This window comes from Pseudomonas sp. CFBP13509 (assembly GCF_005233485.1).
Classification (GTDB): Bacteria; Pseudomonadota; Gammaproteobacteria; order Pseudomonadales; family Pseudomonadaceae; genus Aquipseudomonas; species Aquipseudomonas marginalis.
The window spans coordinates 1-57,671 of the sequence record NZ_QGAA01000022.1 but is presented as its reverse complement, the minus strand read 5'-3'; the positions used below and the strand labels follow the sequence as shown (position 1 = coordinate 57,671).

48 protein-coding genes and 1 pseudogene (1 of these 49 running past the window's edge) are annotated in these 57,671 nt (G+C 61.5%); 22 read left to right on the top strand and 27 right to left on the bottom strand.

The annotated features are described in order from the left end of the window. A protein-coding gene (gene codA, locus PspCFBP13509_RS27035) for a cytosine deaminase (protein WP_137212942.1) crosses the window boundary here: on the top strand, positions 1 to 753 show its 3' portion. The gene continues 483 nt to the left of window position 1, outside the view; the window shows 753 of its 1,236 coding nt (coding positions 484-1,236); its start codon lies beyond the left edge, outside the window; it ends in the stop codon at positions 751 to 753. A 9-nt stretch (positions 754 to 762) separates the two neighbouring features. Here codA and PspCFBP13509_RS27030 read toward each other — a convergent pair whose 3' ends face one another. From PspCFBP13509_RS27030 to PspCFBP13509_RS27005, 6 genes are all read right to left on the bottom strand, one after another. Continuing rightward, complete coding sequence (locus PspCFBP13509_RS27030) at positions 763 to 2,913, bottom strand: lipase family protein (protein WP_137212941.1); 2,151 nt, start codon at positions 2,911 to 2,913, stop codon at positions 763 to 765. Positions 2,914 to 2,925: 12 nt separating this feature from the next. Further along, positions 2,926 to 3,708, bottom strand: a complete 783-nt coding sequence (locus PspCFBP13509_RS27025) for a hypothetical protein (RefSeq protein ID WP_065926930.1) — start codon at positions 3,706 to 3,708, stop codon at positions 2,926 to 2,928. Further along, positions 3,701 to 4,537, bottom strand: a complete 837-nt coding sequence (locus tag PspCFBP13509_RS27020; RefSeq protein ID WP_137212940.1) for a DUF4123 domain-containing protein — start codon at positions 4,535 to 4,537, stop codon at positions 3,701 to 3,703. Before PspCFBP13509_RS27020 ends, PspCFBP13509_RS27025 begins: the two co-directional genes overlap by 8 nt. Then, a complete protein-coding gene (locus PspCFBP13509_RS27015; RefSeq protein WP_137212939.1) occupies positions 4,537 to 6,555 on the bottom strand; it encodes a type VI secretion system Vgr family protein in 2,019 nt (672 codons plus the stop codon). Before PspCFBP13509_RS27015 ends, PspCFBP13509_RS27020 begins: the two co-directional genes overlap by 1 nt. A gap of 310 nt (positions 6,556 to 6,865) precedes the next feature. After that, complete coding sequence (locus PspCFBP13509_RS27010) at positions 6,866 to 7,852, bottom strand: diaminopimelate epimerase (RefSeq protein WP_065947066.1); 987 nt, start codon at positions 7,850 to 7,852, stop codon at positions 6,866 to 6,868. Between the two features lie 155 nt (positions 7,853 to 8,007). Next, positions 8,008 to 8,199: a hypothetical protein gene (locus tag PspCFBP13509_RS27005; protein WP_137212938.1), complete on the bottom strand. Its 192-nt coding sequence runs from the start codon at positions 8,197 to 8,199 to the stop codon at positions 8,008 to 8,010. On the opposite strand from PspCFBP13509_RS27005, the gene PspCFBP13509_RS27000 reads away from it, so the two are divergent. Continuing rightward, complete coding sequence (locus tag PspCFBP13509_RS27000) at positions 8,198 to 9,349, top strand: MFS transporter (protein ID WP_137212937.1); 1,152 nt, start codon at positions 8,198 to 8,200, stop codon at positions 9,347 to 9,349. The two genes, PspCFBP13509_RS27005 and PspCFBP13509_RS27000, sit on opposite strands and share 2 nt — an antisense overlap. A 10-nt stretch (positions 9,350 to 9,359) precedes the next feature. On the opposite strand, the gene PspCFBP13509_RS26995 is transcribed toward PspCFBP13509_RS27000, so the two are convergent. The 14 genes and pseudogenes from PspCFBP13509_RS26995 to PspCFBP13509_RS32045 form a co-directional block, all read right to left on the bottom strand. Then, entirely contained in the window at positions 9,360 to 10,130 is a 771-nt protein-coding gene (locus tag PspCFBP13509_RS26995; protein WP_235865576.1) for a type III secretion effector protein, read from the bottom strand. A 784-nt stretch (positions 10,131 to 10,914) separates the two neighbouring features. Beyond that, positions 10,915 to 11,871, bottom strand: coding sequence for a type III secretion effector protein (locus PspCFBP13509_RS31555; protein WP_065926924.1), 957 nt, complete (start codon positions 11,869 to 11,871; stop codon positions 10,915 to 10,917). Between the two features lie 198 nt (positions 11,872 to 12,069). Beyond that, a complete protein-coding gene (locus PspCFBP13509_RS26980) occupies positions 12,070 to 14,475 on the bottom strand; it encodes a TonB-dependent siderophore receptor (protein WP_137212936.1) in 2,406 nt (801 codons plus the stop codon). 97 nt (positions 14,476 to 14,572) lie between these two features. Continuing rightward, positions 14,573 to 15,526 carry a FecR family protein gene (locus PspCFBP13509_RS26975; protein WP_137212935.1) on the bottom strand — a complete coding sequence of 318 codons (954 nt, stop codon included), beginning with the start codon at positions 15,524 to 15,526 and terminating at the stop codon, positions 14,573 to 14,575. A 29-nt stretch (positions 15,527 to 15,555) separates the two neighbouring features. Continuing rightward, positions 15,556 to 16,056, bottom strand: a complete 501-nt coding sequence (locus tag PspCFBP13509_RS26970; RefSeq protein WP_065926921.1) for a sigma-70 family RNA polymerase sigma factor — start codon at positions 16,054 to 16,056, stop codon at positions 15,556 to 15,558. 91 nt (positions 16,057 to 16,147) lie between these two features. Further along, complete coding sequence (locus tag PspCFBP13509_RS26965; protein WP_065926920.1) at positions 16,148 to 16,783, bottom strand: CGNR zinc finger domain-containing protein; 636 nt, start codon at positions 16,781 to 16,783, stop codon at positions 16,148 to 16,150. 96 nt (positions 16,784 to 16,879) lie between these two features. Continuing rightward, entirely contained in the window at positions 16,880 to 17,494 is a 615-nt protein-coding gene (gene cysC, locus PspCFBP13509_RS26960) for an adenylyl-sulfate kinase (RefSeq protein WP_065926919.1), read from the bottom strand. Beyond that, the gene (locus tag PspCFBP13509_RS26955; RefSeq protein WP_065926918.1) at positions 17,491 to 18,720 is read right to left on the bottom strand and encodes an MFS transporter; all 1,230 of its coding nucleotides are present in this window, start codon (positions 18,718 to 18,720) and stop codon (positions 17,491 to 17,493) included. The genes cysC and PspCFBP13509_RS26955 overlap by 4 nt, the downstream gene beginning before the upstream one ends. A 10-nt stretch (positions 18,721 to 18,730) precedes the next feature. Beyond that, positions 18,731 to 19,501 carry a class I SAM-dependent methyltransferase gene (locus PspCFBP13509_RS26950; protein WP_137212934.1) on the bottom strand — a complete coding sequence of 257 codons (771 nt, stop codon included), beginning with the start codon at positions 19,499 to 19,501 and terminating at the stop codon, positions 18,731 to 18,733. A 7-nt stretch (positions 19,502 to 19,508) separates the two neighbouring features. Further along, on the bottom strand, positions 19,509 to 20,645 hold the full coding sequence (locus PspCFBP13509_RS26945; RefSeq protein WP_137212933.1) for a hypothetical protein: 1,137 nt from the start codon (positions 20,643 to 20,645) through the stop codon (positions 19,509 to 19,511). After that, positions 20,642 to 21,367 carry an SDR family oxidoreductase gene (locus PspCFBP13509_RS26940; RefSeq protein ID WP_065926915.1) on the bottom strand — a complete coding sequence of 242 codons (726 nt, stop codon included), beginning with the start codon at positions 21,365 to 21,367 and terminating at the stop codon, positions 20,642 to 20,644. Before PspCFBP13509_RS26940 ends, PspCFBP13509_RS26945 begins: the two co-directional genes overlap by 4 nt. A 10-nt stretch (positions 21,368 to 21,377) precedes the next feature. Beyond that, positions 21,378 to 22,106 carry a sulfotransferase-like domain-containing protein gene (locus PspCFBP13509_RS26935; protein WP_137212932.1) on the bottom strand — a complete coding sequence of 243 codons (729 nt, stop codon included), beginning with the start codon at positions 22,104 to 22,106 and terminating at the stop codon, positions 21,378 to 21,380. Continuing rightward, positions 22,103 to 23,326, bottom strand: coding sequence for a transaldolase family protein (locus PspCFBP13509_RS32050; RefSeq protein ID WP_065947056.1), 1,224 nt, complete (start codon positions 23,324 to 23,326; stop codon positions 22,103 to 22,105). The genes PspCFBP13509_RS26935 and PspCFBP13509_RS32050 overlap by 4 nt, the downstream gene beginning before the upstream one ends. 123 nt (positions 23,327 to 23,449) lie before the next feature. Beyond that, a pseudogene (locus tag PspCFBP13509_RS32045) lies at positions 23,450 to 24,040 on the bottom strand (HAD family hydrolase); the annotation flags it as partial. A gap of 253 nt (positions 24,041 to 24,293) precedes the next feature. Here PspCFBP13509_RS32045 and PspCFBP13509_RS26920 point away from each other — a divergent pair. From PspCFBP13509_RS26920 to PspCFBP13509_RS26910, 3 genes are all read left to right on the top strand, one after another. Further along, positions 24,294 to 25,094: a glucose 1-dehydrogenase gene (locus tag PspCFBP13509_RS26920; protein ID WP_074845258.1), complete on the top strand. Its 801-nt coding sequence runs from the start codon at positions 24,294 to 24,296 to the stop codon at positions 25,092 to 25,094. After that, the gene (locus PspCFBP13509_RS26915) at positions 25,087 to 26,913 is read left to right on the top strand and encodes a glycoside hydrolase family 15 protein (RefSeq protein WP_137212931.1); all 1,827 of its coding nucleotides are present in this window, start codon (positions 25,087 to 25,089) and stop codon (positions 26,911 to 26,913) included. Before PspCFBP13509_RS26920 ends, PspCFBP13509_RS26915 begins: the two co-directional genes overlap by 8 nt. A gap of 75 nt (positions 26,914 to 26,988) precedes the next feature. After that, positions 26,989 to 27,888, top strand: a complete 900-nt coding sequence (locus PspCFBP13509_RS26910) for an alpha/beta fold hydrolase (protein ID WP_065926910.1) — start codon at positions 26,989 to 26,991, stop codon at positions 27,886 to 27,888. On the opposite strand, the gene PspCFBP13509_RS26905 is transcribed toward PspCFBP13509_RS26910, so the two are convergent. Beyond that, the gene (locus PspCFBP13509_RS26905; RefSeq protein ID WP_137212930.1) at positions 27,885 to 28,853 is read right to left on the bottom strand and encodes a GlxA family transcriptional regulator; all 969 of its coding nucleotides are present in this window, start codon (positions 28,851 to 28,853) and stop codon (positions 27,885 to 27,887) included. The two genes, PspCFBP13509_RS26910 and PspCFBP13509_RS26905, sit on opposite strands and share 4 nt — an antisense overlap. Positions 28,854 to 28,943: 90 nt before the next feature. Between PspCFBP13509_RS26905 and inhA the strand changes: the two genes are divergently transcribed. Further along, on the top strand, positions 28,944 to 29,624 hold the full coding sequence (inhA, locus tag PspCFBP13509_RS26900) for an isonitrile hydratase (protein WP_137212929.1): 681 nt from the start codon (positions 28,944 to 28,946) through the stop codon (positions 29,622 to 29,624). Positions 29,625 to 29,805: 181 nt separating this feature from the next. On the opposite strand, the gene PspCFBP13509_RS26895 is transcribed toward inhA, so the two are convergent. Next, positions 29,806 to 30,435, bottom strand: coding sequence for a LysE family translocator (locus PspCFBP13509_RS26895; RefSeq protein WP_074845793.1), 630 nt, complete (start codon positions 30,433 to 30,435; stop codon positions 29,806 to 29,808). Between the two features lie 160 nt (positions 30,436 to 30,595). Here PspCFBP13509_RS26895 and PspCFBP13509_RS26890 point away from each other — a divergent pair, with 160 nt between their 5' ends. From PspCFBP13509_RS26890 to PspCFBP13509_RS26820, 15 genes are all read left to right on the top strand, one after another. Next, on the top strand, positions 30,596 to 31,111 hold the full coding sequence (locus PspCFBP13509_RS26890) for a sigma-70 family RNA polymerase sigma factor (RefSeq protein WP_053132260.1): 516 nt from the start codon (positions 30,596 to 30,598) through the stop codon (positions 31,109 to 31,111). After that, positions 31,098 to 32,048 carry a FecR domain-containing protein gene (locus PspCFBP13509_RS26885; protein ID WP_137212928.1) on the top strand — a complete coding sequence of 317 codons (951 nt, stop codon included), beginning with the start codon at positions 31,098 to 31,100 and terminating at the stop codon, positions 32,046 to 32,048. The genes PspCFBP13509_RS26890 and PspCFBP13509_RS26885 overlap by 14 nt, the downstream gene beginning before the upstream one ends. A gap of 106 nt (positions 32,049 to 32,154) precedes the next feature. After that, the gene (locus tag PspCFBP13509_RS26880; protein ID WP_137212927.1) at positions 32,155 to 34,641 is read left to right on the top strand and encodes a TonB-dependent siderophore receptor; all 2,487 of its coding nucleotides are present in this window, start codon (positions 32,155 to 32,157) and stop codon (positions 34,639 to 34,641) included. Positions 34,642 to 35,071: 430 nt separating this feature from the next. Further along, positions 35,072 to 36,511 (top strand): undecaprenyl-phosphate glucose phosphotransferase, encoded by a 1,440-nt coding sequence (locus tag PspCFBP13509_RS26875; RefSeq protein ID WP_065926905.1) that lies wholly within the window; start codon positions 35,072 to 35,074, stop codon positions 36,509 to 36,511. Then, positions 36,511 to 37,971 (top strand): mannose-1-phosphate guanylyltransferase/mannose-6-phosphate isomerase, encoded by a 1,461-nt coding sequence (locus tag PspCFBP13509_RS26870; protein ID WP_065947051.1) that lies wholly within the window; start codon positions 36,511 to 36,513, stop codon positions 37,969 to 37,971. Before PspCFBP13509_RS26875 ends, PspCFBP13509_RS26870 begins: the two co-directional genes overlap by 1 nt. A gap of 1 nt (position 37,972) precedes the next feature. Next, a complete protein-coding gene (locus PspCFBP13509_RS26865) occupies positions 37,973 to 38,884 on the top strand; it encodes a glycosyltransferase family 2 protein (protein WP_137212926.1) in 912 nt (303 codons plus the stop codon). 29 nt (positions 38,885 to 38,913) lie between these two features. After that, positions 38,914 to 39,690, top strand: a complete 777-nt coding sequence (locus tag PspCFBP13509_RS26860; RefSeq protein WP_065926902.1) for a polysaccharide biosynthesis/export family protein — start codon at positions 38,914 to 38,916, stop codon at positions 39,688 to 39,690. Positions 39,691 to 39,704: 14 nt separating this feature from the next. Next, positions 39,705 to 41,696 (top strand): GumC family protein, encoded by a 1,992-nt coding sequence (locus PspCFBP13509_RS26855; RefSeq protein ID WP_137212925.1) that lies wholly within the window; start codon positions 39,705 to 39,707, stop codon positions 41,694 to 41,696. Then, entirely contained in the window at positions 41,696 to 42,886 is a 1,191-nt protein-coding gene (locus PspCFBP13509_RS26850; protein WP_137212924.1) for a glycosyltransferase, read from the top strand. The genes PspCFBP13509_RS26855 and PspCFBP13509_RS26850 overlap by 1 nt, the downstream gene beginning before the upstream one ends. Further along, positions 42,876 to 44,204: a GH39 family glycosyl hydrolase gene (locus PspCFBP13509_RS26845; RefSeq protein WP_137212923.1), complete on the top strand. Its 1,329-nt coding sequence runs from the start codon at positions 42,876 to 42,878 to the stop codon at positions 44,202 to 44,204. The genes PspCFBP13509_RS26850 and PspCFBP13509_RS26845 overlap by 11 nt, the downstream gene beginning before the upstream one ends. Positions 44,205 to 44,212: 8 nt before the next feature. Further along, positions 44,213 to 45,430, top strand: a complete 1,218-nt coding sequence (locus PspCFBP13509_RS26840; protein WP_065926898.1) for a glycosyltransferase family 4 protein — start codon at positions 44,213 to 44,215, stop codon at positions 45,428 to 45,430. Further along, on the top strand, positions 45,421 to 46,524 hold the full coding sequence (locus tag PspCFBP13509_RS26835) for a glycosyltransferase family 4 protein (RefSeq protein WP_137212922.1): 1,104 nt from the start codon (positions 45,421 to 45,423) through the stop codon (positions 46,522 to 46,524). Before PspCFBP13509_RS26840 ends, PspCFBP13509_RS26835 begins: the two co-directional genes overlap by 10 nt. Before the next feature lie 2 nt (positions 46,525 to 46,526). Continuing rightward, positions 46,527 to 47,954, top strand: a complete 1,428-nt coding sequence (locus PspCFBP13509_RS26830) for an O-antigen ligase family protein (RefSeq protein ID WP_027603097.1) — start codon at positions 46,527 to 46,529, stop codon at positions 47,952 to 47,954. Further along, positions 47,954 to 49,363, top strand: a complete 1,410-nt coding sequence (locus PspCFBP13509_RS26825; RefSeq protein WP_137212921.1) for a lipid II flippase MurJ — start codon at positions 47,954 to 47,956, stop codon at positions 49,361 to 49,363. The genes PspCFBP13509_RS26830 and PspCFBP13509_RS26825 overlap by 1 nt, the downstream gene beginning before the upstream one ends. A 141-nt stretch (positions 49,364 to 49,504) precedes the next feature. Continuing rightward, on the top strand, positions 49,505 to 50,539 hold the full coding sequence (locus PspCFBP13509_RS26820; RefSeq protein WP_137212920.1) for an acyltransferase family protein: 1,035 nt from the start codon (positions 49,505 to 49,507) through the stop codon (positions 50,537 to 50,539). A 36-nt stretch (positions 50,540 to 50,575) separates the two neighbouring features. Here PspCFBP13509_RS26820 and PspCFBP13509_RS26815 read toward each other — a convergent pair whose 3' ends face one another. The 4 genes from PspCFBP13509_RS26815 to PspCFBP13509_RS26800 form a co-directional block, all read right to left on the bottom strand. Continuing rightward, complete coding sequence (locus tag PspCFBP13509_RS26815; protein ID WP_137212919.1) at positions 50,576 to 51,151, bottom strand: DUF4174 domain-containing protein; 576 nt, start codon at positions 51,149 to 51,151, stop codon at positions 50,576 to 50,578. 164 nt (positions 51,152 to 51,315) lie between these two features. Beyond that, positions 51,316 to 51,948 carry a glutathione S-transferase family protein gene (locus PspCFBP13509_RS26810; RefSeq protein WP_065926893.1) on the bottom strand — a complete coding sequence of 211 codons (633 nt, stop codon included), beginning with the start codon at positions 51,946 to 51,948 and terminating at the stop codon, positions 51,316 to 51,318. 31 nt (positions 51,949 to 51,979) lie between these two features. Further along, positions 51,980 to 54,337, bottom strand: a complete 2,358-nt coding sequence (locus tag PspCFBP13509_RS26805) for a DNA polymerase II (protein ID WP_137212918.1) — start codon at positions 54,335 to 54,337, stop codon at positions 51,980 to 51,982. 138 nt (positions 54,338 to 54,475) lie between these two features. Further along, positions 54,476 to 54,943, bottom strand: coding sequence for an SRPBCC family protein (locus tag PspCFBP13509_RS26800; protein ID WP_065926891.1), 468 nt, complete (start codon positions 54,941 to 54,943; stop codon positions 54,476 to 54,478). A gap of 99 nt (positions 54,944 to 55,042) precedes the next feature. Between PspCFBP13509_RS26800 and PspCFBP13509_RS26795 the strand changes: the two genes are divergently transcribed. Next, the gene (locus PspCFBP13509_RS26795; protein WP_137212917.1) at positions 55,043 to 55,444 is read left to right on the top strand and encodes a GFA family protein; all 402 of its coding nucleotides are present in this window, start codon (positions 55,043 to 55,045) and stop codon (positions 55,442 to 55,444) included. Between the two features lies 1 nt (position 55,445). Here the strand turns inward: PspCFBP13509_RS26795 and mrdA are convergent, their stop codons facing one another. Further along, positions 55,446 to 57,338: a penicillin-binding protein 2 gene (mrdA, locus tag PspCFBP13509_RS26790; protein ID WP_065926889.1), complete on the bottom strand. Its 1,893-nt coding sequence runs from the start codon at positions 57,336 to 57,338 to the stop codon at positions 55,446 to 55,448. Between the last annotated feature and the right edge of the window lie 333 nt (positions 57,339 to 57,671).

Sequence of the window (57,671 nt, the reverse complement as noted above, 5' to 3'; positions counted from 1 at the left end):
GAACTGATGGAAGAAGCTATTCACCTGGGCGCCGATGTGATCGGCGGCATCCCCCACTTTGAATACACCCGCGACCAAGGCGTGAGTTCGGTGAAGTTCCTGATGGACCTGGCCGAACGCACCGGCTGCCTGGTGGATGTGCACTGCGACGAGACCGACGACCCGCACTCACGCTTCCTCGAAGTACTTGCCGAAGAAGCCCGCAGCCGCGACATGGGGGCCCGCGTCACCGCCAGCCACACCACGGCCATGGGTTCCTACGACAATGCCTACTGCGCCAAACTGTTCCGCCTGCTGGGGCACTCCGGGATCAGCTTCGTCTCTTGTCCCACCGAAAGCATCCACCTGCAGGGTCGCTTCGACAGCTTCCCGAAACGCCGTGGTGTCACCCGGGTCAACGAGCTGCTGGAGGCCGGCATGAACGTATGCTTTGGCCAGGACTCCATCGTCGATCCCTGGTACCCGCTGGGCAACGGCAACATCCTGCGCGTGCTGGAAGCCGGTTTGCACATCTGCCATATGCTCGGCTACCGCAACCTGCAAAGCGCCCTCGACCTGGTGACCGACAACAGCGCCAAGGCCATGGCCCTGGGTGACCGTTACGGCCTAGAAGCCGGGCGCCCAGCCAACCTGCTGATCCTCTCGGCCGACAGCGACTACGAGGTGATTCGCAGCCAAGGGCTGCCGCTGTACTCGATTCGCCACGGCAAGGTGTTGATGAAACGCCAGCCGGCGCAGGTAGAGTTTGTCTAAGCACCCAGGTCAGACGATTGAGTCGAGATCCAGCGGCTGTGCCCTCCCCAGCTCACTCTGCGCAGCGGGAGGGATGCTCGCGACCTGAGGCAACGCCTGATTTTCACGATGGCGGAACCAGCGCTTGAGACTGGGTTGCAGGTTGGAGGAGTGGCTATGGCTGCCGTAGACATCACGCGCGTCGAGACGACGCCAGCGCAGGGTTTGCAGGCGTTCGCGACTGGTGTGCAGGCGGTCGATCTCAGCGTTCAGCGGCTCATGGTATTCATAGGCACGGTCGTTGGCCGGGCGCTGTCGAGCCAGTTCACGCCGCTTGTCTTGCAGTTGCTTGCGCATGGTCGCAAGGGCGTGGTCGAGCAGTTCAAACTCCCGTTGGGTCACCAGAGGACCGTTGCTATCCACCGCTTGTTGCCAGCGACGCAACGTCGCCCAGGCGGCCGGGATGTAGCTGGCGGTCATGAAATGCTGCTTGTATTGCACCAACTGTTTGATCAGGCCTTCGCGATCGGGCATGTCACCGCGCGTTGGCCATGCCCGGTTGCGGCCGGCTTCTTCAATGGACTCGCAGCCCGGCTTCCACAGCACGGACGAATGCGTACCGTCCGGGAGCATGATCGGCATGAAGTGCTGTTGATCGCCGTGGTGTTGGTAGGGGTTGCCGCCAATACGCACCAGGCCGGCGGCGAACAACAGGCCCCCGGCCGTGGGGGCGCTGAATAGCGTGACGGCACCGGGGATCCAGAGTTTGGCGGTGGTGTTCATCCAAGGGGCCGGGACGCTGGGGACCGGGTCGTTGTGGTTGACGATGCGGTGGTGGACCAACGTGGAAGCGCCGGCAGTGAACTCGGCATCGGCGGCGCGGGGGGCGCCGTAGGTGTAGAGGAGGATGTTGTAGTTACGCTCAGGAATACGACGTAACGCTTCTGCCAGTAACAACGCAATTGCGCCGCCCAAGCTATGACCGCAAATGACTATTCGTTGGCCTATGTGAAATTGACTGAGGTAACGCAGTACGAAGTCACGCACAGCCCGGTAAGCCTGATAGAAACCTTCGTGTGCCTTGCCGACCCCGTCGGCGAATGCAACCTGATGGGCGTTTGCATCCCGTAGTGCGTCGGCCGTGCTGAACGTTCCGCGCACTGAAATCAGGATCACCTCATCGTGATGGGTGATGAACGCCTGGGTGTCAGTGCCGTCTTTTTCGTCATCAAAGAAGTGCAAGCTTGCGGGATGTTCCTGTTTTTCGCCCAACTCCGGGCGATTTTGCAGGTACAACTCAGGGTCGAAGGGCAGGATTTCGAAGCGCCTGGAATAAGGGACATCTTCATAAAGAGGGAAAAATCGCCGGGTTTGCTCGGGATCAACTCGCCAGGCTTCACGGTATCCAGACAGTTGCTTGCCAAACAGATTCCCAACGCTGGGGTCCAGCGGGAAATGGACTTTATCAACGGGTTTCTTTGAGGGTTCCTGCCCAAAATCGCAGTAACTCAACGCTGCAAACAAAGCCAACTGATACAGGTTCAAAGCACAGAACTCATCTTCAGTGGAGAGCATCGGGCGCAAGGCTCGCAGCGGTCGGACTTCGAGAACGGTATGCTGGCTTGGGAACAGCACGATACCCGATAAGGTTGGCTGGGGCGGGCCAAAGCCCAGGTCGGCCATCATTTTTAATGCGTGGCGCTGGGGGCGGTGGGGTGTTTTTTCCACGGGGGGAAGATGGGCGATATGGCGAACCAGATCGCTTACTTCAACTTGGTAAAACCGATCTGAGCTCTGTCGTCCTGGATTGCTTTCAGTTCGCCGACCATCGACGCTTGAAAAACGGGTTTGTTCAGCTCGCACTTGAAGATCGGTGATCGGTAATGGATAGCTGTCTCGCTGCTGCAATGTTGAATAGTAGCCCCTCCCCGCCTCATATGGAGCATCTAAAACCAGCACGACAGGACCGCGACACTGCCCCTCCAACCGTGCAAACCCTTCTCCATTCAAATGGCCTTTGTACCGCTGCCCTGCGCTGTCAACAACCTCATATCTAAGCCCTCCATAGGCTTTCCCATCACCTGATTCATCCACCAGACAAAAACTCAGCCAACCTCCATGCAATGCGCAAGCAGGCATACTTTCATCAAAAAAAGGGTGCTTCCATTCTTCCATCGTCATGCCTGGATATCCTTATTCAGTACAAGTTGGATAGATGTCGCATATACGCCCATCGGGCATTGTGATGGGCTTGAAGTCGGTAGTATTCCCGTTACAGAACGCATAAAGATCATCAAAATCCGTCCCTAGACAACGCTTCCACCCACCAGGAAAACGAATCCAGTTATCGCCCATGTAAGGTCGCTCTTCGGGATTGAGTCCTACTTTTATCAGTACCTTTTGTCCTCCCAGTTCATCTCGCAGCAAACCACCTCTCGTACCAGCGTTAGATAGCGCCCCACTGTCACTCAAATATCCACATTTAAGGACCTTTATGATTACGTGCTTCCGCCCTGCAGTCCGAAACAACCACTGACACTGCCAAGACAGCTCCTTAACTCCCGACTCCGGCATTCCTGGCCGATCCCCCTCCAGAAGATCCCGAATGGAAATCCCCCCTATATCCCCCCCAACGTCCGAATCCCGCTTGCCCCACTTCGCATAAAGATCAAAATCCACACTTCGCAGCACCAACGGACACCCCTGTACCGTCTCACTCAGAGGCAACTCATAACTCGCACGACTCGCCACCGGCTTGTACTCGGTAAAAAAGACCTTCCGCTCCGGCCTCTTGCCTCGGCGCCTTGGCAAGGTGCAGGTCTCACCTGTTGCAGGCCCATAGTTGGCGGCAGTTTTAAGTTTAAACTCCGCCGGTAAATCCACCTCCAACGTAAAGCGATCAACCGGCTTCATCGCACATCCCGAAAGTCCCGCCATCGCCAGCGCAAGCAGCACGCCCCATACACGCTTACTCATCCTTGTTCTCCAACATGAGCCACTGCTGCTTAACTCGTTCAAAGTGATCCTGCGGTGTTTCTCCAACCGTCGGCTGCCAATGAATCCAACTGCTGCGAGTGGCCTCTTCCAGCCGTCGCACGACCAGAAACTCCAGCTGTTCCGGCTGGCTCCATCGCCAACTGCGAGCCTGTTCCAACACTTGGGTCAGCCAGACCCTGGGGTCTTGGAATTCAACCAATGCCGCCAGATCTTCACTGTGTTCAGCCAGCAGGTAACGCAGGATATTGGCGTGCAGGATGGCGCTGGCATTCGGGTTGGGCGTGTTCAGCCAAGGAGCTGGCTCGGGCACCGGATAGTCACCGGGGGCAGGGTTGTCACCACAGTGCCAACTGCCTTCATGCCAGTAGCACACACTGATCAGTGGGCCGAGGAATGCTGGCCAGTGTTCAAGGCCCAGATGGTTCAGTGCGCGCGCCAACGTACGATTGTCGTGAAGGCGGTACAGCGTCCGGTTATTCTCCGGTCCGACCAGCAGCCGGTCGCGCCAATGCCGGGACATGTCCGTCAGGTCCGCGTCTGGCAAGCTGCCCAGCCAGCCCCAATTCATCTCTGGTTCTTGCAGAAGATCGAGCAACGCGGGCTCCCCTACCTGATCCAGCAACAGGATCACGGGGCCAGCCGTGGCCATTTCCGCCAGTGGGGTTTGTGCGTAGAGGTGGCAGTACGCCGGAAAACCGCGTGCCGCCAACATTGGCTGGCACGCTGCGTTATTCCCCTCAAGCATCAGGCACAGCCTGTGCCCCGCCTGTTGCTGTTGGCTCATCCATCGGCTTGGAAGGTTTTCCATCAGGCTGCCCTCCCGCCGACAGTGCAGAGGCCTTCGCGGCAGTCCTCGCATAGCGGGCAGAAGTCCGCATCCAGTTGCCTGGCCAAGTGCATGATGGCGCCCTGTGTGGCGGAGATTTTCGGGCTCTGCGCAACCAACAGGGCGTTCGCAGACCCGGTCGCGGACGGGGTTCCACCGAGGGTGATGGGCCGACTGCTGAAAATGCCGCCTGCCTGGATCACCAGGTGCTCTCCGCCGGCCTTGAAACTCAGTTGTACGCCCGCGTCGAGCACCAGGCTGGCGCCGGCCTTGAGGTGCACCTGTTGCCCGGCTTCAATCACCAGGGTTTGCCCGACATAGGTCCGGCTGTCGCCCTGCACGTCCAGATGATCGCTGGCCTTGAGCACAACCTTGCGGTCACCGGTGACGTGACGATGCTCCTCGCTTTCCAGGTGCGCCGTACTTAACCCTCGAATGATTTCACGCCGCTCACCGGCCACTTCCAGGCGACTGTCATGCCCCACCTGCTGCTCCAGGTCCCGCTGGGCACGAAGGTAGATGAGCTCCTTGCCACGGCGGTCTTCCAGGTGCAATTCGTTGCCGCCGCCTCCGCCCGGGGCGCTGCGACTGCGCAAGACGCTGCGGGTCTTGTGTTGCGGCAAGGAATAGGTCGGCATGTGCAACGCATTGGCCAGGCAACCGTTGATCAATGGTTGGTCCGGGTCGCCCTCCAGGAACGTCACCAGCACTTCCATGCCCACCCGCGGGATCATCGTTGCGCCAAACCCGTCTCCGGCCCAACCCGATGCCACCCGCACCCAACAACTGCTTGTGTCATCGCTCTTGTCCAGTCGGTCCCAGTGAAACCGTACTTTTACCCGGCCGTATGCATCGCAATGCACCTCCTCGCCGGCAGGCCCGGTCACCGTGGCGGTCTGGGTGCCGTGGATGGTCGGCTTGGGGTGCTTGAGAGGGGGTCGATACGGCGCACTCCAGGGTGTCGCGGTGAAACGGTTGCGATACCCCTGGAATGCATCCACCTCACCTGTCCCATCCTCCAGCACCTGCGGTTGATAACCCTCGTGACGGACCGAAGTGATCAACCATAAATCATTGCAGGCCGGATCCGGATGGCCGCGCAGCTCAAGAAAATGCCCACTGCGCAGCACCGCTTGGTCGCTCCTGCCCAATGCCCGATATCCGCCGATCTGAAGGCGCTCCAACCCCCTGCGAGCCAGGCGCGCGCCCCGTGCATGGCCGGTAAATCCAGCCGGGTAGCGGTAGTCCTCAAGGGGTTGCGCTGAGGCAGAACCCGCGCTGTCTTGCAGACATAAGGACGGATGCTCGAAGTCATGATCACGACGCACCGTTTGCTGGCTGCGGGTCGCCAGGCGTACGTCGAAACGCTGGATAACCCGTGTCTCGGCCAGCGGCCCGCCGGCAGCTGAATAACGCTGCGCAGGCAGGCGGTGGAACACGGTCTGGTCGTCGCCAAACACCAGCACATGCTGGTGCTCGCTGTGACGGAAGTGGTAGTGAATGCCCTCCTCTTCACACAGCCGCTGGATGAAATGCAGGTCGGTTTCCGCGTATTGCACGCAGAACGTCCGCGGCGGGTAGACCACCGGCCCCAACTCAAAGGCATAGCGGTCGGCCAGGATGCCGTGGTGTTCGAGGACTGCCGCGATGATCTGCGGAACACTGCGCTGCTGGAAAATCCGCTGGTCGCGTCGATGGGCAAGGTAGGCGAGATGCGGCGCCAACGTCAGGTGATAACGGGTGAGCCGCCGCCCGGGATCATCGCGGCCAATCGCGTAAACCTGCCCGTGCAGGCCTTCATTGGCATCGCCAAAAACCAGGTAGGCAGGCTGGTGGAGCAGTGACTCCAGGTCCAGTGAAGGGTTTTCGCTGACCACCTGCACCTGGATGAAAAACGGCTGATCAAGCACCTCCTGACCGTTGAACGCCAGTACTTGAAAGTCAGTCTTTATGCCTGGAAGGATTAATTTGAAACGTGACGAAACAAACGCGTTAACCATCCGTTGTTACCCGCCAATATCGATAGTTATTACCGGACTGAGATACCTCCCCCGCCAAACATGAAATAAGTTGCCGAGGAAAAGCGCCTGAACGCCTTGAAGCTTAGCGTTTCCAGGAAAAAATCGGCCCCCAAAAAATAAAAAAGAAGTTTCGTACGACTGAGATTGAAGTGTCTTTTACAAAATAATAAATCAAGTCAATGAGCCACTTCTCAAACATAAGAAATGCCCTACACCAACTTTTATCTGATCAATTAATTAATAGCGAAACAGCTGACACCCACTCAGGGCGTCAACTGCTCAAAAGACTTCATGTCCGAGGCCGTGCAGTCCCGAACAGACTGACGCTCAGCAGCGTATCGACCTGGGTGTGCAAACGTACCGGCGCAGTGCCACCCGGCATCACCACCGCGACTTCACCTCCCTCAACCCAACCCGCTCGCCACGCCGCACAGGCCACGGCACTGGCGCTGGTGCCGGAGGACGCCGTGGGGCCCTCTCCCCGCTCGAACACCCGGGCAACCACCCGGTTGCCGGATTGCCTGGCGACCCATTGCAAATTGACTCCGGCCAAGCATGGCTCGCCGCTTCCTGCCGGGGGGGCGAAGGCAATCGCCTGCAACGGTTCGAACAGCGCTGGCTGTTGCATCTGCAGATTGTCCGGCAAGGCTGACATGTGTTCGACCAGGGTCACACAATGAGGATTGCCCACACGCACAAACTGACTGTGCGCCCACTGTGGGTTGATTGCCGCCAACGCCTTCACATGGCTCAGTTCAATGTCGCCTTGGAACACCTGCTCAACCCCCTGAGCACCCACGGCCGACGGCCCGAACCCGGGCAACCCCAATGCCAGCCAGAATCCAGAGCGGTGCTCATAGATGGCAGGTTCGACCCGAGTCACCAACGGCGACACCCCGTCAGGCTGGTCATGATGCACGCGCAAATCACAGGCCTCGGTCATCAAGCCCTGGTCAGTAAGCGCCTGGGCAAAAATCGTCAACCCATTGCCACTGCGCTCGGCCAGGGAGCCGTCGGTGTTCACGATCAACAGGTCAAACGGCGGCTCGGCCTGGAACGGGCCCACCAGCAAGCCATCGCAGCGGTGGGCCTTGGCATTGGCCGGGCGCGGCGTCGAGCCCCACTCGCATTCAGACCTTATGGCCGATGCAGCCCAAGCCTCGCGAGTCCTCGCGGCCTGCGCCGCGCTGTCGGGCACCTCGATACCCCGCTGTCGTAGGAACGCCGGGCTGGCGACCCCGTAAATGTTGCCACGTGCGTCATAGAACTGGGTCATGGCGCCACTTGCCTTGCAATCTTCATCGGTGCGTCCGCTCGGTTGCCTACAGGGTTGGACCAGCAGCGTATTACACAATGCAGGGTGTGTGGGAGGCGGCCTGGAAGGTGGTAATCCACCGTGAAAACCCGGGGGTTCACCAGCTCCCACAGGGATTACACACCTTCCAGAACGCCTTCCGCAAAGACACTCCGTGTGTGGTTGCCAACGCCCATGGCGTTCCAGAATTGCAAAAAAACTCTTCGCCGCTGATCTCGGGGGGAACCCGGCTCGCCCCCCAAGGCCTGATGTGCAAGGATGTCGCGCCGGACATCGTTCGCTGAACGCAAAACCAAGGATTTTTTCATGACTGCCATCCCCACCTCAGCACCCGTGGTTCCCGGGCGGCTGGAACAAATGTCGACCCGTATCGCATTTTTCATCGCCGGCTTCGGCATTGCTGCCTGGGCGCCGTTGGTGCCATACGCCAAAGCACGCGCCGAACTGAGTGAAGGCACTCTGGGCCTGCTGCTGTTATGCCTGGGGGTGGGGTCTATCATCGCCATGCCGGCCGCCGGTGCGCTGGCGTCTCGTTATGGCTGCCGACGCGTGCTGAGCGCCGGCACGATCATGATATGCCTGGCCTTGCCCATGCTGGCCACGGTCAGCTCGATTCCGTTACTGATCGCCGGATTGTTCCTGTTTGGCGCGGGCCTTGGCACGGTGGACTCCACGGTGAACCTGCAAGCGGTGATTGTTGAGCGCGCCAGTGGCAAAACCATGATGTCGGGCTTCCACGGCTTGTTCAGCCTGGGAGGGATCGTCGGCGCGGCCGGGGTTGCCGGGCTGCTGGGGTTGGGTCTGTCACCTCTGCACGCGACCCTGGTGGTGATCGTCATCATGGCACTGGCGCTGCTCAAGGCCGGGCCCCATTTGTTGCCCTATGGCAGTGAAAGTTCGGGTCCGGCATTTGCGATCCCCCACGGCGTAGTACTGTTCATCGGCTGTCTGTGCTTTATCGTGTTTTTGGCAGAAGGCGCCGTACTGGATTGGAGCGCCGTGTTCCTCAGTGCCGAACGCGGTCTGGACGAAGCTTACGCCGGCCTGGGTTACGCAGCCTTCGCCCTGACCATGACTGCCGGGCGCCTGACCGGCGATGCCATCGTGCGGCGCCTGGGCGCGACCCGTGTGATTGTGGTCGGTGGTGCACTGGCCACTGCTGGCATGTTGCTGGCAACGTTATTGCCAGCCTGGGAAACCGCATTGCTGGGGTATGCGCTGGTAGGTGCCGGTTGTTCGAATATCGTACCGGTGCTGTACACCGCCGTCGGCAAGCAAACGGTGATGCCGGAACATATTGCCGTGCCTGCCATCACGACCTTGGGGTATGCCGGGATTCTTGCCGGCCCCGCAGTGATTGGCTTCATTGCCCATGGCAGCAGCCTGAGCAGTGCCTTTGTGCTGATCGCAGTGCTGCTCGCCGGTGTGTCCCTGAGCGGCAAGGTCCTCAAGGTATGACCCCCGCACATCAGCGCGCTTTGCGGGCCTTGTCCTGTTCCAGCCAACGCTCGAGGCTTTTGTTACTGAGCCAGCCGTCTTTTTGCGGCAGACCAAACAATCGTGTGCCGTTCGCACGTATCAGCGAAGGCAGCAGACCAGGCCGCTCAAGAATGTTCTTCGCCGTGTAGACACAGAGCTCGCTGTACCTGGGCCGAGGCATGCCGGAGGAAGGATCCAGCACAGGCGCACCCTCTTGATCAACGGCATGCGGGTCCTGCATGACGGCCTTGAGCATGGCGATTTCAACGTACTGGTGTTGTTCAAAGAAGAACGTCCGATCCTGCGATTTATCCCTCAATTGTTCGAACTGGCCCTGCAGGGCCAGCACCACCTGGGTATTGCCCTGGGCATGGAACGGGTCCTGGCTGAACACACTTGGCGAGCTGTTCCCCTGTAGCGTTTGGGCTGCCGCCCTGAGACTGTCCCGGGTGATATCGCCGTCGCGGCTCAAAATTGCATCGCTCAACCGCGGGCGCTTGAGAATCTCGCTGACCACTTGAATCGTCCGGTCCAACTCCTCGCTTTTCCCCATACGTTCGTCTGCAACACGCTGCAATGACGAGCAGGTCAAACGCCCGTCGTTCAGGAAGGGGTACAGCCTGCCAAAATCTTTTTCCAGGCCCAACGCCAGTTGGCTGTCGGTGGACGTTACGCCGGGCTGGGCGAGGTTCACGCGCGTAGCAGCGGGCAGGTTCTGCAGCGCTCGCTGGCGCAGCACCGACATTGTTCCGCGCAGCACCAGAGGCAACCGCGACACGCCGTCGAGGCGCGCAGGAACAGCCCCCTGTCAGGTTTCAGAGGGCGTGAGCGGCGCTGGCACTGTAGACCGTAAAGCCGGCTCATCCAGTGCCAAGGGCAGACCATGAGGGGGTGCACCCTCGATCGTCATGGGTTTTCTCCAACGCGTTTCCGATACATACCTGCCCGGTGATCACCACCCCCAGACGGAATCAGCGAATGGATTCCACCGGCAAGCACCCCATGTGTGGTTGGACAAACACAACAGTTCCGGACAACCGATGAATACCAATGACAGCATGTAAACAACGACCAGAAGGTACGGTGATTCCCACCCTTACCGACGCAACCAGGTCGTCAGGCTATTGATCAGCCTGGAATATCTGGGGGGCTTGGCGTCGTCACTCGCCATCTGTCCGGTCGCGAGCATGCCCCGGGAAAAGTCTTCCTCGACCGGCGCCTGGAATTGGCACTGACCGGCGAAAGCCCTCATGCGCCTGGCTTCGACAGCATGCACATCGGCCAGGGCCGGGGGCTCTTGCGCAACGATGGCACCCGTGGGCACAGTCGGATCGCCATCATCCGTATTGCGAAAGAGCTCATGACAGCTGGGCTGGGGCGGGTGAAACGAGCTTGACGTCATTTGCTAGCTCTCCATACGGAATCTGAAAGCCGACCGGTTTGATCAAGGCCGGTGCCTATGAACTACTTGGTCAGTCGGCGTAAACAGTTCCTGACAAAATTGAGCCAGGCACCGTCATTCAGCGGCGGCGCCTGGCGGACGGTCAGCGGGAAAGCAGGTAAAGCGCTTGCCAGCTGATCCGGCCGTCATTATCACGACCGGCGAGATTGTCCATTTTCCTCAACACGTCACTGCGCTTGAGTATCTCCTGGGACAGCTGGATCAGATGATCCATGGGCGAATCGCCTGTCTGCTCCTGGGCCGCCAGGCTCCTCAGGTGGTTGAAGCTCAGCTCCCGGTCCCAGGGATTACGTTTCAACTCGTCGAAATGCTCAAGCATTTCACCGGCCATTTCCTTGTCGGTCTTGTACTTGAAGTAGTTTTCCCCCTTGACCACGATGTTCACATTTTGCCGGTCGATCAGGCCATCCAATGCACCGGTGGAGGAGTGCCGGTCCAGGGCGCTCATCAGTTCCGGACGTCGCAGCAACTCGTTGGCCAGGCGAATGTTCGCGTTCGTGACCGGATTGGGAGACCAGGTTTTTTTCGCCATCCCATAGATACTGTCAACGCTGACATACCCAGGGTTGCTGCGGTCCCTGAAGGCATTGAAATTGTCACGTAACTGTTGCGCCAACTCGTCATTGCTTTTCAGCGAGTACGTCGGATCAGGCCAGCCCGGCGCGGGCGGATACGGCTTACCCACGGTAGGATCGGGGCGTGGTGGCGGATTGCAGTAGCCAGGACCTGGTTGTGGGCGATGCCAGGCAAACCAAGGGCTCACCCAGTGTCTGACCGTATCCATCAGGCCCTGCCTGGCCGGCTCGCTGGAGTGACGCATCACGTTGTCAGCAGCACTCTGACGGGGGGCCTGCGAAGAGGGCGCGCCGAACACGGGCCCCCTCTGGTTTTCCCGAGGCAGGAAGCTGACGTTTGCAGCCGCTTGGCCGTTGGGGGCAGTCGCTGGCCGAGGGGCTTTGACCTCAGGCCTGGAAGTGGCCTGCAAAAGGTCAGAAGTTGATGAGGTCGAGGCCTGTGTATCGGACACCAATACCGACATAGTTTTCTCCATTACAGTGGGCGCGATCTTCAGCTTGCCGCTCCAACGCAACGTCGAAGCCCTTTAGCTTTCCCATGTGTGGCACTTCTGTCGGAAACGGTTCCTGAACCAGCCGCAATATGCACTGCGAGGATGTAAGAAACAGGACAAACGATCGCAGCCTCTTGCAAGACTGCGACTTTTCCAAACCGATAAAGGTCAGAACCCGACGCTGGCCTGTACAAAAAACGTACGCGGCTCGCCCAGGTACAGCCCGGCATTGTTGTCGCTGGAGCGGGTGTAGTGCTGCTGGTCAAAGACGTTTTTCACCCCCACCCCCAGCTTCAGGTTCGACAGTTGTTCGCCAAAGTCGTAGCCACTGCGCACGTTGACCGAGACATAGCCCGGGATATCACCGTACTGCCCATCGGCGCTGCCCTGGGTAATGTAGGTGCTGGTGGTACCCGGTGCACGCTGTCCGGACTGGGCGTACACATCCAGGTTGTGGGTCCAGTGGTTGACGTCGTAGCGCAGGCCCAGGGTTGCCACTTCCCGGGAATACAGTGGCAGGTCGCGCCCTTTGAACGGTACGTCACCTTCGGCGGTAGCCTTGGTGTAGGTGAAGCCGGCGTTGGCGGTCAGGCCGTCCAGGCGAGGGTCCAGGTTCGACAAGTCATAGTGGGCCGACGCTTCGATGCCGGTGTGCTTGGTGGCGCCAAGGTTGGTCCAGCCCACGGCATTGCTGACGTATTGCAGCTCATCCGAGAAGTCGATGTAGAAATACGTGAGTTCCCCGCCCCACACACTGTCGCTGTAGCGCGTACCGACCTCATAGGTCTTGGCTTTTTCCGGGTTCAGGCCGCTGGCGGTCTGGTCGCCGCTGCCGCCTTGTCCGAGTTGGAAGTACTGCAGGCTGCCGAAGGAGGTTTCGTAGTTGGCGAACAATTTCCACGCATCGGAAAGGTGGTACATCACGCTCAGGGCCGGCAGCGGTTCCTGGCTATGGACCTCGCGGCGTTTTTCCTGGGTGCGGGGCCCCGTAAGGGGGATGACCGGACGGTCGTGCCATTCGGTGCGGATGTCTTCAAAACGGATGCCCGGGGTGACGGTCCACTTGCCGATATCGATCTTGTTGTCCACATAGAAGGCGTTGGCCTCGGTGCCACCGGTGCGATCCTGGTAGACGTGACCATCGCTGCGGCCACCCGACGTCGGCACGTTGTTGATCAGGTTCAGACTGGTGGCCTGCTCATGCATGCCTTCCTTGAGGTAGCGGTAACCGACGCTGACTTCCTGGGTGCTGGGGCCCACGTCGAATACATGGGATACCCGCGGCTCGATGCCGAAGGTGTAGTAGGTGCGCGGGTAGGACCCGAGGGTCGCGAGGTCGCGGTTAGCGATGTTACTGCCGCGGAAACTGTCGGAATAATAAGTCAGCACTTCGGCCTGGGTCCGGTCGTCGATTTGCCGGATGTACTTGAAGGACACGTCCTTGCGGCGCCCGCTGAAATTGTCCCAATCGCGCACCGACTGGTACGGGTTGGCATCGAACTGTTTCTGGGTCAGCCCGCCGGGCATGTCGGCGCTGGCATCGTAGTAATGGAAGTTCAGCGAGAAGTCGTCCTGGTCGGTCGGCGCCCAGTGGGTCTTGAAGATCACGTCGTCGATGTCGTTGCCGTTGTTGCTGTTGCGGTAACCGTTGCCATTCACTCCGGAGTACAACAGCGCAGCGCCGATGCCGTTTTCGGCAGTGCCGCCGATAAAAGCGCTCTCGATGTGCTTCCAGCCACCATGGGCGGAAGTTTGCAGGGTGGTGCCGACTTCACCGGAGAATTTCTCGGGGATCGCGCGGGTCACGAAGTTGATCACGCCACCGACGTTCTGTGGCCCATAACGCACGGAACCGGCGCCGCGTACCACGTCGATGCTGTCCAGGTTGCCGGCGGAAATCGGCGCCATCGACAGTTGTGGCTGGCCATAGGGCGCGAATGCCGCCGGCACCCCGTCGATCAGCACGGTGGAGCGTGGCGACAGACGTGATGTCAGCCCGCGTACGCCGACATTGAGGGAAATATCGCTGCCACCTGTGCCGTTGGATTCCTGCACCTGGACCCCAGGCATACGACGCAGCACATCACCGACATTCATCGCGCCCTGCTCCACCATGGCTTCGCGGCGAATCACCGTACGCGCGCCCGGGTGGTTCTGCACCACTTCGGCATCGGCATCCCCAAGCCAGTCGCCGACCACCCTGATGTCGGTGGCACCCAGTTCCAGGGGCGAACCGGCGTCACCGGCGCCGCTGCCGAGCGGGCGCAGGGTCACGGAACCGGCGTCGATCTGATAGTCCAGGCCACTGCCTTGCAGCAATTGGCGCAGGGCCTGTTCCGCCGACAGGTTGCCATCTACTGCGGGGGCCTGCTTGCCGGCGACCAGGTCGGGGCTGAAAAACACTTGCAGGGACGTCTGCTGCCCCAGTTGGCTCAGCGCGCTCCCCAGGGGTTGGGCCTGGATATGGATAGCGTCGCCAGCATAGGCCGCCGGCACTGCGGCACTGACAGCAAGCGCAAGGGCAAGCGGCGCCCAGCGGGAGATTTTATTGTTGTGAACGGCACATTTTTTCACGTCGACCCCAGTCCTGTAATCGCAAGAGTATGCGGCTGTTAATGCAAACCAGTTGCAGCTGCAGGAGAAGACGAAGAACTCGGAAAAAACCTGAATCTCAGCGTGAAATAATTTCCTGGCTGCCATCCGGCAGGGTCCTCAGGGCCACGGGCAGGATATGGGGCAAGGCCTTGAGCAAGGCATCGGTGTCATTGGCCTTGAACACACTGGTCAGTCGCAGGTTGCCAACGGCGGGTGTGCTGACGCGCAACGGGCGCTCGCGATAACGCGACACCTCACGGGCGACTTCACCCAGGGATGCGTTGTTGAACACCAGTTTGCCGCTGCGCCAGGCCGTCAGTTCCTCGGCATTCACTGCGTAGGACGCTGCCACCAAGCCTTGGTCATTGATATGGGTTCCCAGCCCCGCCGTCAGCGTCACCCCCTCGTTCGGTGAGCGCCCTTGCACCTTCACCGTACCGGCCTCGACCACCACACGGGTCTGGTCATCATCGCGACGCACATCAAAGCGCGTGCCGGTGACCGTCACCTGCCCTGCACCGGCGGCGACCACAAAGGGACGGCTGCTGTCATGCTCGACATTGAACATGGCCTCGCCCTGCTTGAGTTCAATACTGCGGCGGCCTTTTTCGTAGTGCACCGAGACAACACTGCGGCTGTTCAAATCCATCATCGAGCCGTCGGGCAATGCCACCTGGCGATGCTCACCCAGGCGCGTGCTGAAATCGGCCCGGTAGGGCTTCGGATGATCAAGGCCGCTGAACAAGCCGAGCCCCAAGGCCACGGCGACCACACTGGCGGCGACGGCGTAACGCAACACGCCACGACGTTTTGGACGCTCGGCCGGCGCCTCGCCCAACGCCTGCAAGCGGGCCTCGGGCACCAGGTCGGCGGCGCTCCACAGGCCTTGCAGCACATCGAATTCATATTGGTGCTCGGGCTTTTCATTGCGCCACACATCGAAACGCTCGCGCTCGGTGGCGTCCAACCCAGCGTCTTGCAGGCGTACAAACCATTGCGCGGCTTCGTCGCGGGCACGGTTATCCATCATGGAAGGTCCTGTTTCAGAGCGAGCGTGTGTCATGGGGCCATCGCATCCAGGCGGTCACGCAAATGCCGCAGGGTGCGGATCATATACTTTTCCACCATGTTCTTGGACAAGCCCAGGCGCTCGGCGATCTCCTGCTGGGTCAGGCCCTCGATCTTCTGCCAGATAAAGATCCTGCGGCAGTTGAGCGGCAACTCGGCCAATGCCCGCTCGATGGAGTCCGCGAGCTGGATCGCGTGCATGAAATGCTCCGGGTCACCGCCGTGGGGCTGGCTCTGATCAAAGGCTTCCAACGCCATGGCTTCCCGCCGGTCTTCGCGTCGGTAGGCGTCCACGGCGATATTTCGCGCAGTTTGATGCAGATAAGCGCGCGGTTGCTCTACCTGGGAGGCGGTTGTCTCCAGCACTCTCACAAAGGTGTCATGGGCCAGGTCCTCGGCCTGCTGACGGTTTCTCAGGCGGCGTGTCCAGGTGCCGATCAACTCTTCGTAGTGCTCGAAAAAGCCTGTTCTGCGGGGCGGCTGAGGGATCATCGCGGGAGCACTGGGGAGGCGGGGCGTGAATAGTAATGCTTCCTATTAAGTGGAGCAATTGCTACCCGTCGACCGCGCCACTGCCTGGAAACTAAAGCGCCTGTTTAAGGCGACTCAATTTCTCCCGGCTGCCGCACACGCTCATCTGGCACCATTTGCGCAGTTTGTTCTTGGAGATATCCAGGAATAGCCAATCACAGTCGGTGGCCGTGCAGCACTTCAGCACGCGAAGATCACCGGACACCAGCAACTGCGTGGCCTCGATCGCCAGGCGCCCGATCAACATTGCACTCAGTTCCTGAGCAGAGGTGCAGGTTTTCCACGCCCAGGCCGGTGTCCCATCAACCATGCGCAGCACCCGCCAGGCGGTGCCTTGCTGGAAATTCAGGTTGATCTGCTGCAAGGCGTCATCGGCCGCAGCCTGGCGCAAGGACAACGGGTAAAACACGGCATACAGGCATTCGCGGAACGCAATGATGGCGTCCAGATCCGGCTGGTAGGAAATAGGCGACTCAAACACCATGGCCTTGTATTCAGCGAACTCCTGGGTGGAGATCAACGAGGCGTGCAGCGCCCATTCAAAGAAAAACTGAAAACTGGTAAGCCGCTCTTCCATGACTTTGAGCGGCGACCCAGGGCGGCGGCCGTTGGTGGTATTGATGAAGTCCAACACCTGGGCCCCGCCGATCAGGCGGATGGATTTTGCAGTGCCGGTGAAATGCGTCATGCCTGCTCCTGAAAAAACGCGGTATGCCTGCGATGGCGCAGATTACCTTGTTTTCCGAAGGTGCAGGCACCGCCACCGCGGCGCAAAGACCAGCGGCTATGTGCGCTCGTCGTTGCGGGCCATCCAATCGAGAATAGTCGCGACAGACTGTTCGACAGACAGCGCCTGGGTGTCCACGTGCACTTCCGGAAAGATCGGCACGTCGTAGTCCGAATCAATCCCGGTGAAGTGTTGGATCAACCCCAGGCGGGCTTTTTTGTACAAGCCCTTAGGGTCACGTTGCTCCGCCGTTTCCAGCGGCGCATCCACATGCACCTCGACAAAATGCTCATTGCCGACAATGGCGCGCGCGTAATGCCGGCTGGCCGCCGACGGTGAGATCAGCGCCACGATCACCACCAGCCCTGCGTCCAGCATCAAGCGCGCCACTTCGGCGACCCGCCGGATATTTTCATCGCGGTCGCTGTCGGTAAAACCCAGGTCGCGGCACAGGCCGCCGCGCACCGAGTCGCCGTCAATGATGCAGGTCAAGCGCCCCTGTGCCTGCAAGGCCCTGTCCAGCGCATCGGCAATCGTCGACTTGCCGGCCGCCGAGATGCCCGTCATCCAGATGACCAAGGGCTTTTGCCCCATACGCGAGCGTTCCGCGGCGAGATGGCTGAACGCAAACGCATGCAGATTCCGTTCTGGACGTTCCGCAAAATGACTCATGGCCGCTCACCCTCCGTCACCGCCACAGGCGGTTTACCCAACAGGAATACCATCACGCATTGCACGAACAGCAACAGCGCAACCACCCAGTAGACGGTCGCGAACGAGCCGGTCAGGTCCTTGGAAAAACCGCCCAGGAAGTTACCGCACACACCCCCCAGGCCGATCAGCACATTGGCAATGCCGAATGCCTGGGTCAGTCGGCTGACCGGCACGATTTGCCCGATGTAGCTGGGGACAAGCCCGAAGATGGGGTAGAACGCCAGCGCAAACAAAAATGCCGCCAGGTAGAACAGCGGGAGGCTGTTGAAACTGAACACCAGGGTGGCGGCCAGCCCCGCACTCAAAAAGCACATGGCCAGCGACGCCCTGACGCCCACCTTGTCGGCGATCCACCCCACCAGAAAGCCCGAGGCCATGCCCACCGCGCCAATGGTGGTCCAGACAAACCCGGCGTCCTGTACCGACACCCCCAACTCGTCCCGCAGGAACGGAGCCAGGTAAGTCTGGAACGGCAACAGCGCCATCCCATTCAAAAACGCAATGGCCCAGGTCAGGTACAGCGAGCGACTCAACCAAGGTGCATGACTCTCGAACGCCGTCGAACGCGGCCCGGAAAAACCGGCGTCCTTGTCCGCCACCAGGTTGCGCAGCAGAAACCAGGCCACCACGCACAGGGCCACCGAGATCAGGCCCGCGGTGAGCCAGATCGAGCGCCAGCCACCCTGCAGGGTAAGGAACGACACCAGCAAGCCATTGATGAACACGCCGTAGCTGGTGCCGCTGGAAATCAGCCCCATGACCCGCGAGCGATTACCCGGGCTGAAACCCTTGGTGACAATCTCCGCCAACGGGATGTACACCGAGGCCGAGCAGCCGCCGAGCAAAATCAACAGCGCCCCGGACAGCCAGATACTGTTGCTGACACTCAGCCCCAACAGCGCCAGGGAGGTCATCAGCGTCGACACCAGGCTGATCTTCCAGCCTTCGAAAAAACGACTGATGTAACTGGTGACCGATGAAAACAGCAGGAAGCCGATCTGCGCACCGCCGGTGATCAGGCCCACCGTGGTGTAGTCGAAACCGATGTCGCGGCGCATGTCCACCACCAGGTTGGCGAACAGGTAGACGCCAAACCCGTAGGTACTGGCCACGAACCCGGTCAACACCACCGCCAGCACGACGCTGTCCAACGGGCGCGCGCTACTCTGTACCAGTGTGCTCATCAGGTACTCCTTAAACGGCGCGTGCCGTGTGGATGACAAAATCACAATTCATCATGTCGTAGTCACGCTGGAAATCCCCGTAACTCTCATGGGCGCAAAATCCGGACTTGAGCACCTCCCCCTTCAACTCGCCCGGCAACAGCGGATAGACCTGCAACCGATACTGCTCGGCGTTATCGAACGAGTAGATGAACTCACACACGTGTTCATCCACCTGCCCCAGGCCGACGGATGCCTGCGTGCCGCAGTAATAGTAATGACCGCTGGATTTGAACTTGCCTGCGCGAATGGCAAAGAAGTTACGTTGATCCACAATCAGCAAGCCGCCCGGATTGAGCAATGCCCTGAATCTCTCCAGCACCTCCAGCCGTTCATGGGCTGCAAACACATGGCACAGCGAACTGCCCAGGCACACCACAGCATCGAAGCGCCCCAGTTCGGCGGGATCGAGGGCCTGCCAATCCCGGTAGTGCGATTCGATCGCCAACCCGCGTTGCCGAAAATTCTCCCGGGCCTTGGTCAACATCGTGCTGCTGCCGTCCGTGGCGACGACATCGAACCCCGCCTGCTTAAGCTGGACCGCATGAAAACCACTGCCCGTGGAGACGTCGATCACCGACTTCACGCCGTGCTGCTTCAGCAGGTTTTCAAAGAACCCGTTCTCCCCCGCCTTTCTTTTTTCCCAATCGATCAATTCATCCCAGCGCTCGACGAATTTTTTCGAGTATTGCGTGGCGTAACTGGCGACTTCGCCGCGCTTGTGCACCGACATCCGATTCATCACACACCTACCAGGTTGAATGTTTGAAAGACAGGTATTTGCTCGACAGCTCGTGGGCAAACTCGGCGGACTGTTCGATGGACATGGTTTTCTTCGAGTACCCCAGCATCGCCTGCATCACGGCCATGCATTGCGGGTTATAGGTGACCGAGCCATCGCAATGAATCTCATCAATGCCATCCTGGCTCTGGCAGATGGTATTGATGCGCACCGCTTCGTCCTGGGGACAGTCGGCGCTGAACTGCACCTTGATCTGCCCCTCCTGCAACCACACCGGATAGCCGCCCGGCAACCCCAGCGGGCCGGGCGCGTGCACCAGCACCGGGGTGGGCGAAAACAACCCTTCGATCACGGTGACGGCCGAGCACGCCGTGAGGAACTGCCCATCGATACCGCCCAGGCGGCGGAACTCGGATTTAACCGTGGAAAAAATCGCTTCGGCCGGCAGGTGGGCCGCGGCCGGGCGGTCGCGCACCTCATGCAACAAGCGGTAGCTGGCACGCGGGGGCAAGCCGCCGCGCGGCACGTAGTGGCTGAAATAGTGCTGGGCATACAGGCACACCTGCACATCGGCAGGCGCACACTCCAGCAGCCGCGCGATGGAAAATCGCAGCGCCGGGATCAGGTTGGCGACATTGCCCACGCCAATATCCGGCGCCAGCCCGACCCTGGCCAGGATCGGGTTGACCGCATCGGGAAAGGCCGCGTTGACCGTCCTGGCCGCGATACCGGAGGCTTTCACCGCCTGCATCAAGTGATGCATCAGCGTCAGGTGCATGGGCAGCCAGGGGCCGAACTGCGCCTGGTCGAGTTGCTCGAACGAGAGCCTGGGCAACCCGGTGATCACACGCCACGACTGCAACGACGCGCAGTTCACCACCAGGTCCGGCGCCTCTGCACGCAGCACCTGGGTGACCCGGTCGATATCGGTGAGGTCGGCGATCACCGGCTTGATCGTGATGCAGTGCCCCAACTGCGCACACGACAGGGCCACCAGGTTGCATAGCCGCACGGTCGCGTCTTCATTGCGCCCCAGCACCACGAATTCAAAGGCATTTTTCGGCCCGAGAATCTTCAGGATCTGCAGGCACAGGTTGCCTGCGCCCACCAGCAGCAGTTTCTTCTTGGAGGCTGACGGGCTCATCGTGGGTAGGCTCCGTTGTCTACCGGAATGACCTTGCCGGTGACATGCCGCATGGCATCGCTGATCACCAGCAAAATGACCTCGGCGACGCCGCCGGGCAGGATCGGTTCCTTGAGGATTTCCTGGCGCGCGTACTCGGCGCGGCGGTATTCAGGGATGGTGTCGTAGATGGCGGTGTCGTGGATCAGCGCCGGCGACACTGCGTTAACCCGCACGAACGGCGCAAAATTCCAGGCATTGGCTTTGGTCAGGCCGATCACCGCCGCCTTGGTGGCGCCGTACAAAGCATCACAACTGCCCACTTCGCCCGCCACCGAGGCGATATTGACGATGCAGCGCGGCGCCTCGTGTTTCATCTCCCGTTCGGCGAAGTCTTTGGAGAGATAGACCAAGGCCTTGAGGTTCACAGTCAGGATTTCGTCCACTTCGGCATCGGAATAGGCGTAGATGCTTTTGCCGTGGTAAATACCGGCGTTATTGATTAATGCATGAATAGTTGCGTGGCGCTCGTACAGCGCAGGGATAAAACCCTTGATCAGCGCATTATCCGAAAAGTCCGCGACATGGGTTTCCAATACATCCGCCGTGTAAGTGCGCTGTAACGCACGCAGGCCTTCGGCATCCTTGTCGGCACCGATAACGAAATAACCTGCCTGGATAGCCTTTTCCACAGTAGCCCGGCCGATCCCATTGGCCGCACCGGTGACAATCAACTTTTTCATACAACAATCCTTATTGGCAAAATTCATTCATGCGTGCGTAGAAGGGTCGGTGGTATTCGTAAAAGGCTTTTAATTTTGGCGACTGATCGAAAGTATCCATATCGATAGCAGGTTTATCCGGCAGAGCAATGCGTTCACTGTTCTCCGCCGCCACATGCCAACTTCTCCAGGTTTTCCACTGTCGTGGACATTCACGTTTCCATGTCATGGCACGGGGCAAAAATTCAATCTGCAAGTAGTCACACAGTTTACGAATGACACGCTCCGGCTCGGCGGCGAGGTCATCGGCATTAATCACATAAGGCACTTTTCCGATGAGTTTGGTGACCACACAAAATATCTCGTACAAGGCTTTATGCCCGATGGCCTGCACGGGCATATCGGGGTGTACCCGATGATGGGAAACAATGCTGCTGGCGGGCTCGCGAATAATAAAAACATTGTGTTGTTGCGCCAGGAAGTCCCGGTCAACTTTCAAGTCATCCAGGCAGTGGTAACACATGTCTTTGTGAAAGACATTGGTACTTTCCCGGGCCTTGAGCAGTTGCTCTTTTATACCTTGATACGTGGTGGGCAAACTGTGGTCCCATTCATCCGAAGGAATCATTGAATCTGCGGAAAATGCCATATGGGCAAACGGCTCGTGGAAAACCTCAAAATCCCCTCGCTCGATAAACACACGCTCCAACACCGTGGAACGGGAACGCGGGTGCGCCCACAACCCGACCATCTTGTTCATGCCAGCACCCCGTATTCAGCGGCCAGGATGGCGTTGAGCGAGCGTGCGAAAGGCTTCGTCACCGGGCACAGGCGCACGCAGTAGTCGGTCAGGCGCCGATGCGCACTGTTGGCTTCGTTGCAGGCGTTGATAAACGCCTCATGATTGCCAAAGTCGTAGGGCTCGATGCTGTCGATGAAATAGGCTTCGCAGAAGTACGGAATGCGGATGAGCCGGGCGAACGTCTCAGCCGGCGCCTGCTGGGGTTCACAGGCGGGTGCCACCGGTTTGCCGTGGCTTTCACGCTCGATCAGAAACTCCACCACCTCCGGCGTCAGCGTGTAGCACGTGGTGGTCAGCCCGGTCTTTTCCAGGTGCCAGCAGTGCTTGTGGCCACGTTCGTCAACGTCGACCTTGATACTGGAAAGCAGGGTCTTGACCGGCACCTTCGAGGCCGCGACCAGGGCCTGGATCTGCTGGTAAATCATCAGCTCGGCCCAGCGCATGTCCTCCGGGCCCAGCGCCAGGCCACGCTCGGCGGCCTGCAAGGCGAACTCGGGCTGGCAGGAAAAACGCCCGATCATAAAGGTGATCACATACTTGCAACAGCCGGTGTCGACGCCATTGCGGCGGGCGCAGGCGATGCCCCGCTCTATTGCCTGGATACCGGCATGGAATTGCGAAACGGTGAAGCAGAACGTGATATTGACCGAAACGCCTTGGGCCACCAGGTGTTCGATCGTCGCGAAACCCTCCAGGCTGCCCGGCACTTTGACCATCACATTCGCGGCCAGGCGATGCAGCTCCAGGCCTCGTGCGGTCATGCGTTCGCTGCACCGCACATCCGACGGGTCGACTTGGGCGCATATCCAGCCGTCGGCCTGGGCCGATTGCACCCACAGCGGCTTGAGCGTCGAAGCGCCCTCTGCAATCACTTCGTTGTAGAGTTGCTTGCGCAATTCGCCGGGAGACAGGCTGGCCAGATTAAAACGCGACGACCAGTACTCTTTCTTGTCGAGGATCGTCGCCGTCACCAGCCGGGGGTTGGTGGTCACACTGCTGAAGCCCCAGGGCTGGGAGAGATCCTGCGGCATCAACTGTTCGATATGGGCGGCGGCTGCCGGGTACTTGTCCAACAAATGCTGTTTATACGGTGCGTACACCACGGGCGACGAATCCCACCACACTTCCGAACAGGGATCATTACGTTTAAGTCGCTCTATATAACCCAGTGTGCCCACAACACTTGCTCCTTGAGTAACGTGATCAATGAGGGTCGGTAACTCACGCATATCGGCAAAAGGTAACGCGCCGGCTTCGGCCAATATTCGATGTCGAGACAACGGACCAAAACCCAGGACTTTTATAGTGGCTGCCACGGCGGCTTGAATCCCTGTGACACTGTCTTCAATCACCAGCGCATCACAGGGTTCGACGTTGTAAGTTTCACACGCCGTTAAAAACACCAGCGGATCAGGCTTCCAACGCCCCAATTCATAACAACTGAATATTCGCCCTTCGAAATAAGGCAACAACCCCACAAGGCGTAAACACTGTTCGATCTTATTGCGCGGCGCACTCGAGGCTACGCAATAGGGAATTCCCAGCACTTCCAATACGTCAAGTACCCCATCAGTCGCTTTCACATTAAGCGTCAATGCTTCCAGCGCTCGAACTCGGAAGTCCTCTTCAAACTGAGGAGTCAAACAAATACCCATTAACTGTTCTGCTTCGCGCAGACAATCGGCAATCTTTCTTCCACGAAAGTGCTCAATGAAATACGCACTATCCAGTGTCTTGCCGTCCTGTACGTGTGCATTAAGCATGCCGATCAATACAGACAGGGTGATCTCTTCGCTTTGGACGAGTACACCGTCGCAATCGAAAATAACTAACTTAGGCAACGTCGTAGCTCCCTGCTCTGGTAGTTCCCCTATAGCTGCCGATGAACACATAGGCATCTCTTATAGGTGACTCCGCATGACTTCCGAACTACCAGCGGAGCGGGTTGAGGTGTGCTTATAAGACACGGGGCAAAAAACCCTGTCAAACGCTTTTTAGCGGTTTTTTAGTATCTTATGGTTATTTTTTATTCTTCTGTTATTCCATTTTCCACCATGGTTGTAGTCGCTAATTTCACACGGCTGAACTTCCGTTATGCGCCGTCAGTCAGCTACTTGAACTCACGAATTCAAGGTCGGGTGGGCAATGCATATCTCGTTGGAGCAACAAGTGGCGCTGGTAACGGGCGCCAGTTCCGGTATCGGCGCCGGTGCGGCCAGGGCCCTGGCGCAAGCCGGCGCTGCGGTGGTGCTCAATTACAACAGCCAGGCCGCGCCCGCCGAGGCGTTGGCAGAGCAGATCAACGCCGAGGGCGGCCGGGCGATTGCCATCGGCGCCGACGTGTCGAAAGAAGCCGATGTGGAACGCCTGTTCGCAAAGACCCTCGAGGCGTTCGGCCATCTGGACATCCTGGTGGCCAACTCCGGCATGCAGAAGGACGCCGCCGTGGTCGACATGACCCTCGACGACTGGAACGCCGTGATCGGCGTCAACCTCACCGGCCAGTTCCTCTGTGCCCGGGCGGCGGTACGCCTCTTCAAGCGCCAGGGCATCCGTGAAGGCGTATCCCGCGCCGCCGGCAAAATCATCCACATGAGCTCGGTGCACCAGTTGATCCCCTGGGCCGGGCATGTGAATTACGCGGCGTCCAAGGGCGGCGTTGAGATGCTGATGCGCACCCTCGCCCAGGAGGTCAGTGAACAGCGCATCCGTATCAACGGCATTGCGCCGGGGGCGATTCGTACGGCGATCAACCGTGCCGCCACCGAAGGCGCGGCGGAACAGGAGCTGCTCAAGTTGATCCCCTATGGCCGGGTCGGCGATGTGGAGGACGTGGCCAACGCCGTGGTATGGCTGGCCAGTGACGCCTCGGATTACGTGGTCGGCAGCACCCTCTTCATTGATGGCGGCATGAGCCTTTACCCGGAGTTTCGTGACAATGGTTGATTTGAAAAACGAACCACAAAGCGCCATCGATGCCCACGGCATCATCGGCGATATGCGCAGCGCGGCGCTGGTGAACGATAAAGGCAGCATCGATTTCTTCTGCTGGCCGGAGTTCGACAGCCCGTCGATCTTCTGCTCACTGCTGGACACCCCCGATGCCGGCACGTTCCAACTCACCCCGGACCTGCCCAACGCCCGCCGCGAACAGATCTACCTGCCCGACACCAATGTGCTGCAAACCCGTTGGCTCAGCGATGAAGCCGTGGTGGAAATCACCGACCTGCTGGTCATCAGCGAAGAAATCGACGACTTGCCCCTGCTGATTCGCCGCGTACGCGTGGTCAGCGGCACGGCCACCCTCCATCTGCGCTGCGCCGTGCGCCATGACTACGCGCGCGCCACCACCGAGGCGAGCCTGGATAACGCCAGCATCTGTTTCAACGCCGATGGCCAGCCGGGCATGCGCCTGTGCGGCAGCCATCCGTTGCAGATCGAAGATAACGCCGCCGTGGCCCGCTTCACCCTGGATCAGGAAGAAGGCGCCGAGTTCGTACTCGGCGGCCAGGACGATGAGCGTGTGGCGAGTGTCTGCACCGACCTGGCCCTGGCCCACACCTTGAAGTTCTGGCGCGGCTGGATCGCGCAGTCGAACTACTGCGGGCGCTGGCGCGAAATGGTCAACCGCTCGGCCCTGGCCCTCAAGCTGCTGACCTCGCGCAAACACGGCGCAATCATCGCCGCCGCCACCTTCGGCTTGCCGGAAACGCCTGCGGGCGAACGCAACTGGGACTACCGCTACACCTGGATCCGCGACGCCTCGTTTACCGTCTACGCCTTTATGCGCCTGGGCTTTGTCGACGAGGCCAACGCCTATATGCGCTGGCTCAAGGGCCGGGTCAGCGACTGCTGTGGCCAGCCGACCAAGATCAATATCCTGTACGGCATCGACGGCCGCCAGGAGCTGCCCGAAACCACGCTGGAGCACCTCAGCGGCCACGGCGGCGCCAAGCCGGTGCGCATCGGCAATGGCGCGGTCGACCAGGTCCAGCTGGATATTTATGGCGAGTTGATGGACGCGGTGTACTTGGTCAACAAGTACGGCGAAGCCATCTCCCACGAGGGCTGGAAACACACGGTGGAAGTCGCTGACCAGGTGTGTGAAATCTGGAACCGCAAAGACGTGGGCATCTGGGAAATGCGCGGCGAGCAGCATCACTTCCTGCATTCGCGGCTGATGTGCTGGGTGGCCCTGGACCGTGCGATCCGCCTGGCCTCCAAGCGCTCGTTGCCGGCGCCGTTTGCACGTTGGGACCAGACCCGCCAGGCGATCTATGCCGATATCTGGAGCAACTTCTGGAACGAAGAACGCGGGCATTTTGTGCAGCACATCGGCAGCACCGCACTGGACGGTTCGATGCTGCTGATGCCGCTGGTGCGTTTTGTCGCCGCCACCGACCCGCGCTGGCTGAGCACGTTGCAGGCGATCCAGAAAAGCCTGGTGCGCGACGGGATGGTCTACCGCTACCGCAACGACGACAACGCGATCGACGGCTTGCAAGGCACCGAAGGCGCATTCGCCGCCTGCTCGTTCTGGTACGTCGAATGCCTGGCCCGCGCCGGGCAAGTGGAGAAGGCCCACCTGGAATTCGAACAACTGCTGCGCTACGCCAACCCGCTGGGCCTGTATGCCGAAGAGTTCGACAGCCAGGCCCGCCACCTGGGCAATACGCCCCAGGCGTTGAGCCATCTGGCGTTGATCAGCGCGGCGACGTTCCTGGACCGCAAGCTCAGTGGCGAGAAGACGACCTGGCAGCCCTGAGGCGCCCTGCCTTTACAGGCAGGGCATCCCGTCATGTCTTTCGACTAGAGTTTCAACACCTGACAGGAGTCCACCATGACCATCACCGCCCCACTCCTCTACGTGCGCACCTCCATGCTCGATGTGGCGTATGAAACCCACGGTCCCATTGACGGCGAGCCTGTGATCCTGCTGCATGGTTTCCCTTATGACCCTCGCGGCTATGACGAGATTGCGCCGGTGCTGGCCGAACGCGGCTACCGGGTGCTGGTGCCGTACCTGCGCGGTTATGGCCCTACGCGGTTTATCAACGCGCAGGTGATGCGCTCCGGCCAACAGGCGGCGCTGGGCAAGGATCTGCTGGATTTCATGGATGCGCTGTCGATCCCGCGCGCCACCCTGGCCGGGTATGACTGGGGCGGGCGTGCCGCGTGTATCGTCGCGGCCCTGTGGCCGGAACGGGTACGCGGGCTGGTAACGGGCGATGGCTATAACATCCAGGACATTGCCAGGTCGCGCCAGCCACGGGCGCCGGTGACGGAACATCGGTTGTGGTACCAGTTCTACTTTCACACCCAGCGCGGTGTGGACGGGCTGACGGCCAATCGCCGCGAACTCTGTGAGTTGCTGTGGTCGCTGTGGTCGCCGTCCTGGGCCGACGGGCCAGGGCTGTATGGGCAGACGGCGCCGTCATTCGATAACCCGGACTTTGTCGAGGTGGTGATTCATTCCTATCGCCATCGTTTCATGTATGCGCCTGGCGATCCGGCGCTGGAAGCCATCGAGCAGGCCCTGGCGCGGCAACCGGCGATTGCGGTGCCGAGTATTTCGCTGTGCGGCGCCGATGACGGCGTGGGCCCGCCGTCGCAAGAGGATGACGACGTGGAGCATTTCAGCGCTTTTTACCGGCGGGAGGTGTTGCCCGGTGTGGGCCACAATATTCCCCAGGAAGCACCGCGGGCCACCCTCGACGCCCTGTTTGAATTGCTCGCCTAGGCCACCGGCGAGAACCGCTCGCGGTAGGCCTGGGGCGTCACCGACAAGGCCCGCATAAAGCTGCGGCGCAAGGTTTCTTCGCAGCCGAAACCACACTGCACGGCGATGCGCTTGATCGACGCCGTGCTGTCCGCCAGTTGCCGACGGACGCTTTCGACGCGGATCAGTTCGACGGCGCGCGCGGGCGTCTGGCCGGTTTCAGTGCGGTAGTGGCGCACGAAGCTGCGCTCGCTCATGCCGGCCTGGGCGGCCAGGGTCGGGATACTCAGGTCGAGGGTCAGATGCTCGGCTATCCAGGCATGCAGTTCGGTGAAACGGCTGCCGCCCTTTTGCAGGGACAGGGTCACGCTGAATTGCGACTGGCCGCCGGGGCGCTTCAGGAACACCACCAGGTGCCGCGCCACTTCCAGGGCCACGGCGCGGCCCAGGTCTTCTTCCACCAGAGCCAGGCACAGGTCGATACCGGCGGTGACACCGGCGGAGGTCCACACCGCGCCCTGCTGGATAAAGATCGGGTTGGGCTCCACGGTCAACGCCGGAAACTTGCGCGCCAGTTCTTCGCAACGGGTCCAGTGGGTGGCGACGCGACAACCATCGAGCAAGCCACTGGCCGCCAGCAAAAACGCACCGGTACACACCGACGCCATGCGCCGAGTGTGCCGGGCTTTTTCGCGCACCCAATCCACCAGCGCAGGCTTTTCAGCGGCGCCGTACACGCCCCAGCCGCCCGCGATCACCAGGGTGTCGCAGGGCTGGTCGACCGCAGGCAACGGCTCGGCCACCAGCGCCAGGCCGGCGGAGGTCATCACCGGTCCGGCCTGGTCGGCGATCACCGTGACCGCATAAGGCAACGGCACGCCACGCTGGCGCGCCAGGTCATTGGCCGATGCAAACACCTGCAGCGGCCCGGTGACGTCGAGCACCTGGGCATTCTCGAAAGCGAGTACGTGAACAATTCTGGGCATGGTTGGCGTGATTCGTGGGTTCAATGGCGTATTCGCCAAAGCCTAGGCCGCTAGAGTGAGGTCGTCTACCCCTTTCTCGGAGCTTCATTCATGACCTTGCAGATCGGCTTTCTGTTGTTCCCCGGCATTCAGCAACTGGACCTGACCGGCCCCTACGACGTATTGGGTTCGCTGCCGGACGTGAAACTGCACCTGATATGGAAGGACCTGGCGCCGGTCACCTCCAGCACGGGCCTGGTGTTCACGCCGACCATGACCTATGCCGACTGCCCGACGCTGGATGTGATCTGCGTGCCCGGTGGTTCCGGCGTGGGCCCATTGATGGAAGACCCGCAGACCCTGGACTTCCTCAAGGCCCAGGCGCAGACCGCGCGCTACGTGACCTCGGTGTGCACCGGCTCGCTGGTGCTCGGCGCGGCGGGGTTGCTGCGCGGGCGCAAGGCGACGACGCACTGGGCCTACCACGACATGCTCGCCCCCCTCGGCGCCATCCCGGTACAGGAGCGCGTGGTGCGTGACGGCAACCTGTTCACCGGGGGTGGCATTACCGCCGGTATCGACTTTGCCCTGGTGCTGGCGGCGGAGTTGTACAGCGAAGCGGCGGCGCAACTGGTGCAGTTGCAGATTGAATATGCGCCGGCGCCGCCGTTCGATTCGGGTCGCCCTGACACAGCGCCTGCGCATGTGCGGGAAGAAGCCAACAAACGCACCGCCGAATCGCGCAGGGCGCGCGGTGAAATCGTCGCGCGCGCAGCAGCACGGCTGGGCTGAGCCGGTACCTGTGGTGAGCGAGCTTGCTCGCGCTGGGGCGCGAAGCGGCCCCAAGCTTTGGAGGGGCTGCTGCGCAGCCCAGCGCGAGCAAGCTCGCTCACCACAACAAGCTCGTTCACCACAACAAGCTCGTTTGGCCACAGACCGCTTGCTCGCCGCACAATCCCTTCACCTCATGGGGTCAGGCTGGGCGCGACATCACCGCCAGGCGCACCGCCAACACGCTCAGCACCGTCGCCAAGCCCCATTTCTGTAGCCAGGCGGCTCTTGGGCGCCTGGCGAGGAAGCGGCTCAGCACCCCGCCGAATATGCCCAGCAGCAGGTGAAACACCCCAGCGATCAAAGTCAGCACGCCCCCCAACAGCATCAACTGCACGGCGATGGAGCCGGCCTGCGGCCGTACGAACTGCGGCAAAAACACCACAAAAAACAGCAACGCCTTGGGGTTGAGCAGGCTGTTGAGCATCGCCTGCAGAAACACCCGGCCAAGGGGCACACGGTGCGGGCGGGCAGTCTCCAGCCCAGTTTTTTTCTGCAGCGTCTTGAACACCAGCCACAGCAGGTAGACCACACCCGCACAGCGGATCACGTCAAAGGATGGCGGCCAACTGGCGACCAACGCCGTTACCCCGCTGGCGGTCAATGCGCTCAGCAGTATGTCGGCGACACCGATGCCCAGGGCCGAGGCCACTCCCCCGCGCCAGCCGTGGGTGACGCCATGGCTGATCACAAAGGCCATGTTCGGCCCCGGGGATAACAGCAACAACAGCACAGCACCTGAAAAAACTGCCAGGGTCGCAAAGTCGATCATGCTCAAGCCGTCCACCGGGAAAAGCCTGCAGATTAGTGCGTGGGCCTGGGGCGAACAAAAAATTGTGCTGGATACATTGTTCATCGGCAATTGCGAATGGCCACGACCAGCGTCTAGAATGCGAAACATTATCAATTAAGACTGCTGCGCCAGGATGCCCATGTCGAGCGATCACCCACTGGACCATGCCGCTATCGGCCAGCTTTACCACACCCATCACTCCTGGCTGCGCGGCTGGTTGAGCCGGCGCACCGGTTGCCGTGAACGTGCCGCCGACCTGGCGCAGGAAACCTTTGTGCGCCTGCTCAACGCACGCAAACAGCAGGCCGTACTGCAGCCGCGCGCGTACCTGAGCAGCATCGCCCGCAGCTTGATGATCGACCAGTACCGGCGCCGCGAACTGGAGCGCGCCTACCTCGAAAGCCTTGCGCATTTCCCCCAGGCCGACGTGCCGTCGGAAGAAACCCGCCTGCTGATTCTCGACAGTCTGGAACGCATCGACCGCCTGCTCGACCAGCTCAAGCCGCGGGTGCGTGAAGCATTCCTGTTGGCGCAACTGGACGGCCTGACCTGTGCGCAGATCGCCCTGCGCCTCGGGGTGTCCAAGGCTACGGTGGAGCGTGACCTGTCCAAGGCGCTGCACGCCTGCTATCGGTTGCGCTATGCCGACCTCTGACCCGCGCCTGGTCGACCAGGCCATCCAGTGGATGATCAAGCTGCGCTTCAACGTCGCCGACGACGCGAGCACCGCTGCGTTCGAGCGATGGCTGCACACCAGCGCCGAACACCAGCAGGTCTGGCAACGGGTGGCGACGATGAATGATGAGTTCAGCCACCTGCCCGCGCAGGTCGGCCGCCACGCCCTGCACGGGGCGCGTCGACGTATCAGCCGCCGTGAAGGGTTGAAGCTGCTCGGCCTGGTGGCCGGTACGGCCGGCCTGACCTGGTTCGGCCGCGACTACACCCCGCTGCCCGCCTTGATGGCCGACTACCGCACTGCCACCGGCGAACGGCGTTGGGTGGCGTTGAACGACGGCAGCCGCATCCAACTGAACAGCGCCAGCGCATTCGACGCGGTATTGACTCAGGAGCGGCGCCTGGTGCAGTTGCGCCAGGGTGAAATACTGGTCAATACCGGTGCCGACACGCGGCCCTTCTGGGTACAGACCCGTGACGGTTACCTGCGCGCCCTCGGCACGCGCTTCCTGGTGCGCGAAGACGCCCAAGGCACCATGCTCGCCGTGCAGCAGGGCACGGTGGCGGTGTTTGCCGACAACCACGCCGCCGGCGCGCGCCAAGTGATCAACCCCGGCGAACAGGTGCTGTTCGACCGCAGTGGCATTCGTTCTCTGGTCGCCAATGGCCTGGACCCTTGGGCCTGGAGCGAAGGCGTGATCAGCGCCCGGGACATGCGCCTGGATGCTTTCCTCGCCGAACTGGGCCGCTACCGCAACGGCCTGCTGCGCTGCAGCGAAGCGGTGGCCGGGTTGCGAGTGTCGGGCACTTATCAGTTGGACGACACCGATCAAGTGCTGGGCCTGGTAGCGCAATCACTCAAGCTCGATGTCACTTACCGCAGCCGCTACTGGGTGACCGTCACCGCCCGCGTTTAACATTCTCGAAAATAAATGAGGTGAATTCTCATTGCCGCTCGACCTGTAAGGAAAGGCCGATCAACAGGCCGGTTCTGTTCACTTCCTTCAGGAGCATCCCGCGGTCATGCAAGCGTTCCCCTCCCCACGTTCCCCCCTCAAGCACGCGGTGCACGCCGCCTTGCTCGGCGCCTGCCTGAGCTGCGCAGCCGCGCCGCCGTTCGCATGGGCCGAAACGCCGGCCAGCGACACCCAGGCCCGCGACTGGAACATTGCAGCCGGTTCCCTGGCCACGGCACTGGACCAGTTCGCCCGTCAGGCCGGCATCAGCCTGTCGTACGACGCCACCAGCGTCGCCGGCAAGACCAGCCCGGGCCTGAGTGGTCGCCTGGACCGCGAGCAGGCGCTCGACCGGTTGCTGCGTGGCCAGGGCCTGCAAGCCCAGCGCCAGGGCAACAGTACCTGGCTGCTGTTGCCGCAAGTGGCCGACAGCGGCGCGCTGAACCTGGGCGCCACCACAGTCACTGGTGAGCGGTTGGGCGCCACCACCGATGGCACCGGGGCCTACACCACGGGCGCGGTGACGATCGGCAAGGGCGAACACAGCCTGCGGGAAACGCCGCAATCGGTGAGTGTGATGACCCGCCAATTGATGGATGACCAGAACCTCACCACCATCGATGACGTCATGGAACGCACGCCCGGGATCACCACCTACGAATCGCCCATGGGCGGCAAATATTTTTATTCCCGTGGTTTCAAGATGCTCGGCCAGTACCAGTACGATGGCGTGCCCCTGGACATGGGCAAGGACTACGTGCAGGCCGACAGCTTCAGCGCGAACATGGCGATCTACGACCGCGTCGAAGTGCTCAAGGGCGCGGCCGGCATGCTCAAGGGCGCCGGCACCGCCAGCGGCGCGGTGAACTTCGTGCGCAAGCGGCCCCAGGCCAAGCCCACCACCAGCCTTTCGCTGTCCGCCGGCACCTGGGACAACTACCGCGCCGACGTCGACACCGGCGGCCCGCTGAATGACAGCGGTACGGTGCGCGGCCGCGCGGCGATCAGCCAACAGAATCGCGGTTCCTACATGGATATTTCCAAGCGCCAGGACCAGGCTTTCTATGGCGCCCTGGATGTCGATCTCAGCGCCGACACCACCCTGGGCTTCGGCGCCAGCCATGAAGACGTCGACGCCACACCGTGCTGGGGCGGCCTGCCGCGCTATGCCGACGGCAAAAGCGCCCACCTCAGCCGCTCCACCTGCCTGGGCCAATCCTGGAACGACTGGCAAAGCCGGCGCACCACCTTCTTCGCCGATCTCACCCACTCCTTCAACGATGACTGGAAACTCAAGGTTGCGGCCGTGCACAGCCGCAACCTGCAAGACACCAAATACGCCGCCAGCGAAGGCACCATTGCCTACGGCAACCCGACGCCTACGGCCAACTCCTATGCGGCGCTGATGGACTACGACCACAAGGACTTCGGTCTCGATGCCTATGTGGACGGCAAGTTCGAAGCCTTCGGGCTGGAACACGAACTGATCCTCGGTGCCAATGGCAGCCGTGGTACCCAGGACGATGTGTACGCGATCCAGAACCTGCCCAGGCGCCAGGGCATCTACCAACCCGACCACCATTTCCCGGAGCCGGCCAACAGCACCTTCTGGCCGAACATGTATCGCGGCGGCACGGTGAAGGAAACCGCCACCCAGTACGGCGCCTACACCACCTTGCGCCTGCGCCTGGCCGAGCCGTTGATGTTTATCGTAGGCAGCCGCGTGAGCTGGTACGAGAACCGTCGCCAGTCCAACAACCTGGCCTGGGGCGAGTGGGCCTTGCAGGATGCCCGCACCCGGGAAACCGGTGAAGTGACGCCGTTTGCCGCACTGATCTACGACCTCAACGAGCACCTGTCGGTGTACGCCAGCTACGCGGATATCTTCCAGCCGCAAAGTTCCTATGCCACGCTCGATGGCGCCGCGCTCAAGCCGAAGATCGGTGACAACTACGAGCTGGGTATCAAGGGCGAATGGTTCGACGGGCGCCTGAACAGCTCCCTGGCGCTGTTCCGCGCCGTCGAGAAAAACGCGGCCGAATCCGATTACATCGCCCAGTGCCCGACCTCCGCCGACGGCTATTGCTACACCGACAGCGGCAAGGTGCGCGCCCAGGGCGTGGAGGCGGAAATCAGCGGTGAAGTCCTCGAGCGCCTGCAGGTATCCGGCGGCTACACCTACACCCAGACCAAGTCCCTGAAGAACATCGATACCGCCCTGGAAGGCGGCACGTCCAACACCTACGTACCTCGACACATGCTGCGCATGTGGGGCGACTACCAGCTCGACGGCGCCCTGTCGAAATGGAGCGTGGGCACCGGCGTCAACGCCCAGAGCAGCAATTACCGCGTGCAGACCATCAAGCTCGAACAGGCCGGTTACGCAACCTGGAGTGCCCGTGTGGCGTACCGTATCGACGACACTTGGACCGTCGCACTCAACGGCAACAATCTGTTCGACAAAAGTTACTACAACACGGTGGGTACAGCCTCCTGGGGTAACTTTTATGGCGAGCCGCGAAATTTTACGGTGAGTTTGAAAGGCAACTTCTGATCTGGCGAAAGTCCCGCAGGCAGGGCACTTCGTGCGCCCTGCCAACCCCTCTTTGCCCCCCCTTCCTACCGCCTTTGAAAAAAGGTTTTTCCTTTATGCAGGAAAAATCCTGCATTTGTTTCTACACTCAAAAACACACCCAATCACCGCGTACCCGGACAAGGAATGTCAATAAAATGCCGAACAAAACACTGATAAACCTGTCTGCCCTGCCACCTCCGCACCATCGTCAATTCATTGACAAGTTGATTAAGGGAACACTCCTGTAGTCACTACCCCCGCAAATTCCCTTCAAATGGATAGCTGCATTTGAATTGATAGTTGCGTATTACCCAGAGTAGCCGTAGTTGGAAGTGCCCTCTAAAGCAGTTCGCTGCTTTATTGAACAAACATCCAAACAATAGCTCTGGCGTGCAATGAGGGATGTTTTATGCGAGAGAAGTCGTCCGTCGACAGCCTGTTTTTAACGCGCGCCGGTTTTGTTGAGTTCTTTGTTGTTTTCGTCAAGTTCATACATGGCCTGAGTGCCATTTTGCCCCCGTTGATCCTGGTGATGTTCATCGACCCGATGGACCCTGAACTGCGCGGGCACTTCCTCGGCCTGCTGGTATTTTTCGCGGTCCTGACGATCATTCTGTTCCAGGCCCTGGGCATCTATTCCGAAGAACTGTTCAGCAACCGACTGCGCCTGAAAACCAAGGTGAAGGCATGGTCGGCGGCGTTTTGCATCCTGTTGTTCATGTACCAGATCCTGCAGTTTTTCCCGCAATTGACCCCGCGTAACCTGGTGGCCTGGTACTTCGCCAGCCTCGGGTTGTTCTGCCTTGAGCGCCTGCTGATGCTGCGCCTGTACCGCAGCCTGATGCGCAAGGGCAAATACCTGCAACGTACGGTGATCCTGGGCTTTACCGACACCGCCATGCACGTCGCCGACCACCTGCAACGCAACGGTGATATCCGCTCCGGCCTGATCGGCTTTATCGACGATCGCACCGAGCGGATCCCCAAGGAATTGAGCAACCTGCCACTGCTGGGCAACACCCGTGAGCTGGAAAAACTCATCCGCGCCGAGCAGGTCAACCAAGTGATGATCTGCCTGCCCTGGGCCGCCGAGCAGCGCATCCATGGGTTGGTCAACCGCCTGCGGCAGATGTCGGTGAACGTGATGCTGGTGCCCGACATGGCCGCGCTGCGCTACGGCCATAGCCGCATCACCGACGTGGGCGGGATCCTGATGTTCAACACCTCGCAATTGCCGTTGCGTGGCTGGTCGCCGGTGATCAAGCGCCTGGAGGATGTGCTGCTGGCCAGCCTGGCCCTGGTGGCGCTGTCCCCTGTGATGGTGGCGACGGCGATTGCGATCAAGCTCGACTCCAAAGGGCCGATCCTGTTTCGCCAGAACCGCTTTGGCTACAACGACAACGAAATCCGCGTGTTCAAGTTCCGCTCGATGTACACCGACCAGAGCGACTTCACCGCCGAACGCCAGACCACCCGCGCAGACCCGCGCATTACCCGGGTGGGGCGCATCATCCGCAAGACCAGCATCGACGAGCTGCCGCAGTTGTTCAACGTGCTGCTGGGCAACATGTCCATGGTCGGCCCGCGCCCCCATGCCACGGCGACCAAGGCCGCCGGCATACCCTTCGAAGTGGCGGTGAGCGAGTACAGCTCGCGCCACCGCGTGAAACCGGGGATCACCGGCTGGGCGCAGATCAACGGTTACCGGGGTGAGACCGACACCCTGTTCAAGATCCAGAAACGTGTCGAGTACGACCTGGAGTACATCTCCAAGTGGTCGGTGTGGTTTGACCTGTACATCGTTTTCATGACGGTCCCGGCCGTCCTTTCCACCAAGGAAGTCTATTGATGAAGACCCTCAACGGATTAATTCCCTGCATCGTTTCCGGTGGTTCGGGCACTCGACTGTGGCCGGTGTCGCGGCAGAACATGCCCAAGCCCTTCATGCGCATGCGCGATGGTCAGAGCCTGCTGCAAAAAACCTTCCTGCGCGCGGCCAAACTGCCCGGCGTGGAAAGCGTGCTCACGGTGACCAACCGCGACCTGTTGTTTCGTACCCTCGATGACTACCGCGGAGTGAACAACGCCCGCCTGCCCCTGGACCTGCTGCTGGAACCGTTCGGGCGCAACACGGCGGCGGCCATCGCCGTGGCGGCCCTGCATGTGCAGGAGCATTTCGGCGGCGACGCACAGTTGCTCGTGATGCCCGCCGACCACCTGATCCTCAATGAAGTGGCGTTCGCCGAGGCCGTGACCCAGGCCCGCGACCTGGCCGAAGCCGGCTACCTGGTGACGTTCGGCATCCAGCCCGACCACGCGGAAACCGGTTTTGGCTATATCGAGCAAGGCGAGGCGCTGAGCCAGGGCTACCGGGTCAAACGCTTCGTCGAGAAACCCGACCTGGCCACCGCCCAGGCCTATCTGGACGGCGGCAAGCACCTGTGGAACGCCGGCATGTTCTGCTTCAAGGCCAGCACCCTGGTGGATGAGCTCGCCACCCATGCACCTGACGTGCTGGAGGCCGCACGCGCCGCGCTGGAGCACAGCCAGAGCCTGCAGAACATAACCTCGCGTCAACGTGAACTGGATGCGGATGCGTTCGGCAGTGCGCCGGATATTTCCATCGACGTGGCCTTGATGGAAAAGTCCCGGCAAGTGGCCGTGGTGCCCTGTGACATTGGCTGGAGCGACATCGGGTCCTGGGAAGCGCTGCGCCAGCTCACCCCCAGCGATGCCCATGGCAACCAGGTCAATGGCGAAGCGATTTTGCATGACGTGCACAACTGCTACATCGACTCGCCCAAGCGCGTGTTGGGCGCCGTTGGGGTGCGCGACCTGATCATCGTCGACACCCCCGACGCGCTGCTGATCGCCGACGCCCACCGCAGCCAGGATGTGCGCTACATCGTCGCCGAGCTCAAGCGCCAGAATCATCCGGCGTACAGCCTGCACCGCACGGTGACCCGGCCGTGGGGCACCTACACCGTGCTGGAGGAAAGCAGTCGCTTCAAGATCAAGCGCATCGTGGTCAAGCCCCTGGCCTCGCTGTCGTTGCAGATGCACCACCACCGCAGCGAACACTGGGTGGTGGTCAGCGGCGCGGCACAGATCACCAATGGCGACCGCGAATTCCTGATCAACGCCAACGAGTCCACCTACATTCCCGCCGGGCACAAACACCGGCTGACCAACCCCGGCATCATCGACCTGGTGATGATCGAAGTGCAGAGCGGCGAGTACCTGGGCGAAGACGACATCGTGCGCTTCGACGACATCTACGGCCGCGCGCCTGCCGAGGCGAAAAAATGACATGCGCACTTCATTGATCATCCCCACCCGTAACGCCTCCAGCCACCTGGCACGCCTGCTGCCCGCGCTGAAGATGCAAACCCTGCAACCTGACGAGATGCTGGTGGTGGACAGCGCCTCCAGCGATGACACCGTGGCGCGCTTTCGAGCGTTCGGCGCGCGGGTCGAGGTGATCGACGCCCGTGACTTCAACCACGGCGGCACCCGCCGCTGGGCCAGCGAACAGGTGGGTGGCGACGCACTGATCGTGATGACCCAGGACGCCATCCCCGCCACTCCCGAGACCTTTGCCAACCTGCTCGATGAATTGCAGCAGGACCCGCTCAACGGCATCGCCTACGGGCGGCAATTGCCCCATCCCGATGCGGGCGTGCTGGGCGCGCAATCGCGGCACTTCAACTACCCGGAACACAGCCGCAGCAAAAGCCTGGCCGATGCACCGGAGCTTGGGATCAAGACCTGCTTCAGCTCCGACTCGTTTTCGGTATACCGGCGCAGTGTGTTGCAGGCCGTCGGTGGCTTCCCTGCCGACGTGATCGGAAGCGAAGACGCCTTTGTGGCCGCACGCATGCTGCTCGACGGCTACAAGGTGCGCTACGCCGCCACCGCGCTGGTGCATCACTCCCACGATTACAAACTCATGGACGAGTTTCACCGCTACTTCGACATTGGCGTGTTCTACGGCCGCGAGCCGTGGATCAAGCAGGCCTTTGGCGACGCGGGTGGCGAGGGCAAACGCTATGTGCTGGCCGAACTCGCGGCGCTGCGCAAAGCCGGCGCCTTGCACCGCGTGCCCGAGGTGCTGGTGCGCAGCGTGTTCAAACTGCTCGGTTACCGCCTGGGCCATCTTGAACGCCGCCTGCCGCTCGCCCTCAAGCGGCGCATCAGCATGTTTCCCGGTTATTGGAGGTGAGCAGCATGACCCACAGGAAGTCCCCCTTGATGAAGCGAAGCGTGCTCGCCCTGGCCATGCTGACCCTGGCCGCCTGCAACACCCCGGCGCGTATCGAGCCACCGGACAGCAAGACCGTCGAGGACGGCAAGCGCGCCCTCGACCAACTGGCCCAGCTGCCACCGGCGGTGGAACGCATCCGTATCGGCGACCAGTTGCGCATCGTCCGCGATGCCGGCGAGATGCCGACGCTGTCGGCGTTCAACGTCAGCACCATCTACGAGCTGACGCTGTACACGGTGCAGACCGACGGCAAGATCAACTACCCGTTCCTGGGGCCGATCCAGGTTGCCGGGCGCCAGCCATCGGAGCTGGCCACCCAGTTGACCCACGAGCTCGCGGCGACCTACCGCGAACCCCGGGTGACGGTGAACATCAACCAGGCGCCGAGCAACTCGGTGATCGTCGGCGGTGCGGTGAATAACCCCACGGCGGTGCAGATCGCCACGGCCAACACCCTGGAGCAGGCGATTGTCGGCGCCGGCGGGGTCAGCCCGGCGGGCAACGCGAGCATGGTCGCGCTGCTGCGCGAAGATGCCCAGGGCGCCTATCGTGCTTACTTCCTGGACTTCAGCCAGCTCCTCAAGACCGGCGCCAACGGACGCAAGCCGGTGCGCCTGCAACGCGGCGATGTGGTGTTCGTGCCCAAGTCCAACGTCGGCGAGCGCATCCAGGGCGTGGACACCTACATGAACCAACTGATTCCGTTCACCAAGTCCATCGGGGTCGGCTACAACTACACGCGAACCAGCGGCGGCAGCAATTAAAGGAGCGACATCCCATGATCGAGATCCGTTCTTTTCGTGATCTGCTACGCCTGTTCTTCATCTTCCGCCACGAGTTCAAACTGGCCGCCATTGCGGCGCTGGTGATCATTCTGCTGGGGGCTTTCCTGCTGCCGGCCAAGTACGAATCCACGGCGCGCCTGCTGGTCAAGCCGGGGCGTGATTCGACCTTGCCCATCGAGATCAGCAATCGCCAGGCGCTGGTGATGCCCAGCACCCAGCGCGACCCGATTGTCGACGAAGAGCGCCTGCTCACCGGGCGCCCGATTGTGCGGGCGGTGGCCGAGCACTACCTGGAAGTGATCAGTAACGCACCGCCACCGGAAAGCTTCTGGAAGCGCACCAAGTACTACGTCAAGAGTGGCATAGGCGCGGTGTTCGATGGCATCCGCGTGGTACTGGAAACTGTCGGCGTGGTGGAAAAAACCACGCCGGTGGAACGCCTGGCGGCGGGCCTGGAAAAGAACTTCGAGGTAAGCCACGCGGCCGGTTCCACGGTGATGGACATCACTTTTACCTGGGGCGACCCGGAGATAGCCCAGGCGGTGGTCAAGGATTGGGTCGAGACCTATGTCAACGAACGCACCCAGGCCCTGGGTCGCAAGAGCCTGTACGTCTTCTATGAAGGCCAGGTAGCCACCAGCGCCACCGAGATCCAGAGCTACAAGCAACAGATCCTCACGCACCTGAACCAGATCGGCGCGGCGAGCATCACCGATCGGCTGGAAGACTTGTCCGAGCGCATCAACGTACTGCGGGGCGAAACGTTCAACACCACGCGCCTGATCGCCTCCTCCGACAGCGCCATCCAGAGCACCCGCACCCAGCTCAAGAGCCAGCCCAAGGAAGTCACCACGGTGCGCCAGATCGCACTGAACCCCCAGCAGCAGGACCTGCGCCGCCTGCTGAACCAGAAGCTGCTGGAAAAGGCCGACATGATGCGCACCTACACGGACAACGCGCCGCCGGTCAAAGCCCTGGATGCATCGATCCGCGCAATGCAGGCCCATGTCGCGAGTGAAAGCAACACCGTGCAAAGCTCGGAAAACCGCGCGCCCAATACCCTGGAAATCCACTTGCAGCGAGTACTGCTGGATGAGTCGAGCAACAACCTCGCGCTGCGTACCCAACTGACACAACAACAGAAACAACTGGCCAACCTCGAAGCCCAGCGCAAGCAAGCCCTGGAGATCGAACCGGAACTGACACGCCTCGCCCGGGAGCTGGGCGCCGCCGAACGCAACTACGCGTTGTATGTGGACAACCTGGAAAAATCACGCATTGACCGCGAACTGGATAACAGCCAGATCAGCAACATCGCGGTGATCGAAGAGGCCACCCTGAACCCCGGCCGTATCTTCCCCAAAACCCTGGTGATGCTGGTGCTGGCGCTCCCATTCGCCCTCGTCGTCGGCCTGCTGGTGATCTACCTGTGCTACCTGCTCGACCAGCGCATCCACGATGGCGGCCTGGCGGAACGCAAGTTCGGCCTCCCGCTGTGGACCACCTTGCCCGAGCTGGACACCAGCACCGCCCAAAGCACCAACGCATTCAATGCGAGCATCTACCGGCTGTACGGGTTGCTGCAGTTGGAGCGCATCGCCGAGCAGGGCCTGACTCTTGGCCTGACCTCGGCACGGCACGGCGAAGGGGTGACCTTTGTGGTGGAACAACTGCGTCAGTTGCTGCAGGAAAACGGTATCAACGTGCGTGTGGGCGGCGCCGAACCGGCGGCGCCAGGTGAAGTGGTGCTGCTGGACGCCTCGGCGCTGCTGGATAACCGCGATGCGTTTATCAACCTGCGTCGGGCCGACCTGATCGGGCTGGTGGTGGAAGCGCAGAAGAGCACGGTGCCGGTGGTGGAGCACGCGCTGTCGATCCTCAACACCGCGTTCGGCAAGGTCGACGGCATCATCATCAACCGGCGCAAATTCGAAGTGCCGGCCAAGGTGCTGAAAACCATCGCCAAGTACCGGGGGGCGTTCTGATGCGCGTCGCCCTGCTCGCCCCGTTGCCACCGGAGAAAAATGGCATCGCCGACTACGCGAACCATTTCCGCACGGCACTGGAACAACTGGAGGTGACGGTGCTGACGCCGTTGGCCGGGGTGGCGGGCAACAGCGAGGCAATCAAACAGGCCATCGGTGGGTTCGACTGGCACAGCGTGGACCTGGTCCACGCCGAGCTGGGCGGTGGACGGCTGGGGGAGTTCCTGGCCCTGCGCGAATTGCGCAAGGCCTACCCGGCACTGCCCTTGACCGCCACGGTGCATGATCCGGAACGCATCGTCTGGCGGCGTGAGCGGTTGCCATTCCCGTTGAACCTGCTGGAGCGCTTGCCCAGCCCGATGCCACAGGCGGCAGTGGTGCTGGCGGATCCGCTGACCTTGCGTGAAGAGCGCCAGGTCGCCGCCGGGTTGACCCGTTTGATCACCCTCACCCGCCTGGGCGCCGAGTGCCTGGGCCAACGCATGCAACTGCCGACGGGGAAAGTCGCGGTGATCAACCATGCAAACCTGGCGATTCCATCGGCGCCGTTGCCGCCCCTGGATACGCTGCGCCTGCTGTACTTCGGGTTTATATACCGGGGTAAAGGCATCGAAGACCTGTTAGAGGCCCTGGCCGGCGTGTTCAAGCAGGCCCCCGAATTGCGTGAGCGTGTGCGCCTGACCCTGGCCGGTGGCACCGCCGCCGAAATGGCGTTTGGCGCAGGCGGCAACTACCTGGAGCAGTTGAACCGCCAGATCGCTGAACTCGGCCTGGCGGATGCCATCGACTGGCGGCTGAACCTGCCGGCTGAAGAGATTGCCCAGACCATCCAGGCCCACCATGTGATGGTGCTGCCCTATCGCGAATCGAAAAAACTCGGCCTGCTCGGGCGCCAGCGCGGTACCAGTGGCGCGCTGTCCTGGGCTGCCGCCTGCGGGCGTGGGGCGATCACGTCTGACGCTCGCGCGTTTGCCGAGGAAGTCGCCAGCGGCAATGGCGCTATCTACCCCGAAGGCGATGTGGATGCCCTCAGCGAGCAACTGCTGCGCCTGGCACGCACGCCGCCGCTGGCCCGGGACTGGGCCGAACGCGCCGGCGAAATCGGCCGCGAACGCTTGTGGCCGTTGACCGCGCAGAAGTTCAAGGCGCTGTTTGAGCAAGCCATCGAGGGCAGCCGCCATGGCGCGTAAACGCACGTACGTCGCCACGCTGGTCGTGGTCGCCGCCTTGGGCCTGACCGCGTTTTTGTGGGGGCGCCAGGCCGATGCCGAGAGCCATGTGCTCAAGGGCAACAAAACCGTGGTGTGGAAGGATTTCCTCGGGGTGAACGCGCAGTTCCTGTGGTTCGCCCCTGAGCGCTATCAGAAGCAGATAGACCGTCTCAAGGCGCTGGGCCTGGAGTGGGTACGCCTGGATTTGCATTGGGACCAGCTGGAGCCGGTCCCAGGGCAATACCAGGTTGCGACGTTGGATCAGTTGGTAGGCAAACTGCAGGACAACCAGCTCAAGTCGGTGTTCTACCTGGTGGGGTCGGCGCCGTTCGCCACCACTGCGCCGGTGGGTGCGCCGTATCAGGACCAGTACCCGCCGAAAGACCCGAACGTGTTCGCCAACCGCATGGCGCTGTTGGCACAGCGCTACCCCAGTGTCGACGCCTGGCAGGTGTGGAACGAACCGAACCTGCTGGGCTTCTGGCGCCCGGCAGCCGACCCGGCCGGCTACGCCGCACTGCTGACCACCACCGCCGCCGCGTTGCGCGCAATGAGCCCGAGCAAACCGGTGGTGGCCGCCGGCATGGCATTCTTCAGCGAAATGCCCAACGGCCAGAGCATGTTCGATGCCCTCGGCGCCCTGGGCGTGGCCAGCCTCAATACCGTCGTCTCGTACCACCCTTATACCCAATTGCCCGAAGGCAACGACCCGGCCAACCTGGACTTTATCGCCAGGACCACCGCGCTCAACCAGGCCCTGCGCAACGGCGGCGTGCAGACCCTGTGGAGCACCGAGTGGGGCTGGTCGACCTACACAGGTCCCAAAGACGCCCAGGACATCATCACCCCACAGGCCCAGGCCGATTACGTGGTGCGCCGCCTGGCGCTGATGAGTGCGCTGGATTACGACAGGATCTTCCTGTTTACCCTCAGTGATCTGGACCAGCGCGCCAGTGTGCGTGATCAGTCTTACGGTTTGCTCGACATCGACGCCAACCCCAAGCCGGTCTACACCGCGCTGAAAAATTTCCTCGACGTCAGCGGTCCGACGCTCACCCCCGGCGATCCGCCCAGCGCCGATCAGTTGCCCGACGGCCTGTTCAGCATCGGCTGGACCCGCGCCGACGGGCGCAAGCTATGGTTCTTCTGGGCGGCCGGGGGCGGCAACGCACACCTGCCCAACCTGACCAGCGCCACCCTGTATGACCCGCTGCACGGTACGCAAACCCCGGTAAGTGGCACCCACGGGCTGACCGTCATGGTCAAGCCGAACCTGCAAATTCTGTTATGGGAGTGAGGCCCGCCATGCGCATTTTATGGATCCTGCCCTACTCGCCCTGGCCCGCCACCAGCGGCGGCAAGACCCGCCAGTTCCACCTGCTGCGCAGCCTGGCGGCGCGGGGGCATCGGATCACCTTGCTGCTGCATGACAAGCATCCGGTGTCCCTTGCCGACCGCCAGGTGCTGGAAGCGTTTGTCGAACAGTTGATCATCCTGCCGCGCCGGCCGTTGCGCAGCCTCAAGACCCTGGTGGCGGGGCTGTTTGCACCCTACCCGCTGCTGGCCAGCGTGAATGGGCTGGCGGGCGAGTTGCAGGACACCTTCAACTGGTTGCTGGGTGAGCAGTGGGACGTGGTGCAGATCGAGCACAGCTACAGTTTCCAGCCTTACGAAGATGCGCTGGCGCGTAAATCACAGCCCTTTGTGCTGACCGAACACAATGTGGAGTCGGCCCTGGGCGCGGCCACCTACGACCGTTTGCCGCGTTGGTCGCTGCCGTTCATTCGCTACGATCAATGGCGCTATGCCCGCTGGGAACGCCGGGTGATGCGCCAGGCCGCGCAGGTGGTGGCGGTCACTCAAAACGATGCGCACGTCCTGGAAAAAATCGCCGGCAAACCCGTACCGGTGGTGGTCAATGGCGTGGACTGCGATCACTTCGCCGCCGCCCATCCCGACCCGTCGACACGCCGCGTGCTGTTCCTCGGCAACTATGAATACGCGCCGAACGTGGACGCCATCGAATGGGCCCTGGATGAAATCCTGCCCAAGGTCTGGGCGCGCTGTGCGGATGCGCGCATGAGCGTGTGCGGCTTCGGCATGCCCGGCAACTGGCGCGAGCGTTGGAAAGACCCGCGTATCGAGTGGCAAGGCTTCGTGCCCAACCTGCTCGACCTGCAATCGAGCTGTTCGGTGTTCCTGGCGCCGTTGCGCCACGGCGGCGGCTCCAAGCTCAAGGTGCTCGAAGCCCTGGCCGCCGGCCTGCCGCTGGCCAGCACCGAACAAGGCGTGTCGGGGTTGGACCTGGTGGAAGGCCTGGACTACCTCGGTGGGCAAAGCGCCGACGACCTGGCCGATGCCGTGGTGCGCCTGCTGCAATGCCCTGAAGCCGCCGCGCCCATGGGTGAGGCGGGCCGCGCCTACGTACGCCGCGCCCATGACTGGAGCGTCGCCGCCAGCCAATTGGAGCAGGTGTACGCCACCCTCGTGCCGCTGAGCCAGAGGGAGCCCGCATGCGTATAGGCCTGGATTACCGCACCGTCGGCACCTCGCCGCAATCGGGCATCAGCCGCCAGGTGTATGCACTGGAAAGCGCCCTGCACACCTTGCCGGGCATCGAGCTTGAACGGTTTACCGTGGCACCACTGGGCGATGAAACGCGCCTGCAGGCCCACTGCCCGGCGTGGGGCTGTGCCAAGACCGCCATGCACCAGCCGCAGAATCGTCTGCGCTTTGAGGCCGGTTTTCTGCCGCGCGCCTTGCGCGAGGAGCGTATCGACCTGTACATCAGCACCTTCAACATGGGCCTGCCGTTGCCGCCCAAGCCGAAGGGTTTGCGCACGGTGGTGCTGCTGCATGACCTGTTCCAGATCACCCTGGACAACTACCATGCCAACCGCTCGAAGGCGCTGATCTACAAGACCAGCGATCGCCTGTCGATTGCCTACGCGGTGCACAGCGCCGACCGCGTGTGGACGCCGTCGCAGTACAGCGCCGATGAAACCGCGCGGCTGTTTCCCAAGGCGGTGGGCAAGATTCGTGTGCTGCCCAATCAGGTCGATGGCTTTGCCGGGCTGGTGGCGGACATGAGCCGGCATCAATTGCCCGAGCACTACTGGCTGCTGGTGGGCACCCGCGAGTTGCGCAAGAACGTGCCGTTTTTGGTGGACGCCTGGCAGCAGGCGCGGCGCCAATCCCCTTCGGTGCCGGAGTTGGTGCTGGTGGGCAGTTTGGAACACTTGCCCGAAGCCCAGCGCACATTGCCGGGGATTCGTGCGCTGAGCGGCGTGTCGGACGCCGAGTTGCAGGCGCTTTACCGCCAGGCGTCACGCCTGTGGCAGCCGTCCTATGCCGAAGGCTTTGGCCTGCCGGTGATCGAGGCCCTGAGCGTCGGTACGCCGGTGGCGGTGGCGAGCGGCACTTCGCTGGATGAAATCACCCCGCCGTCGGCCCCGCGCTTTTCGCCCATCGATGGCCCGGCGCTGGTGCAATTGATGCTCAGCCTGGGCGCGCGGCCGGATGAAGACTGCGCCGAGCAACGGCGCCTGTGGGCGCAACGTTTCAACCATCATGCCTATCGCCAGCGCCTGACCGAACTGATCGAGGAACTTCAGTGAGAGTGAACCTGGCAAGCCTCGTCGCGATCCTCTTCGGCCTGCTGTTTGGCGCCCTCGCCCTGTTGCTGTCGCCGGCCAAGGCGTTCCTGGCCGTGGTCGGCCTGGCGGGGGCAGTGACCATCCTGCGCTTTCCGTTGTGGGGGCTGTTGTTGTTCGCCATGATCGCCACGTTCATGCCGTACTCGACTATCAACCTGGGGATCCGCAGCACCGTCAGCGAAGCGATCCTGGCCCTGACCTGGGGCGCGGTGCTGTGGCACAACTTCCTGGCCCGCCTGCCCGATACGCCCAGCCTGACCCGCCGTCCCACCGACCAGATGCTGCTGTGGCTGATGCTGTTCAGCGTGTTCCCGTTCATCGTCGGCCAGGTCACCGTCCACGCCGACAGCAGCGGCGTGGCCAACTGGCTGCGCTGGTTGCTGAGCCTGTCGGCAGTGTTTCTCTGCGCCAGGTTGCTGGTGGACCGCAAGCAGCGTGAATCCTTGGTCATCGCCCTGTTGCTGGGCAGCCTGGCGATGCTGGTGCTGTCGATTGCGGTGTTCGTGCGCACGCGCTCCGGGGCTGGCATTGCGCCGATTCTGGCGTTGTTCAACTACGGCAACTTCGACATGTTGAAATTCGGCCTGGAGGCCATGTCTTCGCGCATGGGTTCGCCGTGGATGCACCCGAATGCCATCGGCGGGATCATGGCATTGCTGCTGCCCCTGGCCTTCTGCTTCGGCGTGACCGAACAGGGCTGGAAACGTGCGCTGGGCCTGGGCGTCGCCTGCCTGGGCGCGGCCGCGTTGCTGTTGGCCAGCAGCCGCGGCGCGATGGTCAGCCTGGCGTTGGTGCTGGTGTGGATGGCTACGCGCCGCGTGCCCTACACCGGGCGCCTGCTGATGATCGGCGCGGCGCTGACCGTGGCACTGGTAATGGCCTACCCACCGTTACAGGAACGCCTGGCGACGATTTTCTCGTCGGACAACGCCAGTACCGAAGTGCGGTTCGACGAGTACCGCATGTTCCCGCAGGCGGTGGTGTCCTATCCGTTCGGGATCGGCTTCAAGGTTGACCCGCCGGTACCGGGTACCCACCTGCTGGGGATCTCCAACCTGTGGCTGAACTTCATCTACAAGACCGGCATCGTCGGCATGCTGTTCTTTGTGGCGGTGACCGTGCGCTGGTGGCGTGAGGCGCGTCCGCAAAAAGGCCCGATCCGCCTGACCAAGGACAATGCCCTGTGGCTGGGCACCACCGGCGGGATTCTGTCGGCGCTGGTCAGCGGCCTGTTCGACCACTACTTCAGTTTTGCGGTGGTGATGGTGGCGTTGTTCTGGCTGATGGTGGGCATCAATGTACTGGAGGCGCGGCGGTTGTTTCCGGCGCGGCTGCCGCAAGTGAAGACCGTGGCCTACCGCAAACACTTGCCTGATGGGGCACGGCCCTGATGCTCGGCTCCGCCGCCTGGCTGACCCTGGCGACCCTGGTGGGCCTGTGCCTGGGATTTGCCCGTGAATGGCTGCTGGTGGCGGCCTGGGGCGCCGGAGAGCGCAGCGATGCCTTCCTGATCGCGCTGTTTTTGCCGGAAGCGCTGCGCATGTCGTTGGCCGGCGGTGTGCTGAGCGCCGCCGCGCTGCCGTTGTACCTGCAACGCAAGCATGGCGAACGCCTGGAGTGGCTGGCGGTGCTGTTCCCGGCGTTGCTGCTGATCGCGCTGGTCATCAGCCTGCTGCTGACGCTGTTGGCACCGTGGCTGGTGCAAATGCTCGGCCCGGGGTTGGCCGACACCGCCACAGTCTTGGCCAGCAGCAACCTGCAGATCGTCGCCTGGTGTGTGCCGGGCTTGATGTTGCATGGGCTGTTCAGCATTCCCTTGCAGGCCAGCGAACGTTTTGTCCTCGCGGGGCTGGGCTCGTTGCTGTTCAACCTGCCGCCGGTGACGTACCTCGCCCTCGCGGGCACTATCAGCCAACCGCACGCGCTGGCCCTGGCCTGCCTGGCCGGCAGCCTGTTGATGCCGCTGGCGCTGTTGCCGTCGGTGTGGCGCCAAGGCTGGCGGCCATGGCGCTGGCAACTGAGCGTCGCACCCTTGCGGGAGCTGGGCCAGCGCATCGGACCGCTGTTGCTGAGCAATGGCGCCAGCCAGGGGTTGGCGCTGATCGAGCGGCTGGTGGCATCGCTGCTGGGCGAAGGCGCGGTGACCTGGGTCAACCTGGCGCGCAAGCTGATGAACCTGCCGCTGATTGCGCTGATGAGTCTCAACCAGGTACTGCTGGGCATGATGAGCCGCCGTCAGGGCGATGAGCGCCTGGCCCTGCTCAAGCGCGGCCTGGAAACCGCCAGCGTACTGACCCTGCCTGCCGGTGTCGGCCTGGTGGCGGCAGCCCCGAGCCTGGTGGCGCTGCTGCTGCCCAGACAATCGGCGGATTCGCCGTTGCCGCTGCTGCTGGCCTGGTTTGCCGTGCCGTTGGTGTTCGGCGCCTGGAACGCCTTGCTCGCGCGCTATGCCTACGCCGCCGGCGATACGCGCCAGCCGCTGCGCTGCGAGTTGCTCGGCAGCCTGGTCAACGTGTTGTTGCTGGGAGCGCTGCCCTGGGTGTTCGGCCTGGCCGGCATCCCCTTGGCCGCACTGGCCGGCGTGCTCTGCACCGCACTGTTGCTGATGCAGCGCCAGGCCTTGATTGGCGCCCTGCCGTGGGCCCGGCATTGGCTGCTCAGTGGGCTGCTGATGGGGCTGGCGGCGCTGATGCTGTTTGGTATTGAGGGCGTGTGGCTGCAACTGGGGCTGAGCACCCTGGCGGGCGCCGTGGTGCTGCTCGGCATGGGGCTGTGGCTCAAGCCGTGGCGCAAGGCATGACGCTTATTGTAGGAGCTGGCTTGCCAGCGAAAATCGTCAACGATAACGCGGGCATTCTGGATGCACGTGGTGCCCTTGCGTTCTTCGCTGGCAAGCCAGCTCCTACAGGGGCGGTGGAGTTTATAGATCGGGAGCACTCAGGTGAAAAATCGCTGGATTCAAATGGATATCGCCAAGGGCATCGGCATCCTGGTGATCGTGTACGCCCACAGTTGGTTTGTCGCCACGTCGCCGGACTTGATGTACCCGATCCTGGCGTCGTTCGTACTGCCGTTGTTCTTCTTTCTGTCGGGGGTGTTTTTCAAACCTGAACAGCCGTTTGTCGAGATGGCGGTGCGTAAGGCCGACGGCCTGCTCAAGCCGTTTTTCTTCACCATGCTGGTGTATGTGATCGTGCGCGATGTGCTGCGCGGCCAACCGCTGCTGCCGGATATCGGCGGCGTGCTGTACGCCTCGGTGGACACCATCCCCTGGCAGGCGCTGTGGTTTTTGCCGCACTTCTGGGTGGCGATCCTCTTCAGTTGGGCGGTACTGCGGCTGATTCAGCGCCTGCCGCTGGCGGTGAGCTGTGCAGTGATGCTGGTGCCGCTGCTGATCGGCATCTGGATGCTGCCGTGGTTCTGGCAACTGCCGGTGACTCTCGGCGGGCAAACCTGGGTGCTGCCCGGCTTGCCCTTCAGCCTGGATATCACCCTGATCAGCAGTGCGTGTTTCGTCTACGGCTACCTGCTGCGTGACTGGCTGCGTACCCATGCGGGGTCACTGCTGACCCTGCTGGTGTCGGTGGCGCTGTTCGCGGCGGTGTTCCTCTACCGGGGCGATACCATGGACCTGGCGCAGCGTCGCTACGACCACTGGCTGTGGACCAGCCTGCTGGCGGTGATTGGGGTGTACCTGTGCTGGGCGTTGGCGCGGGTGCTGATGGCGTCGGCCCTGATCACCCGGGTCATGACCTACATCGGCCAGTCGACCCTGATCCTGCTGATCTTCCATGGGGAGATCCAGCACAAGACATTCGATTTGATGGAGCGTCTGGGGCTGCACGCGTTTGTCGCGGCCTGCATCGGTTTTGTGGTGGCGGTAGTGGTGCCGTTGTTGATCGGGGAAGTGATCAAGCGGGTGGCATTCCTGCGGTTTTTCTACTTTCCATTTCCGCTGCGCAAGGCTGCCAGATAACGGTAGGAGCGAGCGTGCTCCTACCGGGTATCGGGTTCAGTCATCCAGTTGTTGCGCGGCGGGCTTGCCGGCGTGTTTCGCCGGCTTGGCGCCCTTGGCCGGAGCCGGTGCAACGGGCTCGGGTTCCGGGGCGGCGGCGGTTTCTTTCTCGGCCATCGGCATCTGGTCGATGGCGCTGAAAAACTCTTTCAAATCGAGGGTATCCGGTGGCACGGTCTTCTCGACTTTCTTCTCGCCATCCTTGCCCACCAGGATCACTTTGGTGCCGCTGCCGGCACCCAGTTTGAGGGCGCGGATCAGCGCATTGGTCTCGGGCGGCGTGAGCTTCTTGTTGTCCTGGGGGTCCTTGGCGAACTTCTCCCCTTCGGCACCGATGCTGCCAAACTTCACGGTGTAGAACACCATGCTGCGCTCTTCAAAGGACTGCTTGGTGGCAGGCTCGTCCAGTTGTTTCTTGAGGGTCGCCAGTGTGTCGTTGCCGGAATCAAGCTCCACCACCACCAGTGGCCGGGCTTTGCCCAGGTCCTGCTTGAGCGGGTTGATATCATCAGCAGCCAACAGCGGCCCCGTAAAAGCCATCAAGGTAGCCAGGGTCAGCGACCGGATGAGCATGCGCACCTCCTTTGAATTCCATGCAGGGTTCTTGAGTTTCATGTCTGCGACAGTCAAATTCAAGGATGATTCCTACACCGCGTTCAGAAAGCGTAGGCCAGGACGCCCGCTCCGCAAGGGCTTGGCGGCGACATGCGGCATTGTTTCCTTTGATTGCACAAACATTACGAGACCTTCCAGCCCGGCCAATGGCGGGCAAAGACAGGCGCCACGATCGGGTCGGCATCCACCTGCGCCAGGGTCTGGGCAAAGCCTGGCGCCAGGGCAGTCAAGGCCTCACGCGCCTCATCCCAGCGCGACACCGCCGCCGCCATGATGCCCAGCGCATTCGGTTCGCCGTTGGACGCGAACAGTTGGCCGGCAAACTGTTCGGCAAACACCACCCAGGCCTGATGCAGATAGCGACGCGTGCCCGCGACCAATTGCGCCTGCACCGCTTCATCGGCATTGCCCACCCAGCGTTGCGGGTAGTCAATGATGCCAATCGCCGAATAGCAATTGGCCGCGATGTACACCAGGCCGCGGATGATCTGGTCACGGTCGCCGCCCAGCAGATGCGCATCGGGAAACGCCAGGCCCAGGTGGATCAGGATCGCGGCACTTTCCGTCAGCACCTGTCCATCGGGGATAACCAGGGTGGGCACCTGTTTGAGCGGGTTGATACGGGCAAGCTCATCACTGCCCTCGCCGTCGGCCCAGGAGGCGGCGTCCACCCGTCGCCATGGTACCGCGCACCGTTGCAGGGCGATTTCAATCATGCAGGAGCCGGATTCGTCGATGCCATAGAGTGTGTACATAGCCTTTCCTCCATTGGATGAATCAAGAATTTTAGAACAAGCCCATTTGCCCGCCGACCAGGGTGCTGAAATCGTCACTCACGAACGGCAGGATGGCATCTGCGACCGGTTGCAATTGCCGGGTGACGTAGTGGTCGTAATCAATCGGCGCCTGGCGTACTTCCAGCGGTTCGGGGCCGTTGACGCTGATCACATAGCGGATCCAGCCGCCGCGCTGGTACTGGCGCGGGCGCCCCAGGCGGTCGTTGTATTCATCGGCCAGGCGCGCCGCGCGTACATGGGGCGGCACGTTGCGCTCGTAGTCATCCAGTTGACGGCGCAGACGTTTGCGGTAGATCAGCAGTTCATCGAACTCGCCGCTCAAGGTGCGGCGCACGTAGTCGCGTATGTAGTCCTGATGGGGCTGGCGGTGGAAGATGCGCTGGTAGAGTTCCTGCTGGAACCGCCGGGCCAGGGGCGACCAGTCGCTGCGTACGGTCTCCAGGCCTTTGTAGATCATCTCTTCGCTGCCGTCGGCACGTACCACCAGGCCGGCGTAGCGCTTCTTGCTGCCCTCCTCCGCGCCGCGAATGGTCGGCATCAGGAAGCGGCTGAAGTGGGTTTCGTATTGCAGCTCCAGGGCACTTTGCAGGCCGAACGCGCTGTGCAGGTGCTCACGCCACCAGGTGTTGACGTGCTTGACCAGCGCCTGGCCGATACGGCTGGCGTCGTCCTGGGAATGCGCGCTGCCGAGCCACACGAAGGTGGAGTCGGTGTCGCCGTAGATCACCTCATACCCCTGGGCTTCAACCAGTTCGCGGGTCTGGCGCATGATCTGGTGGCCGCGCATCGTGATCGACGAAGCCAGTCGTGTATCGAAAAAGCGGCAACCGCTGGAACCGAGTACGCCGTAGAACGCATTCATGATGATTTTCAGCGCCTGGGACAGCGGCGCGTTGTGCTCACGCTTGGCCTCTTCGCGACCTTCGGAGACACGCGCAACGATGGCCGGCAGGCAGTGCCGGGTGCGAGAAAAGCGTGCACCGCGAAAGCCTTCGACGGAGTCGCTGTCGTCGGGGTGCTTGAGGCCTTCGATCAGGCCCACCGGGTCGATCAGGAAGCTGCGGATGATCGACGGGTAAAGGCTTTTGTAATCGAGCACCAGCACCGATTCGTAGAGGCCAGGACGCGAATCCATGACAAACCCGCCGGGGCTGGCCTGGGGTGGTTTGTCGCCCAGGTTCGGCGCGACGAAGCCCTGGCGGTGCATCAGCGGCATGTACAGGTGGGTAAACGCCGCCACCGAGCCGCCGTTGCGGTCGGCCGGCAACCCGGTGACGCTGGCGCGTTCGAGCAGGAACTTGAGCAGTTCGGTCTTCTCGAAAATCCGCGTGACCAGCTCGCAGTCCTTGAGGTTGTAACGCGCCAGGGCGGGCTTGTCCTCGGCGAACATGCGGTTGATTTCGTCCATGCGTTGATACGGTGTGGAGATGTCCTTGCCCTCGCCGAGCAGGGTTTGCGCGACGTTTTCCAGGCTGAAGGATTCGAAACTCCAGGTGGCCGAACGCAGGGCCTCGATACCGTCGATGATCAGACGCCCCGCCGCTGCGGCGAAGTAATGGTTGCGGCTGCCGTGTTCGCGCCAGGCCATGGGCTCATCGCCGCGACCGAGCATCAACGGTACGTTGAGGCGCTGGGCATGTTCGTGGAGTACGCGCAGGTCGAACTGCACCACATTCCAGCCGATGATTGCATCGGGGTCATGGGTGGCGAGCCATTGGTTGAGGCATTCGAGCAGTTGAGCGCGGGTGTCGCAGTAGTCGAGCTTGAAATCCACCGCGTCAGTCTTGTTCGGCGGGCCGAGCATGTACACCTGGCGTTCGCCGCAGCCTTCGAGGGCGATGGAATAGAGGTCGCCCTGGGCGGTGGTCTCGATGTCCAGGGACACCAGCTTGAGCGGCGGGCGGTAGTCGGGCGCGGGCTTCATCTGCGCATCGCACAGGGCACCACTGGCATCCGGTGTCCCACCGAACCAGACCGGAGCGGTGATGAAACGCTCCATCATGTAGCGTTCCGGCGGGCGCACATCGGCTTCGTAGACATCGACACCGGCGGCGCGCAGGCGCTTTTCCACGTCCATCAACTGGCGATGCTGGCGCGTGTAGAGGCCCAGGACCGGGCGGTGATGGAAATCGCAGAGTTGCAGCGGGCGCAATTCGATATCGCGTTCGCCTTTGAGCAACCAATCCAGCGGCTTGCGATGGGCCTCGGGAATGAACATCACCGAGGTCTGCACGGGTAGGCGGATAAACCGTGGCCCCTGGTCTGTGGCCAGCCAGAAACTGACCTCCGTGCCCGCCGGGGTATCGCGCCAATGCCGGGTCAGGACAAAACCCTGCTGTAAATCCACCGTACCGCACCTCAGGAATAGCTTTCAGGCGTTGATTCTACGCGGCATCTGCGCAAACGCGGCAGGTAAACGCGCACGCAAGCGGTGGACTTCTAAAGGCGGCGAAAGCGGGCACCGCAATGGTGCCATTTCTCCAGCTCACGCCCGACGTGTTTTGCTCAAATAGTTTTCGATATTGCCCATCTGCTCGTCCCAGCCACGGGAATTCATCTTGAAGGCTTTTTGCCGACGAGCCTCCGGCACCGCGTCGAAACCGGATTCAACCACCCGCAGCAAAATGCCCGGCGCCCGATCCTCAATGGTGAATTCAACCAGTGTCGGGGTTTCCTTGTCGTAGTCGACGCCCTTTTCTACCGCGAAGGGGTGCCACCAGAAAGAGAACAACGTTTGCGGCAGGATGCGTTCGATTTTGGCTTTCCAGATCACGTGTTCGTAACCTGGGTAGGTAATCGGCGCCTCTATGGTTTCCCCTGCCACAAAGGCTTTGCCCTTGAGGGCGATGCCAAACCAATCGCCGAATTGCTCGGCATTGGTGAGCGCTTCCCAGACCTGTTTACGTGAAGCGTTCAGCAGAACTTTTCGCTCAATGCGATCTAATACGTGCATAAGTCACCTCCTCCATTGACAGTAGGCGACACCAAATAATGCGCAACCTCAGGTTGTAAGCAATCATGATGACCCCGTCCTTGAACCGGCAATACGTTTATGACTGACCCATTGAATGGAAGTTGCTTCTGCAAAGGTGTCCGCTATCAGGTGGACCAGTTGGACATGCCTGTCAGCCACTGCCACTGCGCAAGCTGCCGCAAAATACATGCGGCACCGTTTGTCGCCACCGCAGGAGTAATGCGCGAACATTTTCGCTGGACGCTGGGGGAGGAACTGTTGGCGTCCTTTGAATCTTCGCCGGGCAAGCTCAGGCATTTCTGCTCGCGCTGTGGCTCACATCTGATAGCAGAACGTGGGCATCAGCCCCATGTGGTCGTGCGGGTGGCGACGCTGGACGATGATCCGGGCGTCAGGCCCACCTCGCACATCTGGATGGCCCATGATGTGCCCTGGCTTGACCATGAAGGCATAGAGCAATGGGACGAGTGGAAGGCATGATTTAGACGTGGGGGTCACCTGGCGCTTTTGCCGGCGTCGCATATTGCGGCTTCAGGTGACCGTCCTGGTCGAGTAGCCACGCATCCATGATTTGCCGCACCACCGGACCCGCGACGCGACCACCGGCCTCACCGTTTTCGATCATCACCGAAATCACGATCTTCGGATGTTCGGCCGGAGCGAAGCCAACGAACAACGCGTTGTCGCGATGGCGCTCCAGGGTTTTTTCGCGGTTGTAACGCTCACCTTGCTTGATCGCAACCACTTGCGCAGTACCGCTCTTGCCGGCAATGCGGTATTGCGCCCCTTGTGCGGCGGCCCGGGCGATACCTCGCGGGTCATGCATCACCAACTGCATACCGTGATTGACCTGCTCCCAATCACGCGGATCCTTGAGGACGACGTTGGGCATTGGATTCTGGTCCACCGGCGGCTCACCATTGATCGTCTTGGCCAGGTGCGGGCGATTCCACACACCCTTGTTGGCGATCAACGCCGTGGCCTGGGCCAATTGCAGCGGAGTGACTTGCATATACCCCTGGCCAATGCCGAGGATCACGGTTTCGCCCGGGAACCAGGGTTGGCGCCGCGTGGCGCGCTTCCAAGCCTGGGATGGCATCAAGCCAGCGGACTCTTCGAACATGTCCAGGGAGACTTTCTGGCCCAGGCCAAACTCCGCCAGGTAGTCGTGCAGACGGTCGATGCCGAGTTTGTGAGCAAGGTCGTAAAAGTAAGTGTCGTTGGAACGCATGATGGCAGCGTCCATGTCTACCCAGCCGTCGCCGCTGTGGTTCCAATTGCGGTATTTGTGGTCAAAGTCAGGGAGCTGGTAGTAACCGGGGTCGAATACACGGGTCTGTGGGGTGACGACACCGCTGTCGAGGCCAGCGATGGCCACTTCCGGCTTGATGGTCGAGCCCGGCGCATAGAGCCCCCGGAGGACACGGTTGAAGAGCGGCCGGTCAATGGAGTCGTGCAGGGCGGCATATTCCTTGAAACTGATGCCGGTGACGAACAGGTTCGGATCAAAACTCGGCTTACTGACCATGGCCAGTACTTCGCCGGTTTGCGGATCGAGGGCAACCACTGAGCCACGGCGATCACCCAGGGCTTCTTCCGCAGCTTCCTGGAGCTTCACGTCGAGGCTCAGGACGATATTTTTGCCAGGAATCGGGTCGGTGTGCTTGAGCACACGGAGTACGCGGCCTTGGGCATTGGTCTCGACCTCTTCGTAGCCGACATGACCATGCAGTTCGGATTCGTAGAAACGCTCGATACCGGTTTTGCCGATGGACTGCGTGCCACGGTACTCCACCGAGTCGAGGGCTTTGGATTCTTTCTCATTGATCCGCCCCACATAGCCGATGGAGTGGGCAAAATGCGCACCCAGCGGGTAGTGACGGACGAATTGCGGCTCTACATCTACTCCTGGCAGGCGGAACTCATTCACCGCCAGCAATGCGACTTGCTCTTCGGTCAACTCGTAAAACAACGTCACGGGGACGAAGGGGTGCCGTGCCTGCTTCAGGGCCTTGTCGAACAACGCACGGTCTTCGACAGGCAGGTGCAGCAAGTTGACGATGGCGTCGAGTTCGCCCTTGAGGTCAGTGGTGCGCTCGCGGGTGATGGTCAGGTTGTAGCTGGGTCGGTTATCGGCCAGCACCACGCCATTACGGTCATAGATAAGGCCGCGCGTAGGAGTGATGGGCAGCACGTGGACGCGGTTGTTTTCAGAAATCGTGGAGTGGTAGTCGAACTGTACGACTTGAAGGAAATACATACGCCCCACCAGGGCACACGTAATGCCTATCACCAACAACGCACAAGCGAGCAGGCGCTTGTTGACCAGGCGGTTTTCTTTTTCGTGATCTTTAATCGGTATCGGTTCAGGCATTTCTACAGCATCTCGTTGAAGAAGGTCGACGCCGCATCCTGCGATGAAAGATCAGTCCTTGGGAAATGTGCTGCACCATACCAAAAATGCAGAAACACTTTGCATTGAATTCCCCAACGGCACTCTGAAGTGAGTTCCCTCTCGACGGGTACGGTGATACGGCAGCTGCCCTTGAAGATACTCAACAGCTCATCCGCCTAGGCGTACCCACTTTTCGAGCGCCCAAAACAAAACCCCATCTGCTTTCGCAAATGGGGTTTCGGAATTTAATCTTGACGATGACCTACTCTCACATGGGGAAACCCCACACTACCATCGGCGATGCATCGTTTC

Coding starts and splice junctions, on each gene's coding strand:
- PspCFBP13509_RS27030 (WP_137212941.1), bottom strand. CDS start 2,913: ATGACGATGGAAGAATGGAAGCACCCTTTTTTTGATGAAAGTATGCCT.
- PspCFBP13509_RS27025 (WP_065926930.1), bottom strand. CDS start 3,708: ATGAGTAAGCGTGTATGGGGCGTGCTGCTTGCGCTGGCGATGGCGGGA.
- PspCFBP13509_RS27020 (WP_137212940.1), bottom strand. CDS start 4,537: ATGGAAAACCTTCCAAGCCGATGGATGAGCCAACAGCAACAGGCGGGG.
- PspCFBP13509_RS27015 (WP_137212939.1), bottom strand. CDS start 6,555: ATGGTTAACGCGTTTGTTTCGTCACGTTTCAAATTAATCCTTCCAGGC.
- PspCFBP13509_RS27010 (WP_065947066.1), bottom strand. CDS start 7,852: ATGACCCAGTTCTATGACGCACGTGGCAACATTTACGGGGTCGCCAGC.
- PspCFBP13509_RS27000 (WP_137212937.1), top strand. CDS start 8,198: ATGACTGCCATCCCCACCTCAGCACCCGTGGTTCCCGGGCGGCTGGAA.
- PspCFBP13509_RS27005 (WP_137212938.1), bottom strand. CDS start 8,199: ATGAAAAAATCCTTGGTTTTGCGTTCAGCGAACGATGTCCGGCGCGAC.
- PspCFBP13509_RS31555 (WP_065926924.1), bottom strand. CDS start 11,871: ATGTCGGTATTGGTGTCCGATACACAGGCCTCGACCTCATCAACTTCT.
- PspCFBP13509_RS26975 (WP_137212935.1), bottom strand. CDS start 15,526: ATGATGGATAACCGTGCCCGCGACGAAGCCGCGCAATGGTTTGTACGC.
- PspCFBP13509_RS26970 (WP_065926921.1), bottom strand. CDS start 16,056: ATGATCCCTCAGCCGCCCCGCAGAACAGGCTTTTTCGAGCACTACGAA.
- PspCFBP13509_RS26965 (WP_065926920.1), bottom strand. CDS start 16,783: ATGACGCATTTCACCGGCACTGCAAAATCCATCCGCCTGATCGGCGGG.
- cysC (WP_065926919.1), bottom strand. CDS start 17,494: ATGAGTCATTTTGCGGAACGTCCAGAACGGAATCTGCATGCGTTTGCG.
- PspCFBP13509_RS26955 (WP_065926918.1), bottom strand. CDS start 18,720: ATGAGCACACTGGTACAGAGTAGCGCGCGCCCGTTGGACAGCGTCGTG.
- PspCFBP13509_RS26950 (WP_137212934.1), bottom strand. CDS start 19,501: ATGAATCGGATGTCGGTGCACAAGCGCGGCGAAGTCGCCAGTTACGCC.
- PspCFBP13509_RS26945 (WP_137212933.1), bottom strand. CDS start 20,645: ATGAGCCCGTCAGCCTCCAAGAAGAAACTGCTGCTGGTGGGCGCAGGC.
- PspCFBP13509_RS26940 (WP_065926915.1), bottom strand. CDS start 21,367: ATGAAAAAGTTGATTGTCACCGGTGCGGCCAATGGGATCGGCCGGGCT.
- PspCFBP13509_RS26935 (WP_137212932.1), bottom strand. CDS start 22,106: ATGAACAAGATGGTCGGGTTGTGGGCGCACCCGCGTTCCCGTTCCACG.
- PspCFBP13509_RS26920 (WP_074845258.1), top strand. CDS start 24,294: ATGCATATCTCGTTGGAGCAACAAGTGGCGCTGGTAACGGGCGCCAGT.
- PspCFBP13509_RS26915 (WP_137212931.1), top strand. CDS start 25,087: ATGGTTGATTTGAAAAACGAACCACAAAGCGCCATCGATGCCCACGGC.
- PspCFBP13509_RS26910 (WP_065926910.1), top strand. CDS start 26,989: ATGACCATCACCGCCCCACTCCTCTACGTGCGCACCTCCATGCTCGAT.
- PspCFBP13509_RS26905 (WP_137212930.1), bottom strand. CDS start 28,853: ATGCCCAGAATTGTTCACGTACTCGCTTTCGAGAATGCCCAGGTGCTC.
- inhA (WP_137212929.1), top strand. CDS start 28,944: ATGACCTTGCAGATCGGCTTTCTGTTGTTCCCCGGCATTCAGCAACTG.
- PspCFBP13509_RS26895 (WP_074845793.1), bottom strand. CDS start 30,435: ATGATCGACTTTGCGACCCTGGCAGTTTTTTCAGGTGCTGTGCTGTTG.
- PspCFBP13509_RS26890 (WP_053132260.1), top strand. CDS start 30,596: ATGTCGAGCGATCACCCACTGGACCATGCCGCTATCGGCCAGCTTTAC.
- PspCFBP13509_RS26885 (WP_137212928.1), top strand. CDS start 31,098: ATGCCGACCTCTGACCCGCGCCTGGTCGACCAGGCCATCCAGTGGATG.
- PspCFBP13509_RS26880 (WP_137212927.1), top strand. CDS start 32,155: ATGCAAGCGTTCCCCTCCCCACGTTCCCCCCTCAAGCACGCGGTGCAC.
- PspCFBP13509_RS26875 (WP_065926905.1), top strand. CDS start 35,072: ATGCGAGAGAAGTCGTCCGTCGACAGCCTGTTTTTAACGCGCGCCGGT.
- PspCFBP13509_RS26870 (WP_065947051.1), top strand. CDS start 36,511: ATGAAGACCCTCAACGGATTAATTCCCTGCATCGTTTCCGGTGGTTCG.
- PspCFBP13509_RS26865 (WP_137212926.1), top strand. CDS start 37,973: ATGCGCACTTCATTGATCATCCCCACCCGTAACGCCTCCAGCCACCTG.
- PspCFBP13509_RS26860 (WP_065926902.1), top strand. CDS start 38,914: ATGAAGCGAAGCGTGCTCGCCCTGGCCATGCTGACCCTGGCCGCCTGC.
- PspCFBP13509_RS26855 (WP_137212925.1), top strand. CDS start 39,705: ATGATCGAGATCCGTTCTTTTCGTGATCTGCTACGCCTGTTCTTCATC.
- PspCFBP13509_RS26850 (WP_137212924.1), top strand. CDS start 41,696: ATGCGCGTCGCCCTGCTCGCCCCGTTGCCACCGGAGAAAAATGGCATC.
- PspCFBP13509_RS26845 (WP_137212923.1), top strand. CDS start 42,876: ATGGCGCGTAAACGCACGTACGTCGCCACGCTGGTCGTGGTCGCCGCC.
- PspCFBP13509_RS26840 (WP_065926898.1), top strand. CDS start 44,213: ATGCGCATTTTATGGATCCTGCCCTACTCGCCCTGGCCCGCCACCAGC.
- PspCFBP13509_RS26835 (WP_137212922.1), top strand. CDS start 45,421: ATGCGTATAGGCCTGGATTACCGCACCGTCGGCACCTCGCCGCAATCG.
- PspCFBP13509_RS26825 (WP_137212921.1), top strand. CDS start 47,954: ATGCTCGGCTCCGCCGCCTGGCTGACCCTGGCGACCCTGGTGGGCCTG.
- PspCFBP13509_RS26815 (WP_137212919.1), bottom strand. CDS start 51,151: ATGCTCATCCGGTCGCTGACCCTGGCTACCTTGATGGCTTTTACGGGG.
- PspCFBP13509_RS26810 (WP_065926893.1), bottom strand. CDS start 51,948: ATGTACACACTCTATGGCATCGACGAATCCGGCTCCTGCATGATTGAA.
- PspCFBP13509_RS26800 (WP_065926891.1), bottom strand. CDS start 54,943: ATGCACGTATTAGATCGCATTGAGCGAAAAGTTCTGCTGAACGCTTCA.
- PspCFBP13509_RS26795 (WP_137212917.1), top strand. CDS start 55,043: ATGACTGACCCATTGAATGGAAGTTGCTTCTGCAAAGGTGTCCGCTAT.
- mrdA (WP_065926889.1), bottom strand. CDS start 57,338: ATGCCTGAACCGATACCGATTAAAGATCACGAAAAAGAAAACCGCCTG.